The organism is Spirillospora sp. CA-128828 (genome assembly GCF_050945415.1).
GTDB lineage: Bacteria > Actinomycetota > Actinomycetes > Streptosporangiales > Streptosporangiaceae > Spirillospora.
In genome coordinates this window covers 6,782,671-6,838,187 of the sequence record NZ_CP191986.1, presented here as the reverse complement: position 1 = coordinate 6,838,187, position 55,517 = coordinate 6,782,671, and the positions used below count along the sequence as shown (strand labels likewise).

Genomic DNA, 55,517 nt, shown 5'->3' with positions numbered 1-55,517 from the left:
CCGGCCGCCTGATCTTCACCACGGCACCCGCCGGCGGCCGATCCCGCTACGAACTGGCGACCGTCGTGAAGTACCACCGCTGGACGGGCCCTCTCTACTTCACCGTCATCCGCCCGTTCCACCACCTGATCGTCGCCGGGATGACCCGCGCGGGCGCACGCACCCGAGAGAAGAGGCCGTCATGACACCGGAACCACGCCGCCCCGCCGCCCTCGCCCGCTGGACCCCGCGGCTGATCCTCACGGTCGCCGTCGTGCACATGCTGGTGGGCCTCGGCGCCGACCGCTCCCATTGGCGCGGGATCGCGTCGGACGGCTTGTGGAACACCGTCGCCAACGACGACGACGGCCGGATGACGACCCTCTGGTTCCTGCTCGGCGGTGTGGCCTTCTTCGGCCTCGGCCTGCTCGTCAGACGATCCGTGATCGCCACGGGCACGGTGCCCGCCGAGGCCGGATGGATCCTGCTGGCCCTCGGCGTCCCGATCTCGGTACTGGAGCCCGCCTCGGGCGGCTGGTCCCTGATCGTCCTGGCCGCGCTGGCGCTGTCGGCGTCGCGCCGCCCCCGCGCTCCGGCGGCGGACGGCGCGCGGTTCCTACCGGTCGTCCCGGCGGCGCCTGGCGTCGACATTGCCGGTCAGGGTTCTGAGGACGCCGGGTAGATCCGCCACGGTTTCGGCGGGCAGGCCGGACACGGTCTCCTCCGCGAGCGCGCACCAGATCCGCTTGACCTGGTCGGCGAGCGCCCTGCCGCTGTCGGTGAGTTCGACGACGCTGGCGCGCTTGTCCGACGGGGCCGGCCCGCGGCGGACGTGGCCGGAGGCTTCGAGCTTGCGGGTCATGAGCGTGACGCTGGGCGGCTCGCAGCCGAGCGCCTCGCTGAGCTGCGCCTGGATCATCGGGCCGGTCCGGGCGAGTTCGAGCAGCAGGGCCTCCTGCCCGGGGTGCAGGCCGAGCGGCGCCAGGAGCGTCGCGGTCCTGGCCCGGTGGCGCAGGCTCAGCAGGCGGATGGCCTGGTTGATGGCGTCGGCTTGCGCGAAGTCCACGGACCCTCCTTGACGGAATTAGTTATCTGCATAATATTTATGCGCGTAACTAATCCTACCTGACTTCGAGGGGCCGACATGACCGTGAAGGTCGCCGTCATCTACTACAGCGCGACAGGCGCCGTGCACGCGCTCGCGCAGGCCGTCGCCGAGGGGGCCGTCTCGGCCGGGGCCGAGGTGCGGCTGCGGCGGGTCGCCGAGCTGGCGCCCGACAGCGCGATCGATGAGAACCCGCTGTGGCGGCGGCACACCGACGCCGCCGCGGAGCTCGCGCAGGCGTCGGTCGAGGACCTGGCGTGGGCGGACGCGCTCGCGTTCGGGACGCCGACACGGTTCGGCGCGCCGGCCGCGCAGCTCAAGCAGTTCATCGACCAGGCCGGCGGCCTGTGGAGGGACGGCGGGCTGACCGACAAGCCGGTGACCGCCTTCACCTCGGCGTACAACCGGCACGGCGGCAGCGAGGCCACGATCCTGTCGCTGGCCAACGTGTTCTACCACTGGGGCGCGCTGATCGTCCCGCCCGGATACACCGATCCGGTCGTGTACGCCGCCGGCGGCAACCCCTACGGGACGTCGTCGACCGGCGAAGGCCCCGATGCCGCGGTGCTGGAAGCCGCCAGGTACCAGGGGCGGCGGTTGGCCGAGATCACGATCAGGCTGCTGGAGGGCGGCCGCCTCGCCGGCACCGCCGCGGACGGGGGAGGCGCCCGCGAGACCACGGTCGGCGCGACCTCCCAGACCGCGTGAGCACCGGCACCGCGACGCGGCGGGCGAGAACGCACGCCGGCGCCGCCTGGACGGTCCTGTCGCTGGCGTGTGCGGGCCAGTTCATGGTGATCCTGGACTCGGCCATCGTCAACGTCGCCCTCCCGTCGATCGACCGGGACCTCGGCTTCACCGCCACCGGCCTGGCCTGGGTGGTGAACGGCTACCTGCTCACCTTCGCCGGCTTCATGCTGCTGGGCGGCCGTGCCGCCGACCTGTTCGGCCCTCGCCGCGTGCTGGTCGCCGGGCTGTCCCTGTTCGCCGCCTCCAGCCTCGCCGGCGGCTTGGCCGCCGCTCCGGAGGTCCTCGTGGCGGCCCGCGTCACGCAGGGCATGGGAGCCGCCATGATGGCCCCGGCGACGCTGGTCGTGATCAACACCTGGTTCACCGAGGAGCGCGCGCGTGCCCGGGCGTTCGGCGCGTGGTCCGCCGCGGGCGGTGTCGGCGGGATGGCCGGCGCGGTCGCGGGCGGTGCGATCACCACCGGCCTGTCGTGGCGGTGGGTCTTCCTGATCAACGTGCCGATCGGCGCGGTGCTGATCGTCGTGGCCATGATGTCGCTGGCCGGCACCCCGGCCGGCCGGCGGGAACCGCTCGACCTGACCGGCGCGGTCACGGGGACGGCGGGGCTGGCCGCACTGATCTACGGGGTCATGCAGAGCGCCGATCACGGCTGGACGTCCGTGCGGGTCGCCGGGCCGGTCGTCGCGGGCCTGCTCTTGCTCGCCGTCTTCACCGTGGTGGAGGCCCGTTTCGCCGGCCGGCCGCTCATGCCCCTGCGGCTGTTCGGAATCCGGGGCGTGGCTGTGGGCAACGGCATGCTGCTGCTGTTCGGAGGCATCGCCATCGCGATGTGGTACTTCACGTCGCTGTTCCTGCAGAACGTGCTGCATTTCAGCGCGCTTCAAGCCGGGCTCGGGCAGACGCCCGCTGCGGTGACGTTCATGGTGATCGCACGGTGGGCTTCCGCACTGCTGCCGCGAACCGGGGTGCGTCACCTGGTGCTGGCAGGCTGCGGTTGCTTCCTTGCCGGGTTCGGCTGGCTCTCCCAGGCCCACGCCGACAGCGGCTACGTCACCGGCGTGCTCGGGCCCACGCTGCTCATCGCGGTCGGCATCGGGCTGACCTTCCCCACCCTCATGGCCGCGGCGACCGCCGACGTTCCCGAGGGCGACGCGGGGATCGTCGGCGGCGTGGCCGTCACGTCCAACCAGGTCGGCGGGTCGGTGGGGCTGGCGGTGCTCGCGACGGCTGCCGGCGCCAGAGCCGCGGCGGAGGCCGGCGAGAGTTCCCGGGCCGCCCTCGCCGCCGGCTACGACCTGGTCTTCCTCGTCGCGGCCGGGCTGGCCGTGGCCATCGCGATGGTCAGCCTGCTGCTGCCGGGGCACCGGCGCGGCTGACCGGCCGCAACGCGGCGATCTCCACGCGTCGGTCGTCAGAGGCCCCGGGTCGGTGACCCGGGGCCTCCGGCGTCACTCTTCCGAGGTGTCTTCTTCGGGGGCCGGGCCGATGGGGCCGCCGATGACGGTCAGGGGCTTGTCCAGCTTCTCGCCGGAGCCGTCCCGGCGGCCCATGGCGACGTTGAGCATGGCCGGTTTGCCGTTGGCCGCCGCGGCGCGCAGCGGAGTCGGGGCCGCCCATGCCTGGAGCAGGACGTCCTCGCCCTTGAGGAAGCGGTGGGCGCGGACGCCGCCGGTGGCGCGGCCCTTGGACGGGAAGTCGGCGAAGTCGGCCAGCTTGATCGCCCCGGTCTGGGTGCCGGGCAGGGCCGAGGACGAGCCGGAGACCGTGATGACGCGGGCCTCGCGGGACGGGTCGAGGGCGCCGAACCACAGGACGCTCGCGCCCGCGCCCAGCTTGATCCCGGCCATGCCGCCGGCGGCCCGGCCCTGCGGACGGACGAGCGAGGCGGCGAAGTGCAGGAGCTGGGCGTCGGTGGAGATGAAGACGACGTGCTGGTCTTCGGCGAGCAGCTGGACGGCGCCGACCACGCGGTCGTTCTCCTTGAGGCCGATCACCTCGAACTCGTCGCGGTTGGCCGGGAAGTCAGGGACGACCCGTTTGACCACGCCCTGTGCGGTGCCCAAGACCAGGCCGCCGCCCTCCTCGCCGACGGCGGCAATACCGACGACCGTCTCGTCCGGTTCCAGGTCGACGTATTCGGTGACCGGGGCTCCTCCCGCCAGGGACGGGGGTGTCGCCGAGGCCGGGAGCGTCGGGAGGTCCAGGACGTCTATGCGGATCATCCGGCCCAGCGACGTCACCGCGCCGACCTGGCCTCGTGCGGTCGCCGGGACGACCGAGGTCAGGACGTCGTGCGCCGCCCTGGGGCCGCTGTCGGGCAGCGGGCCGGCGTCGTGGGTGCGGGCCAGGAGGCCGGTCGACGACAGCAGCACCGTGCACGGGTCGTCCGCGACCTCCAGGGGCACGGCCGCGGCGGCGGTGTGGCCGGAGGATTCCAGGAGGATCGTCCTGCGGGGCGTGGAGAACTCCTTGGCGACGTCGCCCAGTTCCTTCGAGACCACGCCGCGGAGCTTCCGCTCGGATTCGAGGATCGCGGTCAGCTTGGCGATCTCCTTGGTGAGCTGCTCCTTCTCCTTCTCCAGCTCCAGGCGGTCGTAGCGGGTGAGGCGGCGGAGCGGGGTGTCCAGGATGTACTGCGCCTGGATCTCCGACAGCTCGAAGATCTGCATGAGGCGCTGCTTGGCCTGGGCGGCGTCGTCGCTCTGCCGGATGACCTGGATGACCTCGTCGATGTTGAGCAGGGCGACGAGCAGGCCGTCCACCAGATGGAGGCGGTCCTCGCGCTTCTTGCGGCGGAACATCGAGCGGCGGCGGACGACGTCGATGCGGTGGTCGATGTAGACCTGCAGCATCTCGCGGAGGCCGAGCGTCCGCGGCTGGCCGTCGACCAGGGCGACGTTGTTGATGCCGAACGTCTCCTCCATCGGCGTGAGCCGGTAGAGGTCGGCCAGCACCGCCTCCGGGTTGAAGCCGTTCTTGATCTCGATGACCAGGCGGAGGCCGACGTTGCGGTCGGTGAGGTCCTTCAGGTCGGCGATGCCCTGGATCTTCTTGTTGTTGACCAGTTCCTTGATCTTGGCCTTGACGCGCTCGGGGCCGACGGCGTACGGCAGTTCGCTGACGATGATGCCCTTGCGGCGGGGCGTGACGTTCTCGATGGCGACCGTGGCGCGGGTGCGGAACGTCCCCCGGCCGCGCTCGTAGGCGTCCCGGATGCCGTCCAGCCCGACGATCTTGCCGCCGGTGGGCAGGTCGGGGCCGGGGACGAAGCGCATCAGGTCCTCGAGGGTGGCCTCGGGGTTGTCGATCAGGTGCCGGGCCGCGGAGATGACCTCGCTGAGGTTGTGCGGGGCCATGTTCGTGGCCATCCCGACCGCGATGCCGGACGCGCCGTTGACCAGCAGGTTCGGGAACGCGGCGGGCAGGACCTCGGGCTCCTGCTCCTGCCCGTCGTAGTTGGGGCGGAAGTCGACGGTGTCCTCGTCGATGGAGGCGACCATCAGCATCGCCTCGCGGGACATCCGGGCTTCGGTGTACCGCATCGCGGCGGGCGCGTCGTCGCCGCCGAGCGAGCCGAAGTTGCCGTGCCCGTCCACGAGCGGCATCCGCATCGCCCAGGGCTGCGCCATCCGCACCATCGCGTCGTAGATCGCGCTGTCGCCGTGCGGGTGCAGCTTGCCCATGACCTCGCCGACGACGCGGGCGCACTTGACGTGCCCGCGGTCGGGGCGGAGCCCCATCTCGTTCATCGAGTACAGGATCCGGCGCTGGACGGGCTTCATGCCGTCGCGCGCGTCGGGGAGCGCCCGCTGGTAGATCACCGAGTAGGCGTACTCGAGGAAGCTGCCGCGCATCTCGTCGGAGACGTCGACGTCGACGATGTTCTCTTCGAAGTCCGGCGGCGGTGGAGGGGATTGGGATGCGCGTCGTGCCATGCCCCACATTGTGGCCGGTCCCGGGGACATCTTTCGCCTTACCCAACCGGGTGTGCCGCCCAAGTCGGCGATCGATCCCGTTTCGTCACCTCCGCGAACCTGGCAGATTGAGGACGGACGGGTCCGATTCCCCAGGTGGAGGTTTCGTTGAGCGGGCTGGCCGACTTCCAGAACTCGATCTATCTGCAGGGTCTCGGGGACGTCCTGCCGACGCTGCCCACCGACCTGACGAAGCTGGAGGGCCTCGCCGAGCGGTCGCTGCCGGCGCAGGCGTTCGGCTACGTGGCGGGATCGGCGGGCAGCGAGGCGACCGCGCGGGCGAACCGGGCGGCGTTCGAGCGGTGGCGGATCGTCCCGCGCATGCTGCGCGACGTCGCCGAGCGCGACCTGTCGGTGGACGTGCTGGGCACCGCGATGCCGTCTCCGGTCCTGCTCGGCCCCATCGGTGTCCAGTCGATCTTCCATCCGGACGGCGAACTGGCGGTCGCGCGGGCGGCGGCCGCCGAGGGACTGACGATGGTGCTGAGCACGGCGTCCTCGTTCTGCATCGAGGACGTGGCGGAGGCGAGCGGGGACGGGCCGCGCTGGTACCAGCTGTACTGGCCGAAGGACAGGGACCTCGCTCTCAGCTTCCTGGGGCGGGCCAAGGCGGCGGGGTACACGGCCCTCGTCGTCACTCTCGACACGTTCACGCTTGCGTGGCGTCCACGGGACCTGGACCGGGCTTACCTGCCGTTCCTGCGCGGGATCGGTGTCGCGAACTATTTCAGCGACCCGGTCTTCCAGAAGGCCGTCGGCGGTCCCGTCACCGACGCCAACCGGGACACGGCGATCCTGCACTGGGTCGCCAACTTCGGGAATCCCAGCCTGACCTGGGATGACCTGATCTTCCTGCGTGAGCACTGGGACGGGCCCATCGCGCTCAAGGGCATCCAGCATCCCGACGACGCCCGCCAGGCCGTGGACGCCGGAATGGACGCCGTCATCGTCTCCAACCATGGTGGACGCCAGGTGGACGGTGCCATCGCTTCACTGGACGCACTGCCTGGTGTGGTCGAGGCCGTTCACGACCAGGCGACCGTCCTGTTCGACAGCGGAATCCGGACGGGATCGGACATCGCCAAGGCACTCGCCCTCGGCGCCAAGGCCGTTCTGGTCGCGCGCCCGTACGCGTATGGGCTTGCGCTGGAGGGCCAGGCCGGTGTCCAGCACGTCCTGCGGTGCCTCCAGGCAGAGCTGGAGCTGACCATGGCGCTCTCTGGCATCAGGCGTCCGGACGAGCTGCATCCGGAGTTGCTTGTGCGCGCGTAGGCGGCGTGTAGATCTCGCGGATCCCGGCCACCGCCGCATTGATCGCGCTGATGGGAGGGTCGTCCGTGACCAGGTGGCTGCGGATGCCGCGCAGTAGATCGACCACGTCGGCGTGGTGCGGGCTCTTGCGCGTGATGGCACGGTGCATCCTCAGCGGGGGGTAGAGCTTGTCCAGCTCTGCGACCGAAACCTCGAACCTGGTCAGCGCACCGGGCTCGCCCTTGAGAACCTCGGGGAGGAGGGCGAGCGCCCCGGCTGCGCGGCGTCGCAGAACGTCCCTGGTGCGGAAAGGCAGCACGAACCATGCGGACGCGACACCGATGACCGCTCCGACAAGGATCGCCTCCATCCGTGTCCAGAGCAGAGGCATCGCGGGCTGCCCGAAGTATCCGTAGAGCAGGGACAGCGCTGCCGTGACCCCGCCGGCCCAGTACGCGTAATTCCGGGGACGCAGCCAGACGGCGACGCCCAGCACAACGAAGATGAGGACGACAGAACCGCGGTTGCCTGGAGCGAACGTCCCTGCCACGAGCGCTGCCAGAAGGGTGCCACCGGTCGCACCGAGCGCGCGCAGGATGCCCTTATGCAAGGCGTCACCTTGCCCAAGGGCCCCGTTGCACACGATGAACGAGGTCAGGACGACCCAGGACCAGTGGTCGGGGAAGAGGAGGTGACCTGCCGTGAACGCACCGACCAGTGCGACTGCCATCTGAGCGGCCATCCGTCCACTGGCCCTGCTCCGTCCCTGTCTTGCCTCAGGCGCAGAGGCCTTGGTGGGCCCCACGCGGTCGGCGAGGACTTGGAACGCTGTCACCCAGAAGCAAGCGATCAGAGCCACGACCGGTGCCCACAGGAGATGCCCCGAGGACCGCGTGTGGGGGACGACGAGGAGCGCGATCGCGGGAAGCATCATCAGCGTGCCCGCCCGCGTGAGACGCGGCCCGAACCGGCGGATCCAGATGGCGGACGCGATGAGCACCACGAAGGCGGCGTCCCCCGCGATGGGGCTGCCGGACATCAGTGTCCCCAGCGCGATCGCGAGGACGGCGACGAGGGGGAGCACGACGAAGCCGGTCATCCGGTCGGCCATCGCCGTGTCCCGCTGTGTTCTGGAGAGCGTGACGGACAGGACGACCGCCTGCATGACGACGTCCGTCCCGAGGTGAGCGAGCCGTTCCAGGAGCAGCGCCGAACCGAAGGCGGCCAGGACCGCCGCCATCGTCGGGACGGCCGGCGCCACGGAACGGGGCCGCACTACGGCAAGAGTCATGGCGCCTCCCCGAATTTAGTAAGTGATAGCGTAACATTGTGGACAGGGTGTCGATGGAGGCCGTGGCGGAGATCCGGCACGGGATCATGCGCGTCTCGCGCCGGATGCGGACCGCGAGGTCACCCGAAGCGCTGAGCACCAACAAGCTCGTCGTGCTGGGTCACCTGTACCGGAACGGGCCCGCCTCCGCGGGCGAGCTCGCCGAGGCGGAAGGCCAGCGGCCGCAGTCCCTGACGCGGGTCTTCGCCGAGCTGGAGGCGGACGGGCTGATCTCCCGGGCCCGCGCCGAGCAGGACCGCCGCCAGGTCGTGCTGACCATCACCGAGCAGGGGACGGACGCGTTGCGCCGCGATGTCGGCGAGCGCGACGCCTGGCTGGCCGGCGCGCTCGACGGCCTGACCGAGACCGAGCGCGATGTCCTCCTGATCGCCGCCCGTCTCATGGAACGGATCGCCGAATAGTTCGCGATGACGTACTGATTTCAGAGCCATGACGTTTGTCATGGGCGACCCATGCGATCTTCATGACCGCTTTCTGACACCCGTGACTGCACGCCCACGACTCCGCCGGGCAGCATGGGTGCCATGAAGGCACCTGCGATCGAGGTACGCGACCTGGACCTGAACGAGGCCGTGCGCAATGTCTCGTTCTCGGTGGCGCAGGGAGAGGTCTACGCGTTGCTGGGCCGCTATGGCTCGGGCAAGACCACCCTCCTGGAAATCCTTGCGGGACTGCGGCGCCCCACCGGCGGAACCGTCCGGCTTCGTGACGCCGACCCCTACACCGACCGTGACACCGTGCGCTCTGGTGCCGTCTGGCGCGACGGTGGCCTGTTCCCAGGGCTGACCGTCGCCGAGGTCGTGGACACATGGCGGCGCTGGACGCTCGACCCGCTCACCCGTGACGATGCCTTGCGCCTCGCCCGCCTCACCGACGTCGCCGACGTGCCGTTCGAGCGGCTTGCCCCGGGACGGCGGCGCATGCTCGACCTCGCGCTGGCCCTCGTCGGACGCTCCGACGTTCTCTTCCTCGACGAGCCCACCGCCGGGCTCGACGACGCGGACGCCCGCGAGGTGTGGTCCGTCCTGCGGACGCAGGCCGCGCACGGGGTCACCGTGGTGATCGCGACCCGCGACCCGGACGAGGCGTGCCGCTCCGACCGGGTCGGGGTCCTGGACGAGGGCCGCCTGGTCACCGGCCGGGACGCCGCCCGCCTCCACGCCGGCCGCGTCCGCGCCGCCTGAGCGCCCCGGCGCGTCCCTTGACGGCCGCATACGCTGTCCGCGTGCAGCCCAGGATCCCGCGCCCCACCGTCATCGCCGCGATCATCGTGGGGATGACGGCGCTGACGCTGGCCGGGTTCCTGCTGCCGGCGCTCTGGTACGAGATCGTCCACCGGCGGGACGCGGGACGCGTGATCCTGGCCCTCACCGGGGTCGCCGTCGTGTCCGCCCTCTACGCCCGGCTGCTCTGGCAGAACCTGATGCGCCGCACGGCCCCCGCGCACCGGTTCGGGCTCGCCGCGATCGCCGCGGTCTGCTGGGCGCTCCCTCCGCTGCTCGGCACCGGCCAGGGCTGGGGCAACGCGCTCCTCGTCCCGGCCGGGCTGATCGCCGTCGCCCTCCCGTTGCGCCAGGCGGTCATCGCGACCGCGGCGGCGACCGTCCTGACGCCCGTCTACGGCGCGCTCCTCGGGCTCCCGCCGCTCGCCGTCCTGTACGAGGCGACCGGAGTCCCGCTGGGTGCCTTCTCCGGGTACGTCACGGTCTGGTTCTTCCACGTCGTCCAGGAACTCCGGGAGGCTCGGGCCGAGCTCGCCAGGTCCGCGGTGGGGGAGGAACGGCTCCGCTTCGCCCGCGACCTGCACGACGTCCTCGGCCACAGCCTCCAGGCGGTCGCGCTGCGTGCCGAGGTCGCCGAACGGTTCGTGGAGAACGACGACGGGCGCGTCCGCAAGGAGCTGACCGAGATCCAGACGATGGCGCGGGACGCCGTGCGGGACGTCCGCGAGGTCGTCCGCGGCTACCGGGCCACGTCCCTGCGCACCGAGCTGGACGGCATGTCGGCCGTCCTGCGCGCCGCCGGAATCCGCTGCGAGCGCCCCGAGGTGTCGCCGGTGCTGCCCGCCCACGTCCACGAGCCGCTCGGCTGGGTCGCCCGCGAGGCCGCCACCAACGTCCTCCGGCACTCCAGCGCCACCTGGTGCGAGATCACCGTCCGGACCGCGGCCGGCCGCGTCCACCTGGAGATCGTGAACGACGGCGCCGGACGCCGCACCGGCGAGGCGGGCAGCGGCCTCACCGGCCTCGCCGAACGGATCACCGCGGCCGGCGGCCGGTTCGACGCCGGCCCCGGCGGCGACGGAACCTTCCGGGTGGCGGCCGCCGTCCCCGCGAAGGGAGACGCATGATCCGCGTGCTGCTGGCCGACGACCACCTCCTGATCAGGGAGGCGCTCGTCCTGCTGCTGGAGACCGAGGACGGCATCGAGGTCACCGCCGACGTCGGACGCGGCGACGAGGCCGTCGAACGTGCCCTCGCCCTCAAGCCCGACGTCGCCGTCCTCGACATCGACATGCCCGGCCTGGACGGGCTCGCCGCCGCCGAACGCCTCTCCCGCGAACTGCCCGGCTGCCGGCTGGTGATCGTGACGGCGCACGGCCGACCCGGCAACCTGCGCCGTGCCATGGCCGCCGACGTCCGCGGCTTCCTCGGCAAGGACGCCCCCGGCAGCCGGCTCGCCCAGGTCATCCGGCAGGTCGCCGCCGGAACCCGGTACATCGACCCGCAGCTCGCCGCCGACGCCCTCGCCGCCGAGGAATGCCCCCTCACCCCGCGCGAACTCGACACCCTCCGCGCCGCCGCCGACGGTGCCCCGGTCTCCCGCATCGCGCGCGCCCTCGGCCTCTCCGAGGGCACCGTCCGCAACTACCTCTCCGCCGCCGTCACCAAGCTCGGCGCCGACAACCGCCACGCCGCCGCCCGAACCGCCCGCGAACGCGGCTGGTTGTGATTCTTTGCCCTCCATCGTCGAGAAACGCGGTGCGATCGCTGGCATCGCTCCGGCTCGCCTTGCGGCTCGCTGCGCGATCAGGTTCTCGCAAGCTCGGGTCTCCGCCCCCGGCTCGGCCTTCGGACGCGATCGCGACGATTGAGGTTGTTGCGTGGTTGCGGCGGTGGTCTGCGTTGTTGCAGTAGTGGGTGCTGGTCTGCGGTCTTCGTTCCGCCTCACCGGCGGGCTAGGACTAGGCTGCCTCGCTTTGTCACCGGGAGGGGGGTCGTGAGCTGGGTCGCGGCCTTGGTCGCCTTGGGGCGGGGGACGCGGCGGGCCATCAGGTAGTCGCGGACGGCGGCGGGGTCGGGGAGGGTGATCAGCGGGGCGTCCCAGCGTTCCACCTCGACCTCCCCGAAGACCTCGCAGACCCGGGCCGGGGCGTCCTCGGCGTCGAACGTGGTGGGCTCGGGGCGCCAGACGGGGGACAGTTCGGGGCTGTCCGTCCGGCAGATCGCGGTGACCAGGAGCAGCCCGCCGGGGGCGAGGACGCGGCGCGCCTCGCGGAGCGCGCGCCGCGGATCGTCCAGGTGGTAGAGCATGTTGACGGCCACGGCGGCGTCGAACGTGCCGTCCCGGAACGGCAGGCGCAGCGCGTCGGCGCGGACGCGCGGCGCCGGGTGGGCGCGCAGCAGGACGCCGGACGCGTCCAGCCCCACCAGACGGAACGGCGGCGGGTGGGGGAGGGCGTCGCTGAGGGACCCCTCCCCGCAGCCGATGTCCAGGACGCGGTGCGCGCCGGAGTTCAGCAGCTTCGAGGCGATGTGGTCGTGCAGGCTGCGCGCCCCGATCAGGTATTTCCTGGTGACCCTGCTCGCGAGGCGGAAGCGCTCCGGATCGGAGTCGTAGTCGGGTGTGAGGGCCATGCTGTGAGTCTGCCCGGTGAACCGCCCCGAAAAGCGTCGTCACGCGGTCGCGCCGCCGTCGACGACCAGGTCGTGACCGACCACGTGGGACGAGGCGTCCGAGGCCAGCCACAGGATCGTCTCCGCCACTTCGGCGGTGTCGGCGACCCGTCCGGACGGGGCCGCCGTGCGCATCCGTTCCGCGCGGCCGGCGCGGGTCTCGCCGGGAAGGAGGGACATCGGTGTGTCGCTGGCCCCGGGGCTGACGGCGTTGATGCGGACGCCGTCGGCGACATGGTCGAGGGCGGCCGCGCGGGTGAGGACGCTGACCCCCGCCTTGGACGCCGCGTACGCCGCGAGGCCGGGACGGCGCCCGTGCACACCGATGTTGGACGCGACGTTGACGATCGTGCCGCCGCCGTGGGCGCGCATGTGGGCGATCTCGTGCTTCATGGACAGGAACACGCCGGTCAGGTTCACCGCCAGGACGTCGTTCCATGCGGCGGCGTCGATGTCGGCGACGGGCCCCGCAGCGCCGAGGATCCCCGCGTTGTTGACGGCGACATGGAGGCCTCCGTGACGCGCCACCACCGTCTCGACCATCTGGGCGGCGGACGGGGCGTCGCTCACGTCGGCGACGACGTGGTCGGCCTGGCCTGGGCCGACCTCCTTGACGGCCTCGGCCAGCGTGGTGACGTCACGTCCGGCCAAAACGACCGTCGCGCCCTCCCGGACGAACGCGTGCGCGGTGGCGCGGCCGATGCCCCCGGCGCCCCCGGTGATAAGGACGATCTTGCCGTCGAATCGCATGTTCAGCTCCTGATACTGGATCGATCGTTCTTGAATTTGTGCCGAAAGAACCCCGCCCTGCGAGACGGGCGGGGGACGGTCAGTCGAAGAGGGCCACGGCCTGGCGGGCCGCGTCCCTGAGCCGGTTGTCGTCCGCGGGGGCCCGGCCCAGGACGCGCATGCCCTGGAAAAGGACGAGCAGGAGGCGGGCCAGGGCCCGGGGGTCCTTGTCCGGAGAGAGTTCGCCCTGGGCCCGCGCGCGTGTCAGTGCCGAGGTGAGCGACGCCTCCAGGAAGCTCCAGCTCGCCTCCACCATCCGCGCGGCCTCGGCGTCGTGCGCGGCCAGTTCCACCGCGGTGTTCACCACGAGACAGCCGCGCCGTGGCCGGTCATGGGTCGATTCCTCGGCGTAGCGCTCGATCAGCGTCCGCACCGCCGGCAGCACGGGCCCGGGCCGCGAGAGCGCTTCGGCGATCTTGGGGTCGGTGTCCTGGAGGTAGCGGTCCAGAGCCTTCAGGTACAGCTCGTGCTTGCCGCCGAACGTCGCGTAGATGCTGGCGCGCGCGACGCCGAGATGCGCCACGAGGTCGGACATGGACGTCGCCTCGTACCCGCGCTCCCAGAACAGCTCCAGTGCTCGCTGCAGGACCGCGTCCGGATCGAACTCCTTCGTCCGTGCCATGGCGAGAACGGTAGACCATTCAAGAACGAACGGTCAAATATCAGCCTTCTGAGCGCGCCGGCACGGACGGACGGTCGAGATCCATGGCGTCCAGCACCGAGCCGTCGGTGGCGAGCGCCTCCACGACCGGGCCCCGGCGCGCGCCCCACACCACCACGACGTGCCCGTGCTCGGGAACGTCCAGGATCCGCTTGCCGACCCGCACCCGCGCGACCTCGGCCGAGGCGCGCAGCCGCGCCTCGTTCACCCACTTGGCGCCCCACGGCAGCAGCCGGTTGGCGTTGCGCACCGTCCGGGCCGATCCGTACTTCAGCAGATGGCGCCCCATCTCGCCGGACGAGCGGCGCGCCAGCGGCTCCTCCGGGGCCGAACCGCCGGCGCCGCCGAGCTCCATCCACTCGCCGTCGCGGCGATGGAACGTCCAGCCCTCGATGAACGCGGACGCGGCGTCGCCCCACTGGTGGAGGAACGTTACAACGGCGACGTCGCCGTCCATGTCGAGCCCGAGCGGAAGGTAGTCCCGTCCCTCCTCGAAGGTGGCGGGAGCCGGGACGGGAAGGCCGTCCCTGAGGAGCCGCAGGCACTCCTCGTGCACCTCGTGGTCGTTCATCTTGGGGGACCTCTGATCGTGCAGGCAGGGCAAAGGGCCCTCTCACGAGAGGGCCCCCACGTGGCACCTCACTCTAGAGGTCCGGCTCGTCTGGTTTCACCCGTCTGAGGCACTCCCTTCAAGGCTTTGCCATCCGCCCTTCATCTCGTGGTCGATCATGGGTGCGCGGGCGCGGAGCGCCCGCGCACCCAGGGCGGCGCACAGGACCGCGAGCGGCAGTTCCAGCCCGGCGGCCAGGGCGATCGCCATCGTCCGCTCCGGGCCGGGCGTGGCGGTCGTCACGTCGAACCACGCGTCGACGGCCAGCAGCGTCCCGGCGACGGCCGCGCCCAGGCCGTACCGGGGATCGCGACGCAGGAGCAGCACGCCGGTGCCGAGAAGCGCGACGGCCTCCATCGCGTCCAGCCCCACCCAGGCGGCGGACCAGTTCGACACCACGGTCGTGGACGGCATGGTGGTGGCGAGCACCCACATCCAGGGCACCAGCGCCATCGCGCTCCCGACGAACCCCCAGCCCACCCACCGGCCTCGGGTCTGCCACGGTGCCGGGGACGCGGTCCGGCGCCGTCCGGGCGCCGAGTTCCGCGCGGAGAGCGGAGGGCGGCGGATGGCGATCTTGCGCGGACCGAGGGGGGTGACGCCGGTGACCATGGGAACTCCTGCGGACGGTGATCGGTGCGCATCCGCTCGCCGGATGCCCGGTCAAAGCCTCGCCGCCGTCCGAGTCACCGTCGGTAACCCGCATATCCGACTTGGGGTGGTACTAGGTTCACCTTCCGATCTGCAGCGTGGTTCATGGTGGCGGGCGAAGTGCGGCAATACGGTTGCTTCATGGCATCCATCTCCGCGGCCCGCCGTGCCCGCGTGCACGCTCCGTGGTCGGCGGCGGCGTGGCGCGACACGGTCTTCGTCGCGTCCGGGGTGCCGCTCCAGTTCGCCGGCTGGCTGATCCTCGGCTTCTTCTGGATGCTCTGGACGCCGGTCCGCGTCACGCCGATCCTGATCCTCACCGCCGCGTCGCTCGTCCTGCTGCTGCTCGCGCTGCGGCCGCTGACGTCCTGGCAGCGGGAGCGGTGCTGGGCGATGCTCGGCCTGGACATCCCTCGCATGCCCGACTTCGACGACGGACGCCCCTGGGACGCGCTCCGCAACCTCCGCTCGCCCGAGCTGTGGCGAGTGCTCCAGTACCACCTGCTGGCCGGCCCGTTCCTCGCCCTGGGCGGGCTCACCGTGATCGCCGCCTGGGCGTCCGGGCTCGCCCTCGCCACGTCCGGCCTGTACACGTGGGCGCTGGCCTACACCAGCCCGATGAGCCCGTTCGGCCATCCGACCCGGTTCGGCGTGCTGACCTGCGTCGGCGTCCTTCTCCTCGTCGCGGCGCCGTGGGCGGCGGCGGGCGTCCGCCGCCTGGACGCCCGCGCCGCGGCCGCGCTGCTCGGCCCCGACCGCGCCAGGGAACTGGAGCGCCGCGTCGAGGACCTGGCCGAGAAGCGCGCCAGCGTGGTGGACGCCGCCGACATCGAGCGCCGCCGCATCGAGCGCGACCTGCACGACGGCGCGCAGCAGCGGCTCGTCTCCCTCGCGCTCAACCTGGGCCTGGCACGCGAGACGCTGACCGGCGTCCCGGACGACGCCATGCGGGTGATCGTCGAGGCGCACGAGGAGGCCAAGGAGGCGCTGACCGAGCTGCGCAACCTGATCCGCGGCCTGCACCCGGCCGTGCTCGAGGACCGCGGCCTGGACGCCGCCCTGTCCGGCGTCGCCGCGCGGGTGCCGCTCCCGGTCCGGCTCCGCGTCGAGGTGGAGCCCCGCGCGTCGTCCACCGTCGAGGCCGTCGCGTACTTCGTCGTGTCCGAGGCCCTCACCAACGTCGTCCGGCACGCGCGGGCGGACGAGGTGGACGTCTCCGTCGTCCGCCGTGGCGAGGTGCTGCGGGTGACCGTTCGCGACGACGGCGTTGGCGGCGCCGACCCCGCCGGCGGGACGGGCCTGACCGGCCTCGCCCGGCGCGTCCGGTCGGTGGACGGTACGTTCCGGATCACCAGCCCCGCTGGGGGCCCGACGACCGTCACCGTGGAGTTGCCGTGCGCATTGTGATCGCCGAGGACTCGGTCCTGCTGCGAGCCGGGCTGATCAAGGTCCTGGAGACCTCCGGGTTCGAGGTCGCGGCGGCCGTCGGCGAGGCCGAGGGCCTCCTTGCCGCCGTGCGCGAGCACCGTCCGGACGCGGCGATCGTGGACGTCCGGATGCCGCCGGGCTTCACCGACGAGGGCGTCCGCGCCGCGCTGGTGATGCGGCGGGAGTCGCCCGAGGTCGCCGTGCTGCTGCTGTCCCAGTACGTCGAGGAGCGGTACGCGGCGGATCTGCTGTCGATCAGCACCAGCGGCATCGGCTACCTGCTCAAGGACCGCGTCGCCGACGTCTCGGTCTTCCTGGACGCGCTGCGCCGGGTCGCGTCCGGCGGCACCGCCCTGGACCCCGAGGTCGTCTCGCAGCTGCTGCTGCGCCGGCACCGCGACCCGCTCGACCGGCTCACGCCGCGTGAGAAGGAGGTCCTCGCCCTGATGGCCGAGGGGCGCTCCAACGCGGGCATCGCCGCGGCGCTGGTGGTGAGCGAGAGCGCCGTCGCCAAGCACATCAACAACATCTTCGCCAAGCTCGACCTCCCGCACGCCGAGGGCGACCATCGCCGCGTCCTCGCGGTCCTCCGCTTCCTGGACGGCGAGACGTGACGCCCGGACCCGGCCGCCCGCGGCGGCGAGGCGTGTGGATCGCGCTGGCGATCGCGACGGCGCTGGTCGTGGTCGCCCCCGTCGGCCTGCTGGCGTCCGGCCGCGCCACCCGCCGGACCTCGACGTCCATGACCCCCTACCGGCACGCGATCAAGGAGCTGCGGCTCGACGCGGGCGGCGCCGCCGTCTCGGTCGGCCCCGGGCCGGACGGCCAGGCGCGCGTCTACAAGACGCTGCGCTGGGGGCTGAGCAAACCCGAGGTCACTGAGTCGCTGGTGGACGACGTGCTCTTCGTCACCTTCCGCTGCTCGGGATCGGACTGGATCGGCGCCGAGTGCGACGCGGACATCGACGTCCAGGTCCCGGCCGGGGTCCGGGTCTCGGCGGTGTCCCGATCCGGGCGGATCGACGTCCGCGGGCTGACCGGCGACCTCGATCTGCGGACCGGTTCGGGGGAGATCGACATCGCCGGCACGCGCGGCCGGCTGCGGCTGCTGGCCCGGTCCGGCGCGATCAGGGGCCGCGGGCTCGCCTCGCCGAAGACGCAGGCCCGGGTGTCCTCCGGCTACCTCGACCTCCGCTACGCCGAGCCTCCGGACACGGTGGAGGCGTCGGCCGGGTCGGGCACCGCGAAGATCATCGTCCCGCCGGGCTCGCGCTACCGCGTCGCCGGCGGGGCGGGCTCGGGCAGCGAGCATCTCAACAAGGCCCTCGTCGACGGCCGGGCCCTCCGCCAGATCTTCGTCCACAGCGGTTCCGGCGCCACCTACCTGGACTATCGCGACGACTGACCGGCGTCCGGAACGGAGCACCAGCGGAGTGGAGGACGCCGGTCAGGCCCGGGAAACTCGGAGCGATCAGCATCACATCGGGTGGATTTGCGTCATTGGTGTAGAGCCGGTTAACTGCTGACATGCCTTCCGTACGCCTGTGCCGTGAGCACCGCCCGCCGACTGCGCGGGCCATGCGGCGTACGTGTTGCCGGCGAATGTGTGACCGCTGAGGGCCCCCGCCTGAGCCTCGCGCCCCGAAGCGAGCGAACTCCGACATCCGAGTCACGCATGTGCATCGAACGCCATCTGCTGAGCCACGCGCCGTACCCGCCCGGGCTCTCCTGAGCGCACCGCGCCGCCTCCCGTCCTGACCGACGCCGCCCGTCCGGTGGCCCCCGTTCGCATGGGTGATTCCCTGTGATTCAGATCGAAAAACTTCGTAAGGTCTACCGCGGCCGCGGCCGCGAGGTGACCGCCGTCGACCGCGTCGACCTGACCGTCGCCGAGGGCGAGGTCTTCGGCGTGCTCGGGCGCAGCGGCGCCGGCAAGAGCACGCTGCTGCGCTGCGTCAACCTGCTGGAGCGGCCGGACGAGGGCCGCGTCGTGATCGGCGGGCGGGACCTGCTCGCGCTGCGCGGTGGCGAGCTGCGCCGGGCGCGCCAGGGCATCGGCATGATCCACCAGCACTTCGGCCTGCTCGGCAGCCGGACGGTCGCCGGGAACGTCGCGTTCCCGCTGGAGGTCATGGGCGTGCCGCGCGCGGAGCGGGCGGCACGCGTCGCCGAACTGCTGGAGCTGGTCGGGCTCACCGAGCACGCCAGGGCCAACCCGGCGCAGATCTCCGGCGGGCAGAAGCAGCGCGTCGGCATCGCCCGCGCGCTCGCGGGGCGTCCGAAGGTGCTGCTGTCGGACGAGGCGACGTCGGCGCTCGACCCGGAGACCACCGCGTCGATCCTGGAGCTGCTGCGCGACCTGAACCGGCGCCTCGGCCTCACGATCCTGCTGATCACGCATGAGATGGACGTGGTCAAGCGCATCTGCGACTCCGCCGCGGTCATGCGGGACGGCCGGTTCACCGAGTCGGGCCCGGTGCCCGAACTGCTCGCCCGCCCGGGCTCCGAACTGGCGAAGGGCCTGTTCCCGCTGCCGCCGACCGTGCCCCGCGACGGCACGACGCTGGTCGAGGTCACCTTCACCGGCGGCGCCACCGACGAGCCGGTCGTGTCCGCGCTCGCCCGCAAGTACTCGCTGGACGTCAACATCCTCGGCGGCGCCGTGGAGACCGTCGGCGGCGAGCGCGTCGGGCGGCTCCAGCTCGAACTGCCCGGCGACCCGTCGCTCAACGCCGCGCAGCTCGCGTTCCTGCGCGAGTCGGGCCTGGCCGTGGAGCTCAAGAACCCTGTACAGGAGGACCCCCGATGAGCTGGGACGAGGTCATGCCGCTGCTGTGGCCCGCCACCCGCGAGACCCTCTACATGACCGGTGTCGCGACGCTGTTCACCGCCGTGCTCGGACTGCTGCTCGGCGTGTTCCTGGTGATCACCGAGCGCGGCGGGCTGCTGCCCGCGCCGCCGGTGAACAGGGCGCTCGGCGTCGTCGTCAACATCGGCCGGTCGCTGCCGTTCCTGATCCTGATGGTGGCGATCATCCCGTTCACCCGGATCGTCGTCGGCACCAGCATCGGCAACGCGGCCGCGATCGTCCCGCTGACCGTGGGCGCCATCCCGTTCTACGCGCGGCTCGTCGAGATCGCGCTGCGCGAGGTCGACCCGGGCGTGCTCGCCGCGGCGGACGCGATGGGCGCCACCCGCCGCGAGATCGTCGGCAAGGTCATGCTGCGCGAGGCGCGGCCCGGCCTGGTGTCCGGGCTCACCGTCACCGTCATCGCGCTGATCGGCTACACGGCCATGGCCGGGACGGTCGGCGGCGGCGGGCTCGGCAATCTCGCCGTCGTCTACGGCTACGAGCGCTTCGAGACCAAGGTCATGGTCGCCACCGTGGCGCTGCTCGTCGTCCTGGTCCTGCTCATCCAGGCCGCGGGGGACCTCGTCGCCCGCCGCCTGACCCACCGGTAACGCACAGAAGGGCACTCCTCGTGCTTCGCAAGATCACCACCGCGCTGGCCTCCGCCGTTCTGCTCGCGGGCCTGACCGCCTGCGGCTCGTCCGCGGCGTCGGACGATCCGGACGCCGCGCTGAAGGTCGCGGTCAACCCCGTCCCGCACGGCGACATCCTCAAGTACGTCAAGGACGACCTGGCGGGCAAGGCCGGGCTCAAGCTCGACATCGTGACCTTCAGCGACTACCAGCAGCCGAACACGGCGCTGAAGGAGAAGCAGGTCACGGCCAACTACTTCCAGCACGTGCCGTTCATGGAGGAGTTCGAGAAGAAGTCCGGGACGAAGCTGGCGTTCGTCGCGCCTGTCCACCTGGAGCCCCTCGGCGTGTACTCCAAGAAGGTGAAGAGCCTGCAGGCCGTCCCGCAGGGTGCGACCGTGGCCGTCCCGAACGACCCGGCCAACGAGGGACGCTCTCTCAAGCTGCTCGCTGACAACGGCCTGCTCACCCTGAAGCCGGACGCGCCCGCGAGCGCGACCGAGCGCGACGTCGCGAGCAACCCCAAGGGCCTGAAGTTCAAGCCGCTGAAGGCCGCGCAGCTGCCCCGCTCGCTGGAGGACGCCGACCTGTCGGTGATCAACGGCAACTACGCGATCGAGGCCGGGCTGGCGCCGAACAAGGACGCGCTCGCCGCGGAGAAGGCCGAGGGCAGCCCCTACGCCAACGGCATCGTCACGCTGCCGGAGAACAAGGACGACCCGCGCGTGAAGAAGCTCGTCCAGCTGCTGCAGGGCCCCGAGGTGAAGAAGTACGTCGAGGACAAGTACAAGGGGTCGGTGCTGATCGCGTCCTGACGCCGGGGCTCTGTCTCCGTCCGATCGAAAGCGCCGCGGTATGTCCGCCGGTCCTGATAGGACATGTGCCGACGATCGTTTGAAGGGGGACCCATGGGCGTGTATGAGCACCTTGAGGAGTACGCCGGCCTGCCGGTGGCCACGTTCAACGAGGACACCGGCGCGGACGAGGAGGAGGACGACGGTCGCGGCGCGGGCGCCGACCCGGTCACCGGGGAGGAGTTCCCGCCCGCGGCCGAGGCCGCCTGGTTCGTCGGGACGTCCTTCGACGAGGAGCCGTTCGGCGACGTGTTCGCGCGGTTCCTGCAGACCATCGACACCGCCGAGGTCACGGCGCTCATCATCGGCTACTGGGGCGCGTCCTACGACGACGGCGCCGCCGACCCGGTGGCGCTGCTGACCGAGGCGGCCGCGTCCTTCCCGAAGCTGCGCGCCCTGTTCGTCGGCGACATCACCGGCGAGGAGGCGGAGATCTCCTGGATCGAGCATTCCGACATCACGCCGCTGTTCACCGCGTTCCCCGGCCTGGAGCGGCTGGACGTGCGCGGCGCGCAGGGGCTCGTCCTGGACCCGGTCAAGAGCGACAGGCTCAAGGTGCTGCGGTTCGAGTCGGGCGGGCTGCCGGCGCGGATCGTCCGGGCCGTCGGGGCGAGCGAGCTGCCGAGCCTGGAGCGCCTCGACCTGTGGCTCGGCGAGGAGAACTACGGCGGCGACACCGCCGTCGCCGACCTCGCGCCGTTCCTCGGCGGCGACCGGCTGCCCGCGCTGCGCCATCTCGGCCTTGAGGACAGCGAGATCCAGGACGAGATCGCGACGGCGGTCGCGGGCGCGCCCGTCGTCGCGCGGCTGGAGTCGCTCAGCCTCGCGATGGGCATCCTGACCGACCAGGGCGCCGAGGCGCTGCTGTCCGGCCAGCCCCTCACCCACCTGCGGAAGCTCGACCTGCACCATCACTTCCTGTCCGACGCCATGGTCGAGCGGGTGCGGGCGGCGCTGCCCGGCGTCGAGGTCGACCTGGACGACCAGGAGAAGCCGGACGGGGACTGGCATTACATCGCGGTGTCCGAATGATCCAGGCGCGCCTCTCCTCCTTCGCCGGCCTGCCCGTCCACACCTTCGACGGCGAGCCGGACGGTCCGCTGCCGGCGGCGGGCGACGTGGCCTGGGGCGTCTACCATCACGTTCACGACAACGGGGTGTGGGGCGCGGAGGTCCCCGCGAACCTCGACCTCTTCCTCCGGGCGGTCGACACCACCCAGGTCACCCACCTTGTCATCGGCTTCTGGGGGTTCGACGTCGAGGAGTTCTCCCCGGTGGAGTGGCTGGTGGACAAGGCCGGCCGGTTCCCGCGCCTGCGCTCCCTGTTCCTGGGCGACATCCTCGACTGGGACCTGCACATCTCCTGGATCCAGCACGGGGACATCTCGCCGCTGTTCCGCGCCTACCCGGGTCTTGAGCACTTCGAGATCCGCGGCGCGTCGGACCTGCGGTTCGAGCCGCTGCGCCACGAACGGCTGAGGGCGCTGCGGATCGAGTCCGGCGGGCTCCCGGCCGAGGTCGTGCGGGCGGTGACGGCCGGCGAGCTGCCCGCGTTGGAGCACCTGGACCTCTGGATCGGCTCGGAGTGGTACTCGGGGACGTCCGAGGCCGCGGACTTCGCGCCCTTCCTGACCGGTGAGCGGTTCCCGTCCCTGAAGCACCTCGGCCTGGAGAACGGCCCGTTCCAGGACGAGCTGGCGGAGGCACTCGCGAGCGCCCCGGTCGTCCCGCGGCTGGAGTCGCTCAGCCTGGCGATGGGCATGCTGTCCGACCGGGGCGCCGAGGCGCTGCTGTCCGGCCAGCCCCTCACCCACCTGCGGAAGCTCGACCTGCACCACGCGTTCTTGAGCGAACCGATGGTGGAGCGGCTGAAGGCGGCGCTGCCCCGGGTCGAGATCGACCTCGGCGAGGCCGTGGGGCAGGCGGAGTGGGTGGGCGACGAATGGGCCTCCAGCGCCTCGTACATCGCGGTGTCGGAATGACCCTCGCGGTGGTCGGGACGCCCGGTGACCGGCGTCCCGCGCTGTTCGCGTCGGCGTGCCGGTCGGCCGGGCTGCCCGAGCCGCGGCTCATCCCGTGGACGGACGTGCTGCGCGGCGTTCCGCTCGGCCTCGATGCGGGCGAGGTGGTCCGCGTCGACTCGCCGGGCGAGGATCCCGAGGCCGACGCGCTGCTACGCGGCGCGGGCGCACCGGCCCGGGTGGGCGGCGGGGCGCGCTGGCACCGGACGTTCATGGCGGCGCTGCGGCGGCTGGCTTCGGCGGCGTCGGCGTCCGGCGCCCGGATCCTCGGTGACATCGACGAGATCGGGGTCATGTTCGACAAGCGGCTGTCCCATGTCCGGCTGCTCTCCGGTGGAGTGCCCGTCCCGGCGGCTCTGCCCGATGTCGATGGATACGCGGCGCTTCGTTCCCGGATGGACGAGATGGGGGAGCGGCGGGTGTTCGTGAAGCCGGCGCACGGCTCGTCCGCCTCCGGGGTCGTGGCCCTGCAGACCGCGCCGGGCCGGGTGCGCGCCGTGACCTCGGCGTTCATGGCGGGTGACCGGCTGCTCAACTCGCTGCGCGTCCGCTCCTACGAGACCGAGGACGAGGTCGCGGCGCTGATCGACCTCCTCGCGCCGGACGGCCTGCACGTGGAGAGGTGGCTGCCCAAGGCCACTCTCGGCGGGCGGGTGTTCGATCTGCGTGTGGTCGTCGTCGGCGGCGAACCCACGCATGCGGTCGTCCGGACCAGCCGGACCCCGATGACGAACCTGCATCTGGGCGGTGCCAGGGGAGACCTCGGCGCTGTGCAGCGCGCGCTCGGGGAGGACGGCTGGCGGCGGGCGCTCGACGTGTGCGCGCGGGCCGCCGCCTGTTTCCCGGGCAGCCCGATGGTCGGTGTCGATCTCCTCGTGGGTTTCGGGCTGAAGCGGTTCGCGGTGTGCGAGGTGAACGCCTTCGGCGACCTGCTTCCCGGGCTGACCGGGCTCCCCGGGAGTTCCGCCGAAGGGCTCGACACTTACGCCGCCCAGGTCAGGGCGATGTCGCAGGCATGTACGACATGAACGAGGTCATCGGCGGCCACGATGTGCTGCTGGTGACCCTCGACACCCTGCGCTACGACGTGGCCGCCGAACTGGCCGCGGCGGGGGAGACGCCGACACTCGCCGGTCTGCTCCCGGACGGACGGTGGGAGCGGCGGCACACGCCGGGCAGTTTCACCTATGCCGCGCACGCGGCGATGCTGGCCGGGTTCCTGCCGACGCCCGCGTCCCCAGGGCCGCATCCGCGCCTGTTCGCCGGGGCCTTCCCGGGCAGCGAGACGACCGCCCCTGGGACGTGGACGTTCGATGCGGCCGACCTTCCGTCCGGGCTCGCTACCGCCGGCTATCACACGGTCTGCGTGGGCGGGGTCGGCTTCTTCAACAAGCTGACGCCGCTCGGATCGGCGCTCCCGTCGCTGTTCGCGGAGAGCCATTGGGAGCGCGAGTTCGGCGTCACCGACCCGGAGTCACTGCCCAACCAGATCGACCGCATCGCGGAGATCATGGCACGGCTGCCCGCCGGACGGCGCTTGTTCCTGCTGCTGAACGTCGCCTCCCTGCACCAGCCCAACTGGTTCTACCTGGACGGCGCGACGCGCACGGACGGGGATACGCGCGCGACCCACGCGGCCGCGCTTCGCCATGTCGACGCCCATATCGGCAGGTTGTTCGCCCTGATGCGCCGTCCCTGTTTCGTCATCGTCTGTTCCGACCATGGGACGGCGTACGGCGAGGACGGCCACACGGGTCATCGCATCGGCCACGAGGTCGTCTGGACCGTTCCGTACGGGGAGTTCGTTCTGCCGTGACGCCTTACCAGGGATACGTGTACGCGTACCCGCACAAGACCGCCTACCGTCCGCTGCACCCTGCGCCCGCACTGCGGGACGTGTGGGCGGACGAACCACTGGACGCCCTCTTCCTGTACATGCACGTGCCCTTCTGCGAGATGAGGTGCGGCTTCTGCAATCTCTTCACCCGCACCGGCGCACCCGAGGAGCTGACCGGCGCCTACCTGGACGCGCTCGACCGGCAGGCCACAGCCGTCCTCGGCGCCTTGGACGCACCCGTCTTCGCCACCGCGGCGTTCGGCGGCGGCACCCCCACCTACCTCACCGCGTCCGAACTGGGAAGGCTCTGCGACATCGCCGGGCGGTTCTCCGGGTTCGGGCCGATTCCCTTGGGTGTTGAGACGTCCCCTGCCACCGCCACCACCGACCGGCTGACCGTTCTCGCCGAACGCGGAACCACGCGCATCTCCATCGGTGTCCAGAGCTTCCTGGACGAGGAGGCGCGGGCGGCAGTCCGGCCACAGAAACGCGCCGAGGTGGAGGCCGCGCTGGACCGGATCCGGGCCGTGGGGTTTCCGGTGCTCAACATCGACCTCATCTACGGCATCGACGGCCAGACGGCAGCGACCTGGATGCACTCTCTGGACGCGGCTCTCGCGTGGCGTCCGGAGGAGATCTATCTGTATCCCCTCTACGTCCGGCCGTTGACCGGTCTCGGGCGCCGTGCCCGTGACTGGGACGACCAGCGCCTCACCCTCTACGGAATCGGCCGCGACCACCTGCTGGCGGAGGGCTACGAGCAGGTGTCGATGCGGATGTTCCGGCTGCCCTCCGCTGACGCGGGCGGAACCGAGTACTGCTGCCAGACGGACGGCATGGTCGGCCTGGGCTGCGGGGCCCGCTCGTACACGTCCCGCCTGCACTACTCGTTCGAGTACGCGGTCGGGACGAGCCAGGTGCGTTCCATCATCGACGACTACGTGCGCGAGTCCGATTTCGACACCGCCCGAGTGGGTTTCGAAGTGGACGACGATGAACGCCGCCGCCGGCACCTCGTCCAGTCCCTTCTCCAAACGGCCGGGGTTGACCGGAGTGCGTACCGCGCGCGCTTCGGCACCGATCCGATGGACGACTTCGCAGCGGATCTGACGTCGTTCGGCGACCGTGGATGGCTGGAAGCGACCGAGAGCATCATCCGGCTGACGCCGGAGGGGCTCGCCTATTCCGACGCCATCGGACCGGCCCTGTTCTCATCCCGCGTCCAGACCCTCATGGACGCCTACGAGGCGCGCTGATGGACCACCTGACGCTCCTCTACCGAGGGCCGCTCGCGAGCTGCGACTACGACTGCCCGTACTGCCCGTTCGCAAAGCGCCGCGACACGCCGGAGCAGCTGCGCGCCGACCGTGCCGCGCTCGAACGCTTCACAGGATGGGTCTCCGGCTGCGGGCACCGCGTGTCCGTCCTCTTCACGCCGTGGGGTGAAGGTCTCGTCCGGTCCTGGTACCGGCGTGCCCTGACCGGCCTCAGCCACCTTCCGCACGTCGAGCGGGTCGCGATCCAGACGAACCTCAGCCACCGCGTGTCGTGGACGGCCGGTGCAGACCTCACACGGCTGGCGCTGTGGGCGACCTACCATCCCGGTCAGGTCCCCTATGAGCGGTTCCTTGGCAAATGCCGCGATCTGGCATCGCGCGGGGTTCGCTTCAGCGTCGGGATCGTCGGGCAGCCCGAGCATCTCGACGCCGCCCGCCGCCTCCGCGCCGACCTGCCCACCGGGACCTATCTCTGGGTCAACGCCGCCGAGGGACGTGCCTACGACGACGCCGAGGCAGCGTCCTGGACCGAGATCGACCCGCTGTTCCCGGTCAGCCGCCACCCGCACGCGAGCCGCGGCCTCCCATGCCGGACGGGTGACACCGTCGTGTCGGTGGACGGAGACGGCACGGTGCGCCGCTGCCATTTCGTCCCGTCCGTGCTGGGCAACCTCTATGACGGCTCGTTCAGGGACGCCCTCGCGCCGCGCCCTTGCCCGCTGGACGCGTGCGACTGCCACATCGGGTACGTCCACCTCGAACCGCTCGGCCTCTACGAGACGTTCGCCGGAGGCATCCTCGAACGCATCCCCGCACTTCTCCACCACGAGCCTCCACCACGAGCGGTGACGGGAAGCGGTTGACCGGCCCGAGCCGGACATCGCAGTGCGGGCGGATCCCGTGCACGACCGCCGCCGAGGGCGCATGCTTGCGTTAGCCGGCGAGCTTAGGCGGATCCGTGGACCATCGACAGCGACCCCACTTCGTCCTAGCGCTGAAACCGGTGGACGCCGCCGTGCGCGCGGCGCGCGACACGGTGCGCGCGGCCTTGGAGGGCTGGAACCGGTCCGACGTCAACGGTGACCTGGAACTCATCACCAGCGAGCTCGTCACCAACGCGATCCGCCACGCGAACACCATCACGCTCGTCCTCTACCTGCCCGATGACGACACCGCCATGGTGGAGGTGTGGGACGACAACCCGGAAGGCCCGGCCGCACCAATCGTCGACCTGCAAGCGGAAGGCGGCCGGGGGCTCATGCTCGTCGGCGCCCTCGCGCACTCCTGGGGCTGGCGTTCCACCGGCGAAGGAAAGGTCACCTGGGCGCAGACCGCCACCCTGTGAAGGGGCGGGCGCCCTCTGGTGACCGGGGAAAGGGAGACCAGGGGCGCCCGGCCGACCGGGAGCGCCCGGCCGCTCCCAGGCTCAGGTCTGCTTCTCGGGCCGGTAGTCGGCCTCGTCCACACCGAACGTCCAGGCGACGCCCGCGCGCGCTGTGCGGGTGCCCGGCGGGACGCGCAGATAGTAGGTGCGGTGTGTCCCGTCCGGCTCGGGCGTGGAATTGACCACCTCCACCATGACCACCGGTTCGTCGCCCTGCAGATCAATCGACCACAGGACGCCCGTTTCGTCCCGGTGCAGGGGCCGCGCCCCGGTCTCGGCCAGGTAGCGGTCGTAGCCGAAGATCTCCAGCATCACGCGGCGCAGCTCGGCGTTCTGCTCGGACGAGATGCGGTCGGGCGTGAGATCGGCCAGCGACTCGACGAAGTCGGGCGGGATCGGCATGCCGCGCCAGGCGTGCAGCGCGAAACCGTCCGGGTAGGCGAGGGCGGGACCGTCTCCGCGGTGCAGCCGCCCGGGCTCGTCGCGGTGCAGCTCGGCCGGACGCTCCGAGAGGATCACGAGCCGCTCGTAGGGCCACCACCAGCCCGCCGAGCGGGCCACCTCCGCCAGCCCGGCGAGCGGGCCGTCGAGGCGTCCGAGCGACTCGAACAACGCCAGCCACGGTGCGTCGTGCTGGCCGAGGACGGCGTCGAGCGTGGCCGCCCGCAGGAGTGACCCGGCCGCGTCCTCCTGCGGGGTCGATCGATCGTTCCCGGCCGCGACCGGCCGGCCGTGCGCCTGTTCGCCCACGGCGCCGCGCACCCGGGTCACCAGGGCCTGCACCTGGTTCCAGAGCAGGCCGCCGGTCTCGGCCCAGGTCCGCGGCCACTGCTCCGGCCCCTGTTCGGAGCAGGCGGCCGCGCGTTCCGCCTCCCACGGGCGGGTGCGCACGTCCGTCAGGACGCTCGGCCCTGCCCCGCCGTCACCGAGATCTGCGCGGGCCTGGTCCAGCAGGTCGTCAAGCCCGGCCGCCTTCAGCGCGTCGCCATGCCCGGCGAGGACGGCCGCCACGACGGCGCCGCGGGCGGGGGAGGGCACCCACACGTACCGTTCCGGGGCGTCCAGGCCCGCGGACAGGTAGGCGGCGGCCACGCCCGCCTCGGCCCGGGCCCGGTCGGCCGGGCCGGTGGCGAACGCCGCCGCCTGCCAGTCGCCGACGACGTAGTGGGTCTCGCGTGCCGTTCCGGTGAGCATCCCGGGCCCCTCAGTCGGCCACGACGCGGACCGCGCCGGGCACGTACTCGCGCTGGCGGATCACCCGGTACCAGCCCTTGGGCAGGGTGATCGGCGCGTGCTCCTCGTGCACCAGCCGCCCGCCGGACGGCAGGTGCAGATGGTCCGGGGCGAGCGGATCGGGGGTGCGCAGTAGCGAGCCGGGCGCGGTCAGCGCGTGCGCGTGCCCGGTGGCCTCGCCGAGCGCGAGCACCATGCGGCCCCGGCCGTCGCGCGGGGACGGCGGCAGGTCGCGGACGGACCGCGGGACCGCCTCCTCGGGCAGGGGCAGGATCAGGACGTCTCCCTGTCGGTACATGTGGCGAACGTAACGTCCGCCACTGACAGAAAAGGGAGCACCGACAGAACCGGGAGGGTCAGAAGCCGCGCGTGCGGCGGGCTGCAGGGCGGGCCCAGCGTCCGGACGCGCTCAGCCCGACACGCTGGAACGCCCGGACGAGCTCGCCGCCGAGGTTCACGCCTGCGCCCAGCGCGAGGGCCACCGATACGGCGCCGATGAGGCTCAGAACTCCCGTGCTGGGGTCGCCGGTGTTCAGTTCGACCATGCCCCGGTAGAGCGCCGTCCCGGGCAGAAGAGGTCCGATGGTCGGGACCACGTACGGCATGACGGGCTGCCCGTGCCTGCGGGCGAGCCAGCTCGCCAGCACACCGACGATGGTGGCGGCCAGGGCCGCCGCCAGGACGGGTGGAACGTGCCATCCGCGGACCACCACGTACAGCACCCAGATCAGCCCGCCGCCGAGGGCCACGGCCGTCAGGACGTCCCGCGGCGCGGCGAGGGAGATGGCGAACGTCAGCGAGATGGCGGCGGCGGCGATGACCGCGATGGGCTGCAGGTCCGCCGCCGGAGCGGGCAGATGCCGGACGTTGACCTGCACGCCCATGCTGACCGCGACGTAGACGACCGCGCCCAGCCCGGCGACGATCGCCGCGATCATGAAGAACACCTCCAGCACCCGCGCCCCCGCGCTGACCAGGTCGCCGGTGATGCCGTCCTGGATGCTCGCGACCAGCGGACGTCCCGGCAGCAGCGCCAGGATCGCGCCGGTGACGATCGTGGCGGCCTGGCCCGGGTTGCCCATCGCGACCACCGCCGCGGCCGCCGCGGCGCCGATCGCGGCGGCCACCGTGAGCTGGAAGAACTCCGCGATGCCGCGACGCGCCAGGTAGGCGGCGGCGCGGTCGCCGAGCAGGGTGGCGAAGAACGCGGTGATCGCCACCAGCGGTCCGCCGCCGGACAGCACGCTCCCCGACGCGGCGATGAGCCCGAGCGAGACCACGAGCAGCCAGGACGGATACGGGGGACGGCCCCTCTTTATCCCTGCGACGCGCTTGTGGGCCTCGTCCAGTTCGAGCATTCCGATGGACGCGTCCTGCACGAGCTGGTGCAGCGCGGCGAGCCGCCAATAGGCCGGGGTGCGGCGCCGGATGGCACGTGTCCCCGTCATCGGCGCCGCTCCCCCTCCGGGGTGCGCCGAGACCAGGAGGCTCGTCAGTGTGACCTGGACCTCGCAGCGGGGGAGCTCATAGGCCACGGCCAGGCCGAGCATCGCCTCGTTGACGCGCTCGGTGGTCTCGCCACTGGCCAGGAGCAGTTCGCCCACACGCAAGACCAAGTCGACGGCTCTCGGATCGACGACCTCGCCTGGCTCATCTTCGGGCGGTTCCGGGAGTGAGCCGTCCATCAGGACCTGCCATGTCCGCCGCAAGCGTTCAGCCGCGCCCATACCTCCGCTTGTGTCCCTTCCCGCCCTTGTCGCCGATCTTGCCTGGCAGGCTACCCGTGTCCCCGGCGTCCCAAATCTGCGGCGACCGCCCCACCTTTTCCACAGAACGCGATTCTGGTGCGGTGTCTTCCACGGCGCTGGTACCAAGGACGCATGAGCTCTTCAGACAGCCTGCGGGACGAGGCCGAGCGGTGCCTGCGCGCCCTGGCCGGCGAGCACGCGCGGCTCCGCGACGACCAGTGGACGGCGATCGGCGCCCTCGTCGTCGACCGGCGCCGGGCGCTGGTCGTCCAGCGGACGGGCTGGGGCAAGTCCGCCGTCTACTTCGTCGCGACCCGGCTGCTCCGCGAGCGCGGCGCCGGCCCGACCGTGATCGTCTCGCCGCTGCTCGCGCTGATGCGCAACCAGATCGAGGCGGCCGACCGGGCCGGCATCCACGCCCGGACGATCAACTCGTCCAACACCGGCGACTGGGAGCAGATCTTCGCCGAGGTCGAGGCGGGCGCGGTCGACGTGCTGCTGGTCAGCCCCGAGCGGCTCAACAACCCCGACTTCCGCGACCTCGTCCTCCCCAAGCTCGCCGCCGGGGCCGGGCTGGTGGTCGTCGACGAGGCGCACTGCATCTCCGACTGGGGCCATGACTTCCGGCCCGACTACCGGCGGCTGCGCACGCTGCTGGCCGAGCTGCCGCCCGGCATCCCGGTGCTCGCCACCACCGCGACCGCCAACGCCCGCGTCACCCAGGACGTCGCCGAGCAGCTCGCCGGCGACGACGCCCTCGTCCTGCGCGGGCCCCTCGAACGCGAGTCGCTGCACCTGGCCGCCGTGACGCTCCCCACCGCCGAGCAACGCATCGCCTGGCTGGGCGAGCACCTCGGCGAACTGCCCGGCTCCGGCATCATCTACACTCTGACCGTCGCCGCCGCCCACGAGATCACCGGCTGCCTCCGCGACCACGGGTACGAGGTCGCCGCCTACTCCGGCCAGACCGAGCAGGCCGAACGCCTGCAGGCCGAACAGGACCTCCGGGACAACAAGCTCAAGGCCCTCGTCGCCACCAGCGCGCTCGGCATGGGCTTCGACAAACCCGACCTCGGCTTCATCGTCCACGTGGGCGCCCCGCAGTCCCCGGTGGCCTACTACCAGCAGATCGGGCGGGCCGGTCGCGGCGTCGACCGCGCCGAGGTGATCCTGCTTCCCGGCCGGGAGGACCGCGACATCTGGGCCTACTTCGCCAGCCTCGCGTTCCCGCCCGAGCACATCGTCCGCAGCACGCTCGACGTTCTGGACACCGCCGGCAGGCCGCTGTCCACCACCGCGCTCGAACCGCTCGTCGATCTCAACCGGGCCCGGCTGGAGATGATGCTCAAGGTCCTCGACGTGGACGGCGCCGTGCGCCGCGTCAAGGGCGGCTGGACCGCCACCGGCGAGCCCTGGGCCTACGACCGGGAACGCTACGAGCGCGTCACCGCGGAACGCCGCCGCGAGCAGCAGGCGATGCTCGACTACATCGCGACCCCGGCCTGCCGGGAGGAGTTCCTCCGCCGCCAGCTGGACGACCCCGCCGCCACCGCCTGCGGCCGCTGCGACAACTGCACGGGCCGCCATTGGTCCACCGACGTCACCCAAGAGGGCGCCACGAAGGCCCGCGACCGCCTGCACCGCCCCGGGGTCGACATCGCTCCCCGCCGCATGTGGCCCACGGGCGTCAAGGACGACCTCGGCGTCTCAGGCCGGATCAAGCCCGAACTGCAGGCCGAGACGGGGCGCGCCCTGGGCCGCCTCACCGACATCGGCTGGGGCAATCGCCTCCGCGACCTGTTCGCCGCCGACGACACCGAGGTCCCCGCCGACCTGATGGAGGCGGTGGTCAAGGTCCTCGCCGCCTGGAACTGGACCGCCCGCCCCACCGGCGTGGTCACCATCGGCTCCCGCTCCCGCCCACGCCTGGTCACGACGTTCGGCCAGAGCATCGCCCGGATCGGCCGCCTGCCCCACCTCGGCGAGCTGACCCCGGTCGGCGAACCCGTCCCGCGCCGCCACAACAGCGCGCAGCGCCTCGGCTCCGTCTGGCACACCCTGACCGTCCCCGACGACCTGGCCGCCGCCCTGTCCGCCAACAGCGGCCCCGTCCTCCTCGTGGACGACCGCGTCGAAACCGGCTGGACAATGACCGTGGCGACCCGCCTCCTCAAAGAGGCGGGTGCCGGCCCGGTGCTCCCCCTGGTCCTGGCCACCCCCACCTGACCGCTGGACCCGCCGCACACCGGCTCGCGGGGCCGGGTCACTCGGCGGGTGTGTAGCGGGTCTGCGCGAAGGTGCCCTTGGTGAAGGTAAGGATCTTGGTCGGCCGCACGGCGAGGACGAGCGCCTCGCCTGATTCGTGGGTGAAACCGGCATCGGTCACCTGGTACCGCCACTGGCCGTCCCACTTGGCGGCCCAGGCGCCGGCGAGCCGTTCGAGGGCGGTGCGGTCCGTGACGCGCCGGGCCTCGCCCTCGACCATGACGTCGAGCCCCTGCGTCCAGTCGTTGCAGCCGGTCGTCAGGACGACGTGGGGGTTGCCCGACAGGTTCACAGCCTTCTGCTCTTCGGGACCGGTGCAGAAGTGGAGAGCGTCGTCGAGCCAGACCGCCACCAGGGGCGTGACGTGCGGGCGCCCGTCGGCGTGGACGGTCGTGATCCAGAAGAGCTGGGCGGTCTCCAGCACCTCTCGGGTGGCCGCCCAGGGCGTCGCCTGTGCGTCCGGGGCGCTGAACCGCTCGTCGAGCCGGGTCACCGGATCCTGCATGGTCACTCACTCCGATCGGGTTGGAAGGCGTCACAGACGATGCGGTCGATCCGCGACACCGCCGCCAGGTCGAAGTCGAAGCGGTTGCGCGTCACCGCGACGGCCACGCCGGAGTCGATGTCGGCGAAGGCGGCTGAGCCGTTCATGCCCACCATCCCGAAGGTCGATCCGGGGCGCGCCTCAACACCGGGTCGGTAGGTGCCGAAGCCGAAGGCCCACGTGCTCGGCACGCCCATGACCTCGTCCATGCCCTGGAACCGGACGGCCGCCATGCCCGCCCGGCGAGCGGGGGAGACGAGGTCGACGCCCTCGACGTGCCCCAGCAGCGCGGCGTAGACGCGGGCCGCGCCACGGGCCGTCATGGTGCCGGCGGACGGGATGTCCGAGCCGAGCACGTCGTGCCGGTTGGCGTAGGCGGCGTCGGACCTGATGCCCGGCGGGATCGCCCGGTCCGCCGGCGATCCCGGCTCGGGCGGCGGGGGAGGCGGCCCGGCCTGCGGTTCCTGGCGGGCGACACGGTCCAGCAGGGCGGCGGGAACTCCGAAGTGCACCTCGTCCTCGATGCCGAGCGGCACGGTGACGGCCTCGCGCAGCCACCACGACAGGGTGCGCCCGGTCGCCCGGCGCGCGATCTCGCCGAGCAGGAACCCGAACGTCTGCGCGTGGTAGCCGAAGCGGGTGCCGGGCTCCCACCAGGGCCTGGACTCGGCGAGCACCGCGCACATGTGGTCCCAGTCGCACAGGTTCCCGACCGTGGTGTCGTAGGGCGGGGCGGGAACGCCCGCGGTGTGCAGGAGCACGTGGCGAAGCGTGATCCCGTCCTTGCCGTGAGCACCGAACTCGGGCCAGACGTCGGCGGCTCGCATGTCGTATTCGAGTTCACCGCGCTCCACGAGCACATGCGCGAGTGCCGAGGCCACGCCCTTGGCGGTGGAGGCCGAGTAGAAGAGCGTGTCCGGGGCCACGGCGGGCCCCCGCCGGGTGTCCGCCACCCCGCCGACCGCGTCCGCCACGACCCGGCCGTGCTCGATCACCGACACCTGCAACCCGACCTCGGCGCCGGACGCCACCATCTCGTCGACCGCCGCCTGGACGCGATCCCGAACCCCTTCACGGCTCATGACGAACCGACCACCACCACTCCTGATGACGGATCCCCTGCACTCCTACCCGGCCCGACCCCACCACGCACAGCCCCCCACTCGGCCTGGGCAGACGCGGTGGCCGTGGGGCGTCCGGCGCCCGCGCGCCCCCGTGGGCGCGGGCGGGACGATCGGACCGGCCCGTGCGCGCGGCCCCGCGCACGGGCCGGCGTCCGTTCCCGGCGCCGCGGCGGAGAAGGGCCGCGGCGAACGGGAGTCGGGGCGCCGGGCGGCGGCCCCGGCGGCCGGCACCGCCGGGGCGCGCCCGGGAGCGCCGCCGTCCGGGTCGGGACGGATGACGGCGGCGAAGAGCGGCTCCAGGGGAAAGTGTTCTAGAGGTTAGAAAAGTATGTCCAGTTGTTTTGGAGAACATCTTGAGATAAGTTCAGAAGGAAATGTCATCATTTCCGGCTCAGTTGACCGTCCGGCCATTTCCGCCGGGCGACCGAAGAGGTAGTAATGTCCCTCCCCGTGTCACCGAATCTCGACGCGCTCCTCGACTGCCCGCCCGGGCTGCTCGACATGACGTTCGACCAGTTGCGGACATTGCTGGTGGTGCACGAGACGGGGTCGGCGCTGAGGGCCGCCCGGGTTCTCGGGCGCGAGCAGTCGAGCGTCCAGAAACAGCTCGACACGCTGAACCGGAACAGCCAGACCCTTTGCGGTGAGGTGCTGACCGTCCGGCAGGGGCGCGGAAAGGACTTCCTGTTCACCCCGACCGGTGAGACCACGGTCGAACTGGCGCGCATGACGTTCGAGAAATGGCTGGAGTCCATTCACTGGAGCCGGCGTCGCCTCGGCCGCATGCTGACCGTCGGCACGACGGAGTTCACGTTGCCGATCGTGTCCCGTGCGTGGGATCGGGTCTCGGAGGAGTTCCGGCAGCGCGAGGTGGAGTTCAAGGTCGCCCACGTCCGGACCAAGGACCTGTGGTCACGCCTGGAGACCCGCCAGGTCGACCTCATCTGCGGCAGCATCGTCAGCACCCCGGAGGGCGACCTGCGCCTGAAGGAGTACGAGGTCGTCGAGTACGCCCGGGGCCAGGCGCTGCTGCTCACCAACCTGACCGTCGACGAGCTGCCGGACACGCCCGTCGCCACCAGCGGACTCGCCCGCGTCCCGCTGGTGGTGCCGCCCGCCGGGCTCGTCGCCGACCTCCTCGCCACCTGGTACGGGACGAACTTCCGGGAGCGGCTCAACGTCGTCGCCGACATCGACGACGTGCACTACGGCCTGTCGCTGCTGCGGTCCGGTTTCGTCCGCGGGAGCATGATCGTCACCGGCTCGATCGGCCGTGGCATGGCCGCGCAGGAGGACCCGGACGCCGCTCCGCTGCGCGCCGTGGGGCTGCACGACGATCTGGAGCCCAAGGCCGAGCTCATGACGGGCGCCTTCGTCCGCCGCGCCGACCTCGAACGGTACGACGCCGGCCACCCCCTCAACCGCCTCTGGGCCGCGGTCAAGGAGGACGTCCGCACCTACACGCCCCTCGCCTGAGGGGCCCCTCTCACTTGATCTGGTTGTCGACCACGTCGAGGGTGGGGCGGGCGCCGAGGTGCTGCATGGCGCGGGCGGCGAGCCGGCATCCGGCGGTGAGGGCGTCGGCGGGCTGCTTGCCGTCCAGCCAGGGCGGGAGGAGACCCGCGACGAACGCGTCGCCGGCGCCGGTGCCGTCGACGACCTTGTCGACGGGTTCGGCGGCGACGGTGACGGGCTCGGGACGGCCGTTGGTGTACCAGAGGGCACCGTCGGCGCCGCTCTTGATCACGACCTGCGGGTACCAGGCGGTCAGCACCTTGGCGGCCTGCTCGGGCGTGTCGCGGCCGGTGAGGATCTCGGCCTCCTTGGCGTTGACGACGAGCAGGCGGGCGCCCTGCGTCCACTCCAGGAAGGGCTCGGCGCCCATCCGCTTGAGGGGCGAGGACGAGCCGCCGTCCACCGACACCGACATCTGCGCCTTGCGGGCGATGTCCAGCGTGTGGATGGCCGCCTTGCGGGATCCCTCGTTGATCAGCGAGTAGCCGGACAGGTGCAGGTGGGTGCCCTGCGAGAACAGGTCCTTGCAGCGCTCGATGTCCTCGGGGAGGAGCGCTCCGTTGGCGCCGGGGTCCGACAGCATCGTCCGGTCGCCCTTGTGGGTGACCATCACCACGCAGGTTCCGGTGGGACGTTCCTGGTCCATGACGAGGCGGGCGTCGACGCCGTAGCCCATCAGCTCCATGTCCCGGTTACGGCCGGCGATGTCGGAGCCGCGGCGGCCGACGAAGGCGGCGTCGGTTCCCTCCACGGCGAGCCATGCGGCCACGTTGGCGCCGGAGCCGCCACCGTGCATCGTCACGGCGGCGGGCGTGTCGCTCCCCTTGGACAAGGGGTACGCGGCACGCGCCACGGTGTCAGTCATAAGATCGCCGACCACGACCACGCGCGTCATGGAGTCATCACCTCGATCAACACGGCCCGCGCGAGCGGCAATTCTGGGCGTGTGCTTGACCGTAACAGCTCTTGAGCCCGGATTAGGTCTCGAACGCGCAGCGAAACTCAGGAAGCCTCGTTTTTCGTGGCTCGGGCCACGGGGCGCCCGTGCCTTACCCTCGGGTACGTGACCGAGCGTTACCCGGATCAGTGGGAGGCCGACGTCGTCCTCAGCGACGGCGGGACGGCCCATCTGCGTCCCATCCGGCCTGATGACGCCGATCTGCTCCGCACGTTCCACGCGCGGCTGTCCCCGGAGTCGATCTACTACCGGTTCTTCTCGCCGCGCCCGCACCTGTCGGACCGTGACGTCGAGCACTTCACGACCGTCGACCACGACCGGCGGGTCGCGCTGATCGCCACGATCGCGGGGGAGATGGTGGCGGTCGTCCGGTACGACCGGCTGAGCGACCGGCCCGAGACGGCGGAGGTCGCGTTCCTCGTCGAGGACGCGCACCAGGGCCGCGGTGTCGGCCCGGTGCTGCTGGAGCACATCGCCGCCGCGGCCCGGGAGCGGGGCGTGCGCCGGTTCGTGGCGAGCGTCCTGCCCGACAACCGCCGGATGACGCGGGTGTTCCGGGAGGCGGGGTACCGGGCGGAGCAGCGGTTCGAGGAGGGCGTGATCGAGCTCGTCCTGGACCTGGAGCCGACGGACACCTCGCTGGAGGTCATGACGGCGCGCGAGCACCGGGCCGAGTCGCGGTCGATCCAGCGGCTGCTGTTCCCCTGTTCGGTGGCGGTGATCGGGGCGAGCCGCGCCGAGCACAGCGTCGGGCAGACCGTCCTGCGCAACCTGCTGTCCGGGGACTTCAGCGGGCCCGTGTACCCGGTGCATCCGACGGCGGTGGCGGTGGCGGGGGTGCGCGCGTACGCGTCCGTCCTGGAGATCCCGGACGATGTGGACCTGGCGGTCGTGGCCGTCCGCGCCGACGCCGTCCACGAGGTCGTGGAGGAGTGCGCGAGCAAGGGCGTGCACGGCCTGGTCGTCGTGTCGTCCGGCTTCGGCGAGGTAGGGGACGAAGGACGTGGCGCCCAGGAGCAGTTGGTGCGGCTCGCCCGCGCCTACGGGATGCGCGTCGTCGGCCCCAACTGCTTGGGGATCGCCAACACCGACACAGACGTGCGGCTGAACGCGACCCTGGCGCCGACCATGCCCGGACGAGGGCCGGTGGGCTTCTTCTCCCAGTCCGGTGCGCTCGGCATCGCCATCTTGCAGCGGACGGCCGAACGCGGCCTCGGCCTCTCCACGTTCGTGTCCGCCGGGAACCGTGCGGACGTGTCCGGCAACGACCTCATGCAGTACTGGGAGGAGGACCCGGCGACCAAGGCCGTCCTGCTGTACCTGGAGTCGCTGGGCAACCCGCGCAAGTTCGCCCGGCTGGCGCGCAGGCTCGGCCGCCGCAAGCCGATCGTGGCGGTCAAGAGCGGCCGCAGCACGCAGGGCGTCCCGCTCGGGCACGCCGCGCAGGCGCTCACGCTGCCCGACCACGCGGTCAGCGCGCTGTTCGAGCAGGCCGGCGTGATCCGGGTGGAGGACCTGGCGCAGCTGTTCGACGTCGCGCAGGTGCTGGCCTACCAGCCGCTGCCGGCGGGCGACCGCATCGCGATCATCGACAACTCCAACTCGCTGGGCCTGCTCGCGCAGGACGCGGCGGTGGCGCTCGGCCTGGAGGTCCGGCCGCGCATCGACCTCGGTCCCCGCGCGGACGCCGACGACTACGAGGCCGCCCTCGCGGGGGCGCTGGAGGACGACACGGTCGACGCGGTCGTGGCACTGTTCACGCCCCCGACGATCGGCGGCTACGACGTGCGCGTCCCGGAGCGGATCCTGCGGCTGGCCGCCGAGGGCAGGAAACCGATCGTGGCCACCTACCTCGGCACCGAGGGGATGCCGGCCGACCTGCGCGTCACCGGCCCGGACGGGATGGCGGCCGAGGGGTCGGTGCCGTCCTACACCGCGCCGGAGGACGCCGTCCGGGCGCTTGCGTACGTGATCCGGTACGCGCAGTGGCGGCAGCGTCCCGCCGGACGCATGCCCGTGTTCGGCGACGTGGACCGCGACCGGGCGCGGGAGCTGGTCGCCGGCTGGCTCGGCGACGGCGGGCCGGTGGAAGCCACGCCGAAGCAGGCGGCGGAGCTGCTCGCCTGCTACGGCATCGGGGTCGCCGAAGGCGGGGACGGCGTACCGACCCGCGTCGTGGTCAGGGAGGACCGTTCGTTCGGCGCGCTGATCTCGTTCGGCATCGCGGACGAGACCGCCGCCCTGCTGGACGACCGCGCCTACCGGCTGTCGCCGCTCGCGGACGTGGAGGCCGCGGAGATGATCCGTGCCATCCGCACCGCCCCGCTGCTGCTCGGCCACCGGGGCGCGGAACCCGTGAACGTGGGCGCGCTGGAAGAACTGCTGCTGCGCGCCTCCCGGCTCGGCTACGACCTGCCCGAGGTGGCGCGGCTGGAGCTGAGCCCGGTCATGGTCGACGGCGACGGCGTCACGGTGCGCGAGGTCACGCTGACGCTGGAGCGCCCCCTCGGCCCGCGTCCCGAACTCGGCCCGCGCCGCCTCTGATTCTCCGCATCGGCCTGGCGACGCGGTGGCCCGGCGCCTTCCGCCATGCCGGGGGAGCGCCGGCCGCGTCGCCTTGCCCGACGGTGTTGCGGAGGCTCAGTCCGGAGGCGGTGGTGGGCTGGGTTCCGGTGTCGGCGGGACGGGGTCCGGTGCGGGCCCCGGCGGGATCGGCTCGGGCGGCGGCGCCGGCGGGCCGGGCTCCGGCGGCGGGCCGGGCGGCACGGGCTCGGGTGACGGGCCGGGAGGGATGGGCCCGGGCGGCTGAGGCGCGGGCCCCGGTGCGGGGCCGGGCGGCGGTTCGGGCGGCACCGGCGGCTGCGGGGGCGGCGCCGGGTCCGGTGTCGGCGGGGGCACCGGCGGCGGTGTCGGCAGTGGATGCTCGTCCATGCACCCCCTGTACCCCGCACGCGCGCGAATGACCGCGTGCCGGAACGGTCATGTGCGCGTCCGGCCCTGGACAGGGCAGGATGGGGCCATGAGGGAAACCCGAGCGACCACCAGTGGTCTGCGCACGGCGATCGAGCGCAGCGGTTACTACCCGGCCCTGGTCGCGGACGCGGTCGAGTCGGCCGTCGGGGACGAGCGCGTCGTCGCCTATGTCGTTCACCATGAGGCGACGTTCGACCCCGCGATGGAGGTGCGGCGGCACGTCACGGTGCTCGTGCTGTCGGCGGCCCGGCTGCTGGTGTGCCACACCGACGAGCACCCGCCCGGCGAGGGCATGACCCGCCCGCACGCGTCGACCACCACCGAGGCCGTCAAGCTGGAACGCGTCCAGTCGGTCGCGGTGACGCGGGTCGTCCCGGACCCCGCGTCCTACGTGCCGGGCGTCCCGCCCACCGAGGTCGTGCTCACCATCGGCTGGGGCGCCATCGCGCACATCGACCTCGAACCCGCGACGTGCGGCGACGAGAACTGCGAGGCCGACCACGGCTACACCGGCAGCGTCACGGCCGACGACCTGTCGCTGCGGGTCAGCGAGGCCGCGGACGGCGCGGACGCGGTGAGCCAGGTGCTGGCGTTCGCCGAGGAACTGTCCGCGGCGACCGCCCGGTGACCCGCCCGGCGACCCTGGCGGTGCCGGTTCCGCGTTATGGGGCGGGGGCGCTCGCCGATCTGCCGGGCTCGGTGCTGGCGTCGCTGGGCGTGCCCGGCGCGGTGGACGTCCTGAGGCTGCCCGCCGTTCCGCGCGTCTGCGTCCTGCTCCTCGACGGGCTCGGCTGGGAGCAGCTGAGGGCCCATCCGGACGAGGCGCCCTACCTGACCGCGATGACCGGCGGCCCGATCACCGCCGGGTTCCCGGCGACGACGGTCAGCAGCCTCGGCTCGCTGGCGACCGGCGTCCCGCCCGGCGAGCACGGGCTGCTCGGGGTGCAGGTCGCGATCCCCGGCACCGGTCGCCTGCTGAACTGCCTGCGCTGGCAGGACGAGTCCGTCGACCCGGAGACGTTCCAGCCCGTCCCGACCGTGTACGCGCGCGCGGCCGCGGACGGCGTCAAGGTCGCCTACGTGGCGCGCGGCCTTTACCGGGGCTCCAGCCTCAGCCGCGCCACCACGCGCGGCGCCGACTACCTGGCCTCCGACGGCCCCGGGCAGCTGGTCGGTCGCACCAGGACGGCCCTGCGCCGCGGCGACCGGTCGTACGTCACCGTGTACCACGCCGACCTCGACGCGGCCGGCCACCAGTTCGGCACCGGCTCGGCGGAGTGGCGGTTCCAGTTGCGGTTCGTGGACGGCCTCGCGCAGCAGATCGCGGCCGCCCTGCCGCCCGGATCGGCCCTCCACGTGACGGCCGACCACGGCATGGTGGACCCGTCCGAGAGGGTCGACGCCGACACGGTGCCCGAGCTGCGCGACGGTGTCGCCCTCCTCGGCGGCGACGCCCGATGCCGCTACGTCTACAGCGAGGCCGGCGCGCACGACGACGTGCTCGCCGCCTGGACGGGGATGCTGGGCGACCGGGCATGGGTCGTGTCACGGGCCGAGGCGGTCGACGGCGGCTGGTTCGGACCGATCGGCCCGGGGATGCTGGAGCGCATCGGCGACGTGATCGCCGTGCCGCACGCCGACCTCGCGATCGTCGCGTCCGAGCGGGAACCGTGGCTGAACGAGATGGTCGGGATGCACGGTTCCCTCGTGGCCGCGGAGCAACTCGTGCCGCTGCTCAGCACGTCCCGGCCCTGACACCTGCGGAGTTGAGATGAACCGGCATTCGCCCCTCCCTAATCGGGGCAACGGCGGTCAAACTGGCGATGTGCACCCTCTCATCGAAGTGCCCGCGCTGGACCGGCTGCTCCGGCGGCAGACGCCCGTGGTCCTGCTGGACGTCCGATGGCATCTGGCGGGACCGCCGGGGATCGAGTCCTACCGCAGGGGGCACCTTCCTGGCGCCGTCTTCGTCGACCTCGACCACGATGTGGCCGGACCGCCCGGGGCCGCCGGCCGCCATCCCCTTCCCGAACCCGTCGCCTTCGAGTCGGCCATGCGCCGCGCCGGCGTCTCGGCGGACAGCCTGGTCGTGGCCTACGACGACGCCGACTCCATGTCCGCCGCCCGCGTCTGGTGGTCGCTGCGCTACTTCGGGCACGACCGGGTCCGCGTCCTGGACGGCGGCTACCGCGCCTGGACGGAGGCCGGCCTCCCGGTGAGCACCGCCGAACCCGACGTCAAACCGGGCGACTTCCTCGCCAAGCCGGGCCGGCTGCCCGTCCTGGACGCGGAGGGCGCCGCCGAACTGGCCACTGCGGGCGTCCTCCTCGACGCCCGCGCCGCCGAGCGCTACCGCGGTGAGCAGGAGCCCGTGGACCCCGTCGCCGGTCACATCCCGGGCGCCCGCAACGCCCCCACGTCCGGCAACGTCGGCGTGGACGGCCGCTTCCTGCCCCCCGAGCTCCTGCGCGAACGCTTCGCCCAGCTCGGTGCCACCGACGCCTTGGACGTCGGTGCCTACTGCGGGTCCGGCGTCACCGCCGCCCACGAGATCCTCGCCCTCAACCTCGCCGGCATCCCGGCCGCCCTCTACGTGGGCTCCTGGTCCAACTGGGTGACCGATCCCGCCAACCCGGTGGCCACCGGCGACAACTGACACGACCTCGCCCTCTCAGCCGGCGCCCATGGCCAGGAACCCGGTCGTGGCGGTCGTGCGGGGGACCGCGGCCAGAGCCTGCGAGGGGGGCAGGCCTGCCGCCACGGCGGTGTGGAAGGCCGTCATGAAGGCCGGGGTAGCCTCGTCCCGGACGGGGGTGACGCTGGCGATGACCGTGGCCGTGCCCAGGGCGAGGAGGACACCGGCCATGCCGAGGACGGCGTCGTCCTCGTCGGCGCGGCCGACGTCGCACGCGGACAGGACGATCAGGTGCGGCGGGACGGTCAGCTCATCGAGGTCGTGCACCATCAGCGGGCCGTCCGCCAGGCGCAGGCGGGAGAACAGGGCGTTGCCCTCGCGGAACTCGCCATGAGCGGCGATGTGGGCGAGCGCGGCGCCGTCGAGGGCGTCCCGGACGCGTTCCGCGCGCGCGTCGTCGCCCTCTAAGACGACGGCATGCGGGTGGAGGCGTCGCAAAGAGGCGATCTCGCGTTCGGTGTGCTGGAGGTCAGGGCCCGCGACCAGGACGGTGTGTCCATCCGAGGAGGTCCGTGTGCAGGCCTGAAGCCACGCCCCTGCCGACGGGACGATCGTGAACGGGCGCCCGGTCAGGGACGGGAGCGCCGCCCAGGGCAGGCCGTGCAGCGCGCCGGTCGGGGCTATGACCAGCTCGCGGTCGCCGACGACGGGTCTCAGCGGGGCGAGGAGGAGACGGTCGAGGCGGTCGGCGGCGCCCTGGAGGGCGGAGAGCGTCTGCGGGTCGACCTCGTCGGCCAGGCGGCGGGCGGCGAAGCGGATCAGCCCGATCTCGCGGACGGCCTCGTCGGACGCTCCCAGGTGGTGGCGATGGGGGCGGCCACCGGCGATGGTGACGGCGTGCAACTCGGTTCCGATGGCGATCAGCTCGACGAGGGCGCGGTCGCCGAGCACGGCGGCGACCTCGGTGGCGGCGGCCGAGCGCGGCGGTAGGGCACCGGACGGGCGGCGGCGCGTCTGTGCGCGGATCCGCGCCTCCAGGTTGGCCGAGAGCACGGACGGTGCGCCGCCGCGGGCGGTGTCGGCCGTGTGGCCGGCGCTGAGGGAGCGCAGCTCGGTCAGCGCGGCGGCGCGTTCGGGGTCCTTGGGCGGACGGACCCGGACCGGGCGCGCGATCGCCCGCCGCCGCTCCTCCACCGCGAGCAGTTCCCGCGCCGAACCGGCCAGCCGGAGACCGAGTTCCGCCAGTTCGGCGGCGAGCCCGGCCGCGCGGGCACGCAGATCGAGCGCGTCGAGCACCTCCACGTGGTCTTCGGTCACCTCAAGCCCGGCCCTGACCGCCGCCACCGCGCCCCTGTCGTCGTTCCGCGCCGAGCGTTCGAGGGCCACCGCGTGCCAGGCCGCGATCTGGGCCGGGGCGGGGCCGCGCGAGCGCCCGACAGAGGTGAGCAGGTGGCCTGCCGGTCTGCCCAGGGACAGCGCCACGCGCGCGGCGACGATGCGGGCCTCGTCGGCGGCGTCCACCCAGCCTCCGTTCGCGAGGCGTTCCGCCGTGGCCACGGCCGAGCGGAGCAGGATGGCGTGGCGCTCACCGGACGTCCAGCGGGCCTTGAGCAGTACATGCTCGGCCAGCAGCATCCATCCGGTGCGCTGCTGTTCGGCGAAGGCGGTGCGGGCTTGTTCGGCCGCTTCCGTGGCCTGCTCGGCGTTGCCGTCGGCCAGTTCGGCGTGGGCGAGGAGCAGGTAACCGTCGGCGACGTCGCATCGGTAGCCGTTCGCCGTGGCCGCGTCCAAGGCGGAGGTCAAGAGGAGACGTGCCTCGCCTGGCAGACCGGCCATGATGAGGGTCTCGGCTTGGTCGAACCGGCATTGCGCCCAGCGTTCGCCGCTCAGACCGGGTTCGGCCTCGGCAAAGAGGCGAAGCGCGCGCGGGACGTCCCCTCGGCGCGACACCGTGAACGCCAGATTGCCTTTGGACATGGCCGTCTGGTGATGCATCCCGGCGGCCTCACCAACGGCGACCGCCTCCGCCAAAGCCTTCTCCGCACCGTCGTAGTCACCGAGGAAGGCCCGTGCCAGGCCCAGGTTGGTGAGCAACCCGTTGAGCGCGGCTGGATCGTGCCCTTCGCGTAGCCGAGGTAAGGCCTCGGCGGCGACTTCGTGGGCCTCGTCCAGGCGCCCTGCACGCGCCAGAGCGCATGCCTTGTTGGCGGCCAGACGGTCTGCGTCCGCGCCGCGCAGGACGGTCTCCGCCTCACGCGCATGGGTGAGGGCCCCGGTGACGTCACCCTGGGCCGTGAGCAGGCCGACGAGATTCATCCGCACCTGCGCCGCCGCGTAGCCGTCGGACTCACGGGCCGATTCGAGAGCGCGGTGCAGGTAGGAGAGACCCTCGTCCAGCCGGCCCAGCTCCTTGGCCGCCAGTGCGGCCACCCGCAGCGCGAGGATCCCGCCGCCGGCCTCCAGCAGGTCGCGTGCGCGTGCGAGCGCCGTCGCGGGGTTCATCGCCGCCAGCCGCAGCAGCGCCCGCTCGTCCGGCCCGGTCACAGCCGGATCCAGCTCGTGACGATCGACGTCCCGTCGTCCAGCCGGAACGTCAGGCTGACCAGGCCGGCCGGCACGCGCGGCAGGCAGAAAAGCCCGGCGGGCTCCGCCCGCGCCGTGACCCCGCCCTCCGGCAGGTCCCGGTGCCGGACCTGGACGAGCGCCGCCGCGGACGGGACCAGCCGCCCGGTGATCTCCCGGTGCCGGCCGTCCGGCGACACCTCGATCTCGACGGTCGAGCCGGGGCACGTGAACGTCAGCGTCCGGGCGGCGCCGCCGCGGACACCGGCCGCCGGACGCCCGGCCCGGTCGTGCGTCAGCTCCGCCAGGGTCGCGGCCGGCGCCCGCCATGCGATCGACGCGCGGGCCGCCGCCAGCACATTTTCGGGTACGGGGTCGAGAACCCCGAACGCGTCCCGGACCTCGGCCATCAGCTCGTCGTCGTTCACGGGACGAGCCTCCGCAGCGCCTCCAGGCAGCGCGCCCGCGTCGGGGCGACGCTGCCGACGGGAATCCCGAGGGCGGCGGCGAGCTCGGCGTGGCTCGGCGCCAGCGCGAACAGCCGCAGCAGCGTCCGGCAGCGCCGCGGCAGCGTCTCCAGCGCGGCGCCGACCCGGCCGAGCCGCTCACGGGCCGCGACCACCTGGTCGGGGCCCGGCTCGGGCTCGCGCGGCGCGGGTACCTGCGGAAGGTCGCGGCCGCGCCGGCGCACCACCCGCAGGCTCTCGTTCCGCGCGGTCGTGGCCAGCCAGCAGCCCATCGCGGACGGCTCGCGCAGCCCGTCGATCCGCTCCACCAGACGCAGCCACGTGGTCTGCACCACGTCGCCCGAATCGGCGTCGTTCAACCCGTGCGAGCGGGCGATCGACCACAGCAGCGCGCTGTGCCGCTCGACCAGCCGGGCCCACGCGTCACCGTCGCCGTCGCGTGCCCGGACCACCAGCTCGTCCGTACCGTCCCTGCGGGCCACCGAAGTCTCCTCCCGAGGCCCCCCGCTTGTTGCTCACCCTATGACATTCTCCGCTGACGCAGCGTGCACTTTCGTGCCTAGATCCGGCAGCACCGGGTGCCGGGCCGGATCGAGGACGCGGTCCGCCGCCTCGGCCGCGCCGATGCCCTCCGCCGCCGCCAGGGCGGCGATCCGTCCCGCCACCACGGGCGCCGCGAACGAGGTGCCGCTCCACGTCGCGTAGCCGTCGAACCCCTCGAAGCGGACGAAGGTGCTGGCGACGCCGACGCCCTCCGCGCACGCGTCCACCCACCAGCCGTAGTTGGAGAACCAGGCGCGGTCACCGCCGTCCAGCGCCGCGACTCCGATGACGGGCTTCATCGCGGCGGGCCAGAACGGGCGGTCGGTGCCCGCGTTCCCCGCGCACGCCACGACGGCCGTGCGGCGGCCGAGCGCGGCGACGGCCCGCGCCAGCACCGGCGAGGGACGGTCGTCGTAGGTGTGGCAGCCGAGCGAGAGGTTCACGACGTCGGCGCGCCCCCATCCGGCGAGCCACCCGAGCGCCCGGATCACGTCCAGCTCGTCGCCGACCCCGTCGCCGCCGATCACCCGCCGGGCCCGCAGCCGCGCCGCCGGCGCCTGCCGCAGGACCACGCCCGCGACGAACGTCCCGTGGCCCGCCTGCGCGTCCAGCTCGAAGTCCAGGTCGGCGTCCAGGACCTCCGCCACCTCGTCGCGCTGCTCGCGGTACCACTCCGCGTCCGCGTACCAGGGGTGCGGCGACAGGCCCGTGTCGAGGATCGCCACCGTCACGTCCCGGCGCGCCGGGACGGCCTCGGGCGCCGGCACGGGCGCGGCCGCGCGGGGTGAGTCCGCCGGTCCGCTCCACCACATCGGCTGGCCGAGGACGAGATGGTTCGGCGAGACGCTCAGCCGGCGATGCCGCCCGTCGCCGCCGAGCCGCGCCGCGAGCTCGCAGACGTCCACCTTCGCCGGCGCGCGCAGCCGCAGCCGGGTGACGCCGTGGTCGTCCTGGCGCGAGTCGTGCCAGCGCCGCACCAGGTCTTCGGCGGCGGCCGCGTCCTGCGCGGCGACGAGGATCTCGTCCCGGCGGATCAGCGCCGGCCGCCCCGGCAGCGGCTCCACCACGACGGCGTCGCGGTGCCGTGCCAGGAGCCGCTCCAGCCGCGCCTGTTGGTCGAACATCGGTCCTCGCCTCCGTTCACGACCGGCCCCCGCGCTCATCATGCCGAACTTGCGACGCAGGGTGACGGCGATCGAACGGAAAGTCATCGATGTCGCAGCCGGATGCGGTCTCTGCCTCTTGCGCCTTTTCGCCCCAAGGCGGGTTCGGGAGGGCCTAATCTTGCGCGCGAGCCAGGTGAACGGCGCGCATCCCGTAGTCAAGCGTTCAACAAACGGTGGACTCACGGTGGTGCGACTCGTGCCGATGATGCACAATGAGGGACGCGGACGCCGACTTGGGACTTACGAGGCCGTAGGGGAAGACGAGCCTCGGTACAGATCCAGGAGGTCCGGTGACCGCACGTGGCGTTTTCTACGTCCACTCCGCGCCACCTGCGCTGAGCCCGCACATCGAGTGGGCCGCCGCAGGTGTCCTTGGGGTGCCCGTTTCCCTTGAGTGGGCTGATCAGGCGGCGGCGCCGGGCACGCTGCGCGCCGAGCTCCATTGGGAGGGGAAGCCGGGCACCGCCGCGGGCATCACCTCCGCGCTGCGGAGTTGGAAACTGGTGCGGTTCGAGGCCACCGAGGATCCGACGCCGGGCACCGACGGTGTCCGCTTCAGCTTCACCCCGTCACTCGGGGTGTTCACCGGCGTCATCGGCGCCAGCGGCGACATCATGGTCCCCGAGGACCGGCTCCGCTCGGTGATGGCGAACGCCGCCGTCGGGAAGATCACCCTGGAGCACGAGCTCGAACGTCTCCTCGGCACCCCGTGGGACAACGAGCTGGAGCCCTTCCGCCGGGCCGGCGACGGCGCCCCCGTCCGCTGGCTCCACGCGGCTGTTTGATTGCAAGCCCGGCCCAGAGGGCTCGCCTGGCGGCTCGCCCTCTGACCGGGCTTGGGCGAGCGCGACCTCGCTTCGCGAGCTTCCCGGTGGGGCTCGCCTTCGGCTTCGCCCCACCGGTCAGGTAGCGCGCTCGCGCGGTGGCCGAGGTCGTTGCCGGACTCCTGGAACAGAACAGCAGCACGAAACGGCCCGGCGAGTTGCGTCTCGCCGGGCCGTTGACGTGCGCGGTCACCGACCGCGCAGGAGTCTCACAGGGCGCGTTCGAAGGCGACCGAGACGTTGTGGCCGCCGAAACCGAACGAGTTGTTGAGCGCCGCGGCGGGGCCGTCGGCCAGCTTGCGCGGCTCGTCCCGGACGACGTCCAGGTCGACGTCGTCGTCGAGGTCCTCCAGGTTGGCGACGAAGGGGACGAGGCCCTCCTTCAGCGCGAGCACGGTGAAGATCGACTCCAGCGCGCCCGCACCGCCGAGCAGGTGCCCGGTCATCGACTTGGTGGCGGTGACGACGACCTGCCCCGCGGCCTCCTCGCCGAGGCCGGCCTTGATGGAGGCGAGCTCGGCCACGTCGCCGGCGGGAGTGGAGGTGGCGTGCGCGTTGATGTGCACGATGTCGGCGGGCTCCAGCCCGGCGTCCTTGAGGGCCCGCTGCATCGCCTTGGCCTGTCCGGCCCCGGACGGGTCGGGCAGGACGATGTCGTAGGCGTCGCCGGAGTAGCCGCAGCCGGAGGCGAAGCCGTGGATCTCCGCGCCGCGGGCACGGGCGTGCTCCTCCGACTCCAGGATCATCGCGGCGGCGCCCTCACCGAGGACGAACCCGTCGCGGTTCTTGTCGTAGGGCCGGGACGCGCGCTCCGGCTCCTCGTTGCGGGTCGACATCGCGCGCATGGCGCCGAACGAGGCCATCTGCAGCGGGTGTATGCACGACTCGGTGCCGCCGCAGATCACCACGTCCGCGCGGCCGGCGCGGATCATGTCGATGGCGTAGCCGACCGCCTCGCCGCTGGACGCGCAGGCGCTCACCAGGGCGTGCGAGCCGGCCATGGCGCCGAACTCGATGCCGACGTGCCCGGACGCGCCGTTCGGCATCAGCATCGGGACGGTGAAGGGCGAGACCCGCGACCAGCCCTTCTCCCGGAAGACGTCGTAGCTGTTCAGAGCCGTGTGCAGGCCGCCGATGCCGCTGGACAGCACGACGCCGAGGCGCTCGCCGTCCACGGCGAAGCCGCCGTCCACACCGGCCCGGTCCATGCCCTTCTGCGGCTTGCCGCCGGACGGCTGGGCGAACCCGGCGCTCGTCCACGCCTCGCGCGCCGCGATCAGCGCGATCGCCTGGTTGCGGTCGAGCCGGCGCAGGATCTGCTTCGGCATGACCTCCGACGGTTGGACCTTCAGCGTGGCGGCGAACTGGACCGGCAGGTCCTCGACACCCTCCCAGTCCAGCTTGCGGATCCCGGACTCTCCGGCGAGCAGGGCGGACCAGGTCGACGGCAGGTCTCCGCCGAGTGGGGTCGTTGCACCGAGACCGGTCACGACGACTCTGGTCTGGCTCTTGCTCATGTGGGTGCTCCTTGCGGACTGTGAGGGGGGAGGGTCGGGCGCGCCGCCTCCGGCCGGCCGGCGGCGCGCCCTCCCCGCGGATCTAGCTCTGCAGGTTCTGCACGAAGTTGATGACGTCCTTGACGGTCTTGAGGTTGCGCAGCTCGTCGTCGGGGATCTCGACCCCGAACTGGTCCTGCGCGGCGACGGCGATCTCCACCATCGACAGCGAGTCGATGTCGAGGTCGTCGATGAAGTTCTTCTCCGGGGTCACCTCGGCCTTGTCGATGCCGACGATCTCGTCGATGATCTCGGCGAGGCCGTCCAGGATCTGCTGTTCGGTGGCGACTGCCATGGTTCTGCGTTCTCCTTCGGTGGGTTGGTCCAGAGCCTGCGAGCAGGCGTGACGGCCTACGGGATCTGGATGACTTGGGCAGCGTAGGACAGCCCGGCGCCGAAACCGACCAGCAGGGCCGGGGCGCCGGACGGCACGTCGCCGCGTTCGATCATGCGGGACAGCGCCAGCGGGATGGAGGCGCCCGACGTGTTGCCGGACTGCACGATGTCGTCGGCGACGACGGCGTTGGTGGCCTTCACCTTGCGGGCGATCGCCTCGATGATCCGCAGGTTGGCCTGGTGCGGGACGACGGCGGCGAGATCCTCCGGGCGGATCCCGGCGCGCTCGCACGCCTGGACCGCGATGGGCGCGATGGCCGTGGTGGCCCAGCGGAACACCGCCTGGCCCTCCTGGCGGATGAACGAGTGCCGGTCCTCGATGATGATCTTGTCGTACTTGTCGCCGGCGCTGCCCCACACGACCGGTCCGATGCCGGGGGTCTCGCTGCCGGTGACGACCGCCGCGCCGGCCCCGTCCGCGAAGATGATGCAGGTCGACCGGTCGGTCCAGTCGATCCACTGGGACATCTTCTCCGAGCCGATCACCAGCACGTTGCGGGCGCTCCCGGCCCGGACGGCGGCGCTGGCGGTGCCGAGCGCGTAGCAGAAGCCGGCGCAGGCGGCGTTGAGGTCGAACGCGCCGGGCGCGTCGATGCCGAGGCGGTGCGCGACCTGCGCGGCGTGGCCCGGCATCGGCGACTCCGCCGAGCAGGTCGCGAGGATCACGAGGTCGATGTCGGACGGGGCGAGCCCGCTGTTGGCGAGGGCCTTGCCGCCCGCGTGCGCGCCCAGCTCGACGATGCCCTCGTCGTCGCCGGCGATGCGCCGCTCGGAGATGCCGACGCGGCTGCGGATCCACTCGTCGTTGGTGTCGACCGTCTTGGCGATCTCGTCGTTGGTGACGATGCGGGCGGGACGGTAGTCGCCGAACGCCAGGATGCGGGCGCCGGGCGTCGCCTCGGGGATCTTGATCGTGGCGGTCATGAGGTGTGCGCCTTGATCAGCTCGCGGGCCTTGTCCAGGTCCGCGGGGGTCTTGAGGGCGAGCAGCTCGACGCCCTTCAGCTCGCGGCGGGCGAGGCCGGTCAGCGTCCCGGCGGGCGGCAGCTCGATGATCGCGGTGATGCCGAGGTCCCGCATGGTCGTCATGCACGAGTCCCAGCGGACGGGCGTGCTGACCTGGTCGACGAGCCGGGCGACGAACTCGCGGCCGTCCTCGACGACGGCGCCGTCCCGGTTCTGCAGCAGCCGCGTCCGAGGGGCGGCGACGGGCGCGCCGGGCGCGAGGCGGCGGAGGGTGTCGACGGCGGGCTCCATGTGCTCGGTGTGGAAGGCGCCCGCGACCGACAGCGGCCGGAGCCTGGCCTTGGGGGGCGGCTCCTCGGCGAACCGCGCGAGGCGCTCGGTGGTCCCGGCGGCGACGACCTGGCCGGCGCCGTTGACGTTGGCGGGGGTGAGCCCGTGCTTGTCGATCGAGGCGAGGACCTCGTCGGGGTCGCCGCCGAGCACGGCGGTCATCCCTGTCTCGGTGACGGCGGCGGCCTCGGCCATCGCCCGGCCCCGCTCCCGGACGAGGACCAGCGCCGCCTCGGGCGTCAGCACCCCGGCGATCGCCGCGGCGGACAGCTCGCCGACGCTGTGCCCGGCCACGGCGTCCGGCCCCGCCTGCCCGTCCTCGTAGAGCACCTCGCAGGCGGCGAGCGCGGCGGCGACCAGCAGCGGCTGCGCCACGGCGGTGTCCCGGATCTCCTCGGCGTCCGCGACCGTCCCGTAGCGGACCAGGTCGAGACCCGTGACCGCCGACCACCAGGCGAGCCGGTCGGCGACTCCGGGTATCTCTAGCCATGGCTGCAGAAAGCCGGGGGTCTGGGCGCCCTGGCCGGGCGATGCGAGGAGAATCACAGCGTCCAGCCTGCCCGCAATGCCTCCTCCACCACGATGCCGTTCGCGACGAACTTTGGTCAGGGAGCTTTGTACGACCCCTACAAGGGACCCTAAATATGCGTAGAGCGGCTCTGGAAACGGCCCAGGACGAGGGCGATGCGGAGGGTGAACGCGTTGCGGCCGTCGGTGGGGGCGAGGCCGGTCAGCTCGGTGACCCGGCGGAGCCGGTAGCGGACGGTGTTGGGGTGGACGAACAGGAGCCGCGCGGTCGCCTCCAGCGACGAGCCCTGTTCGAGGTAGGTGGTGAGCGTGTCGAGCAGCGGGGCGCCGGCGGCGAGCATCGGGTTGTAGACGCTCTCCACCAGGTAGCGGCGTGCCTCGTCGTCACCGTCCAGCGCGCGTTCGGGGAGCAGCTCGGTGGCCTGCACGGGGCGGGGCGCGTCCGGCCAGCCGGCGGCGGCGCGCAGGCCGGCGACGGCGGCGCGCGCGGACCGGGTGGAGTCGTAGAGGTCGCCCACCCGCGGGCCGACGACGACCGGGCCGGGTCCGCACTTGGCCGCGATCGGGCGCGCGGCCTCCAGGGGGTCGGCGTCACCGCCCACGATGGCGATGACCCGGTGTCCTTGGACGCCGGCCAGCACGTCGGCGCGCGCGCGGCGCGCGGCCAGCTGCATCTGGTCGATGGTGACCTCGGGCTCTTCGTCCTCAGGGGTGAACCCCGCGATGACGGTGACGGGCTTGGACGTCCAGCCGAGCGCGGCGGCCCAGGAGTGCATGCCGTCGTCGACTTCGCCGCGCAGCACCGCGTTGACGACGAGGGCCTCCAGCCGTGCGTCCCAGGCGGCGCGTGTCTCGGCGGCGCGCGCGTAGACCTGGGCGGCGCCGAACGCCACGTCACGCGTGTAGCGAAGGATCGCCTCGCGCAGCTGGGCCTCGCCGCCGGGTGCGGCGAGCTCGTCCAGCCGGGTCTCCACCACGTCGATGATGACGCGGATCATGTCGATGGTGTGCTGGAGCTTGATGGAGCGCAGCAGCTCGCGGGGCGCGGTGCCGAAGACCTCGCCGGCGATGGCCGGACGGGTCCGCTCGTTGCTCTTGAACCACTCCACGAACGCGGCGATGCCGGCCTGGGCGACGAGGCCGATCCAGGAGCGCTGGTCGGCGGGCATGCGCCGGAACCAGGGGAGCTGCTCCTCCATGCTGGTCAGGGCCGCGGTGCCGAAGGTCCCCATGGCCTTCTCCAGGCGCTGGGTGGTCTGCTCGCGGATTTCGGCCTCGTTCGCGGTGTTCACCTTCCCAGGGTGCCACCACCCCGCAGGTGGCCAGTCCGAAAGTGACGAAACCGGCGTCAGCCGGGAGTCACCTTGGAGGGGCGCCCGAGTGCGATGTCGGTCAGGTTGCGCAGCGAGGCGGAGCCGGGCGCGAGGTAGTCGCTGTGGCCGCCGGATCCGGCCTCGAAGACCCGTGCGCCGAACCCGGGGGAGACCGGGTCGGGGCCGAGCCCGAGCCCGAAGATGCGGACGTGGGGGACGTCCTCCATCCAGTCGGTCGCGCCGCGTCCCGCCCAGACGCGGGCCGTGCTGCTCAGCCTGGAGGCCGACCAGGCGGTGGTTCCCGGACTGCCGTAGAGGGCGATGTCGGTGACCTGCCGCAAGGCGGCGCTGTCAGGACCGTCCAGCGCGGCACGGCCGCACACGACGGAGCCGTAGCTGTGGCAGAGCAGACCCACGCTCGCACCGGGGTTGACCTGGTGCACGCCCTTCAGGAAGTGGCGTAGCTGGACGGAGCCTTCGGCGGCCCTCTCGTCGGTCAGGACGTCACTGCTGAAAGTCTTGGGCGCCGCGTAGCCGAGCCACGCGACCACCGCCAGACCAGGGTCCGGAGACATGGAGCGTGCCTGCGTGTAGACCGCGCGTGCGCCGCCACCAGGTGTCGACCACGGTTTCCCGCCGCGCTTGTCGAACGCGGACAGTGTGGTGTCCGCACCTGGGACGAGTACCGCCACACGCCGTGCTCTGGTGAGGTCGCCGACGACCTCGATGGCTCGTCCACCGCCGCGTGGGTCGAAGTAGAGGAAGCGGCGCCCGGGCTGGAGGAACGCCCCGAGCGCTTTGCTTCGGCGGACGTCGCCGACCTTCTGCGCCGTCTTCAGCGCCTCCTCGATGGACCCGCGTTCGGCCGCGTACCGGACGTCCAGTGTCGACGGCGCCATCCGGGGGACGGCGACCGGCGCGGCGTAGGGGTCGGCATGCCCGGTCCCGGCGGTCGTCAGCATCACGACCCCGATGGACGCGGCGGCGGCCAGGACCCTCCGGAAACGCCGGGCACGGGGCCGGCGCTGGCGCGGCGAGGTCGTCGTCAGATGCGGCGGCATCGTCGTGTTTCCACCATCCAAGATCGTTCAGTGGGTCGCGGCTCACCTCCGGAATCAGGAGACGCCTCTTGAGATGTACGGGTCCGAGATCGAGTTGGTTCCCCGGACGTTTTTTCGCGCGCTTTCCCGGACGGGACGCCCCGGCCGTTCGGATCCCCCGTCCACCAGGGCCCGGATCGCGGCGAGCGCGATACCGGAGACCAGCAGCCACGGAAGGCGTTCCACGATCCATTCCGGCTGGTCAGGTGCGGAGTGCAGCCCCCTCAGGCTACCGAACGCCGCCAGTGCCGCCACGGTGACGGTCAGCAGCGCCGTCTGGTGCCATAGGAAGATCGTCATCGCGGAGCGGTTGGCCGCGCGGATCGGCGACCAGACCCGGGCGTGCCGCGTCCAGCGGGTCAGCGGCCCGTGGAGCAGCACCGCGAGGCCGGTCTGGGCGAGCCCGAACGCGACCGCCGCGAGCGTCGGCGGGCTGAGGTTGGAGGTCGCGGCGCCGGGCACGCCGACCATGCTCGCCGGGTATCCGGCGAAGAGGACGAGCAGGGCGGCCCCCGTGGCGCCCCCGCCGAGAAGGGCGAACCCGGCCCGGCGGGAGCGCAGCGCCCCGCCCGCCCAGCCGACGCCGAGGTAGAACGGCACGAGCCAGGCGGTGAGGACGGTGGCCCAGCCCGTCCATCCGGGCGCGCCGAGCGGGAAGCGGCCGAGGTCGAGCGCCGCGGTCGCGCCGACGAGGAGTGCCGCGCCCCGGAGTCCGAGCCGGTTCCAGGCGGCGGCGATCAGCGGGGTGAGCGCGGTCAGCGCCACGTAGACGCACAGGAACCACAGCGGGCTGAGCACCAGTTCGATCAGCGTGCGGATGCCGCTCGCGGAGAACCCGGCCCACCACAGGAGCGCGGCCACCAGGGCCCACGTGAGCGCCAGGACGGGGAGCGGCCGTGCGAAACGCGTCAGGCGCCGCCGCATCCGGCGGCCCCACGGCTCGCCGGGACGCAGGCCCTTCGCCGCCGAGTAGCCGCCGACGAGGAAGAACAAGGCGAGGGTCTGGAAGATCCAGGTGATGGGGGTCAGTCCCGGCATCGTCTTCAGCGGGCTGGTGACATGCAGGTCGCCGCCCCAGCCGTCGGCGACGAACGCGGTGACCAGCCAGTGGCCGAGCACGACGCCGAGGATGGCGAAGGCCCGCAGGGCGTCCACGGCCCGGTCGCGACCCGGGTCCTCAGGCATGGGTGACCTCCGCGTCGCGGCCGAGGGCGATCAGGGCGAGGTTGCGGAGCGCGCGGGAGCCGGGCTTCAGGTAGCCGCTGTGCGGGCCCGTCCCGGCGTCGAAGCGCAGGGCGCCGAAGCCGGACGAGACGGGATCCGCGCCGAACCCCAGCCCGGCGAAGCGGACGTTGGGCACGTACCGCATCCAGTCGCCCTTGGCCCGGCCCGCCCAGACCCGTGCGGACGTCCCGAGGCCGGACGCGTGTTCCACGGTGGTGCCGGGGCTGCCGAACAGAGCGATCTCGTC

55 protein-coding genes (2 of these 55 only partly in view) are annotated in these 55,517 nt (G+C 72.4%); 29 read left to right on the top strand and 26 right to left on the bottom strand.

The window, feature by feature from the left end; genetic code table 11:
- A protein-coding gene (locus ACQPXG_RS32970; RefSeq protein ID WP_433463043.1) for a DUF2867 domain-containing protein crosses the window boundary here: on the top strand, nt 1-185 show its final stretch. Its footprint begins 328 nt before the window's first position; only the last 185 of its 513 coding nucleotides appear in the window; its start codon lies beyond the left edge, outside the window; it ends in the stop codon at nt 183-185.
- A complete protein-coding gene (locus ACQPXG_RS32965) occupies nt 182-661 on the top strand; it encodes a DUF6463 family protein (protein WP_433463042.1) in 480 nt (159 codons plus the stop codon). Before ACQPXG_RS32970 ends, ACQPXG_RS32965 begins: the two co-directional genes overlap by 4 nt.
- Here ACQPXG_RS32965 and ACQPXG_RS32960 read toward each other — a convergent pair.
- Nucleotides 596-1,045 (bottom strand): MarR family winged helix-turn-helix transcriptional regulator, encoded by a 450-nt coding sequence (locus ACQPXG_RS32960; RefSeq protein WP_433463041.1) that lies wholly within the window; start codon nt 1,043-1,045, stop codon nt 596-598. The genes ACQPXG_RS32965 and ACQPXG_RS32960 overlap by 66 nt on opposite strands.
- A 78-nt stretch (nt 1,046-1,123) precedes the next feature.
- Between ACQPXG_RS32960 and wrbA the strand changes: the two genes are divergently transcribed.
- The gene (gene wrbA / locus ACQPXG_RS32955) at nt 1,124-1,792 is read left to right on the top strand and encodes an NAD(P)H:quinone oxidoreductase (RefSeq protein ID WP_433463040.1); all 669 of its coding nucleotides are present in this window, start codon (nt 1,124-1,126) and stop codon (nt 1,790-1,792) included.
- Nucleotides 1,789-3,210, top strand: a complete 1,422-nt coding sequence (locus ACQPXG_RS32950; RefSeq protein WP_433463039.1) for an MFS transporter — start codon at nt 1,789-1,791, stop codon at nt 3,208-3,210. The genes wrbA and ACQPXG_RS32950 overlap by 4 nt, the downstream gene beginning before the upstream one ends.
- A gap of 72 nt (nt 3,211-3,282) precedes the next feature.
- Here ACQPXG_RS32950 and ACQPXG_RS32945 read toward each other — a convergent pair whose 3' ends face one another.
- On the bottom strand, nt 3,283-5,769 hold the full coding sequence (locus tag ACQPXG_RS32945; RefSeq protein ID WP_433463038.1) for a DNA gyrase/topoisomerase IV subunit A: 2,487 nt from the start codon (nt 5,767-5,769) through the stop codon (nt 3,283-3,285).
- A gap of 135 nt (nt 5,770-5,904) precedes the next feature.
- Between ACQPXG_RS32945 and ACQPXG_RS32940 the strand changes: the two genes are divergently transcribed.
- A complete protein-coding gene (locus tag ACQPXG_RS32940; RefSeq protein ID WP_433463037.1) occupies nt 5,905-7,080 on the top strand; it encodes a lactate 2-monooxygenase in 1,176 nt (391 codons plus the stop codon).
- On the opposite strand, the gene ACQPXG_RS32935 is transcribed toward ACQPXG_RS32940, so the two are convergent.
- The gene (locus ACQPXG_RS32935; RefSeq protein ID WP_433463036.1) at nt 7,034-8,350 is read right to left on the bottom strand and encodes an FUSC family protein; all 1,317 of its coding nucleotides are present in this window, start codon (nt 8,348-8,350) and stop codon (nt 7,034-7,036) included. The genes ACQPXG_RS32940 and ACQPXG_RS32935 overlap by 47 nt on opposite strands.
- Nucleotides 8,351-8,388: 38 nt before the next feature.
- On the opposite strand from ACQPXG_RS32935, the gene ACQPXG_RS32930 reads away from it, so the two are divergent.
- The 4 genes from ACQPXG_RS32930 to ACQPXG_RS32915 all read left to right on the top strand — a co-directional run bounded on the left by ACQPXG_RS32930 (nt 8,389) and on the right by ACQPXG_RS32915 (nt 11,362).
- Nucleotides 8,389-8,811: a MarR family winged helix-turn-helix transcriptional regulator gene (locus tag ACQPXG_RS32930; protein ID WP_433463035.1), complete on the top strand. Its 423-nt coding sequence runs from the start codon at nt 8,389-8,391 to the stop codon at nt 8,809-8,811.
- 123 nt (nt 8,812-8,934) lie between these two features.
- Entirely contained in the window at nt 8,935-9,594 is a 660-nt protein-coding gene (locus ACQPXG_RS32925) for an ATP-binding cassette domain-containing protein (RefSeq protein ID WP_433463034.1), read from the top strand.
- A gap of 41 nt (nt 9,595-9,635) precedes the next feature.
- Nucleotides 9,636-10,760 (top strand): sensor histidine kinase, encoded by a 1,125-nt coding sequence (locus ACQPXG_RS32920; protein WP_433463033.1) that lies wholly within the window; start codon nt 9,636-9,638, stop codon nt 10,758-10,760.
- A complete protein-coding gene (locus ACQPXG_RS32915; RefSeq protein WP_433463032.1) occupies nt 10,757-11,362 on the top strand; it encodes a response regulator in 606 nt (201 codons plus the stop codon). The genes ACQPXG_RS32920 and ACQPXG_RS32915 overlap by 4 nt, the downstream gene beginning before the upstream one ends.
- Nucleotides 11,363-11,577: 215 nt before the next feature.
- On the opposite strand, the gene ACQPXG_RS32910 is transcribed toward ACQPXG_RS32915, so the two are convergent.
- From ACQPXG_RS32910 to ACQPXG_RS32890, 5 genes are all read right to left on the bottom strand, one after another.
- The gene (locus ACQPXG_RS32910) at nt 11,578-12,267 is read right to left on the bottom strand and encodes a class I SAM-dependent methyltransferase (RefSeq protein WP_433463031.1); all 690 of its coding nucleotides are present in this window, start codon (nt 12,265-12,267) and stop codon (nt 11,578-11,580) included.
- 39 nt (nt 12,268-12,306) lie between these two features.
- Nucleotides 12,307-13,056, bottom strand: a complete 750-nt coding sequence (locus tag ACQPXG_RS32905; protein WP_433463030.1) for an SDR family NAD(P)-dependent oxidoreductase — start codon at nt 13,054-13,056, stop codon at nt 12,307-12,309.
- A gap of 79 nt (nt 13,057-13,135) precedes the next feature.
- The gene (locus ACQPXG_RS32900; protein ID WP_433463029.1) at nt 13,136-13,717 is read right to left on the bottom strand and encodes a TetR/AcrR family transcriptional regulator; all 582 of its coding nucleotides are present in this window, start codon (nt 13,715-13,717) and stop codon (nt 13,136-13,138) included.
- A 40-nt stretch (nt 13,718-13,757) separates the two neighbouring features.
- On the bottom strand, nt 13,758-14,327 hold the full coding sequence (locus tag ACQPXG_RS32895; protein ID WP_433463028.1) for a hypothetical protein: 570 nt from the start codon (nt 14,325-14,327) through the stop codon (nt 13,758-13,760).
- A 96-nt stretch (nt 14,328-14,423) separates the two neighbouring features.
- Nucleotides 14,424-14,978: a hypothetical protein gene (locus ACQPXG_RS32890; RefSeq protein ID WP_433463027.1), complete on the bottom strand. Its 555-nt coding sequence runs from the start codon at nt 14,976-14,978 to the stop codon at nt 14,424-14,426.
- A gap of 180 nt (nt 14,979-15,158) precedes the next feature.
- On the opposite strand from ACQPXG_RS32890, the gene ACQPXG_RS32885 reads away from it, so the two are divergent.
- The 13 genes from ACQPXG_RS32885 to ACQPXG_RS32825 all read left to right on the top strand — a co-directional run bounded on the left by ACQPXG_RS32885 (nt 15,159) and on the right by ACQPXG_RS32825 (nt 27,262).
- Nucleotides 15,159-16,424: a histidine kinase gene (locus ACQPXG_RS32885; RefSeq protein WP_433463026.1), complete on the top strand. Its 1,266-nt coding sequence runs from the start codon at nt 15,159-15,161 to the stop codon at nt 16,422-16,424.
- Entirely contained in the window at nt 16,412-17,059 is a 648-nt protein-coding gene (locus ACQPXG_RS32880; RefSeq protein ID WP_433463025.1) for a LuxR C-terminal-related transcriptional regulator, read from the top strand. Before ACQPXG_RS32885 ends, ACQPXG_RS32880 begins: the two co-directional genes overlap by 13 nt.
- Nucleotides 17,056-17,850, top strand: coding sequence for a hypothetical protein (locus ACQPXG_RS32875; RefSeq protein ID WP_433463024.1), 795 nt, complete (start codon nt 17,056-17,058; stop codon nt 17,848-17,850). Before ACQPXG_RS32880 ends, ACQPXG_RS32875 begins: the two co-directional genes overlap by 4 nt.
- Before the next feature lie 399 nt (nt 17,851-18,249).
- Nucleotides 18,250-19,254: a methionine ABC transporter ATP-binding protein gene (locus tag ACQPXG_RS32870; RefSeq protein WP_433463023.1), complete on the top strand. Its 1,005-nt coding sequence runs from the start codon at nt 18,250-18,252 to the stop codon at nt 19,252-19,254.
- A complete protein-coding gene (locus tag ACQPXG_RS32865) occupies nt 19,251-19,907 on the top strand; it encodes a methionine ABC transporter permease (protein ID WP_433463022.1) in 657 nt (218 codons plus the stop codon). The genes ACQPXG_RS32870 and ACQPXG_RS32865 overlap by 4 nt, the downstream gene beginning before the upstream one ends.
- A gap of 20 nt (nt 19,908-19,927) precedes the next feature.
- Nucleotides 19,928-20,743, top strand: a complete 816-nt coding sequence (locus ACQPXG_RS32860) for a MetQ/NlpA family ABC transporter substrate-binding protein (protein ID WP_433463021.1) — start codon at nt 19,928-19,930, stop codon at nt 20,741-20,743.
- A 93-nt stretch (nt 20,744-20,836) separates the two neighbouring features.
- Nucleotides 20,837-21,814, top strand: coding sequence for an STM4015 family protein (locus tag ACQPXG_RS32855; protein WP_433463020.1), 978 nt, complete (start codon nt 20,837-20,839; stop codon nt 21,812-21,814).
- The gene (locus tag ACQPXG_RS32850) at nt 21,811-22,764 is read left to right on the top strand and encodes an STM4015 family protein (protein ID WP_433463019.1); all 954 of its coding nucleotides are present in this window, start codon (nt 21,811-21,813) and stop codon (nt 22,762-22,764) included. Before ACQPXG_RS32855 ends, ACQPXG_RS32850 begins: the two co-directional genes overlap by 4 nt.
- The gene (locus ACQPXG_RS32845) at nt 22,761-23,831 is read left to right on the top strand and encodes an STM4014 family protein (RefSeq protein WP_433463018.1); all 1,071 of its coding nucleotides are present in this window, start codon (nt 22,761-22,763) and stop codon (nt 23,829-23,831) included. Before ACQPXG_RS32850 ends, ACQPXG_RS32845 begins: the two co-directional genes overlap by 4 nt.
- On the top strand, nt 23,819-24,619 hold the full coding sequence (locus tag ACQPXG_RS32840; protein ID WP_433463017.1) for an STM4013/SEN3800 family hydrolase: 801 nt from the start codon (nt 23,819-23,821) through the stop codon (nt 24,617-24,619). Before ACQPXG_RS32845 ends, ACQPXG_RS32840 begins: the two co-directional genes overlap by 13 nt.
- Nucleotides 24,616-25,896 (top strand): STM4012 family radical SAM protein, encoded by a 1,281-nt coding sequence (locus ACQPXG_RS32835; protein WP_433463016.1) that lies wholly within the window; start codon nt 24,616-24,618, stop codon nt 25,894-25,896. The genes ACQPXG_RS32840 and ACQPXG_RS32835 overlap by 4 nt, the downstream gene beginning before the upstream one ends.
- Nucleotides 25,896-26,780, top strand: coding sequence for an STM4011 family radical SAM protein (locus tag ACQPXG_RS32830; RefSeq protein ID WP_433463015.1), 885 nt, complete (start codon nt 25,896-25,898; stop codon nt 26,778-26,780). The genes ACQPXG_RS32835 and ACQPXG_RS32830 overlap by 1 nt, the downstream gene beginning before the upstream one ends.
- A gap of 95 nt (nt 26,781-26,875) precedes the next feature.
- The gene (locus tag ACQPXG_RS32825; protein ID WP_433463014.1) at nt 26,876-27,262 is read left to right on the top strand and encodes an ATP-binding protein; all 387 of its coding nucleotides are present in this window, start codon (nt 26,876-26,878) and stop codon (nt 27,260-27,262) included.
- A gap of 81 nt (nt 27,263-27,343) precedes the next feature.
- On the opposite strand, the gene ACQPXG_RS32820 is transcribed toward ACQPXG_RS32825, so the two are convergent.
- From ACQPXG_RS32820 to ACQPXG_RS32810, 3 genes are read right to left on the bottom strand one after another with little or no spacing between them, the layout of a single operon-like run.
- Nucleotides 27,344-28,495, bottom strand: a complete 1,152-nt coding sequence (locus ACQPXG_RS32820) for a DUF6745 domain-containing protein (protein ID WP_433463013.1) — start codon at nt 28,493-28,495, stop codon at nt 27,344-27,346.
- A gap of 10 nt (nt 28,496-28,505) precedes the next feature.
- Entirely contained in the window at nt 28,506-28,832 is a 327-nt protein-coding gene (locus tag ACQPXG_RS32815; protein WP_433463012.1) for a hypothetical protein, read from the bottom strand.
- Between the two features lie 58 nt (nt 28,833-28,890).
- Nucleotides 28,891-30,219 carry a threonine/serine ThrE exporter family protein gene (locus tag ACQPXG_RS32810; RefSeq protein WP_433463011.1) on the bottom strand — a complete coding sequence of 443 codons (1,329 nt, stop codon included), beginning with the start codon at nt 30,217-30,219 and terminating at the stop codon, nt 28,891-28,893.
- A 195-nt stretch (nt 30,220-30,414) separates the two neighbouring features.
- Here ACQPXG_RS32810 and ACQPXG_RS32805 point away from each other — a divergent pair, with 195 nt between their 5' ends.
- The gene (locus tag ACQPXG_RS32805) at nt 30,415-32,508 is read left to right on the top strand and encodes a RecQ family ATP-dependent DNA helicase (protein ID WP_433463010.1); all 2,094 of its coding nucleotides are present in this window, start codon (nt 30,415-30,417) and stop codon (nt 32,506-32,508) included.
- A gap of 37 nt (nt 32,509-32,545) precedes the next feature.
- Here ACQPXG_RS32805 and ACQPXG_RS32800 read toward each other — a convergent pair whose 3' ends face one another.
- Together ACQPXG_RS32800 and ACQPXG_RS32795 are read right to left on the bottom strand one after the other, a co-directional pair.
- Entirely contained in the window at nt 32,546-33,052 is a 507-nt protein-coding gene (locus ACQPXG_RS32800) for a pyridoxamine 5'-phosphate oxidase family protein (RefSeq protein WP_433463009.1), read from the bottom strand.
- 2 nt (nt 33,053-33,054) lie between these two features.
- Complete coding sequence (locus ACQPXG_RS32795; RefSeq protein ID WP_433463008.1) at nt 33,055-34,173, bottom strand: serine hydrolase domain-containing protein; 1,119 nt, start codon at nt 34,171-34,173, stop codon at nt 33,055-33,057.
- Between the two features lie 492 nt (nt 34,174-34,665).
- On the opposite strand from ACQPXG_RS32795, the gene ACQPXG_RS32790 reads away from it, so the two are divergent.
- Nucleotides 34,666-35,691 carry a LysR family transcriptional regulator gene (locus tag ACQPXG_RS32790; RefSeq protein ID WP_433463007.1) on the top strand — a complete coding sequence of 342 codons (1,026 nt, stop codon included), beginning with the start codon at nt 34,666-34,668 and terminating at the stop codon, nt 35,689-35,691.
- 10 nt (nt 35,692-35,701) lie between these two features.
- Here ACQPXG_RS32790 and ACQPXG_RS32785 read toward each other — a convergent pair whose 3' ends face one another.
- Nucleotides 35,702-36,625, bottom strand: a complete 924-nt coding sequence (locus ACQPXG_RS32785; RefSeq protein ID WP_433463006.1) for a carbohydrate kinase family protein — start codon at nt 36,623-36,625, stop codon at nt 35,702-35,704.
- Between the two features lie 168 nt (nt 36,626-36,793).
- On the opposite strand from ACQPXG_RS32785, the gene ACQPXG_RS32780 reads away from it, so the two are divergent.
- The 4 genes from ACQPXG_RS32780 to ACQPXG_RS32765 all read left to right on the top strand — a co-directional run bounded on the left by ACQPXG_RS32780 (nt 36,794) and on the right by ACQPXG_RS32765 (nt 42,317).
- The gene (locus tag ACQPXG_RS32780) at nt 36,794-39,232 is read left to right on the top strand and encodes a GNAT family N-acetyltransferase (protein WP_433463005.1); all 2,439 of its coding nucleotides are present in this window, start codon (nt 36,794-36,796) and stop codon (nt 39,230-39,232) included.
- A gap of 475 nt (nt 39,233-39,707) precedes the next feature.
- Nucleotides 39,708-40,289, top strand: coding sequence for a DUF5998 family protein (locus ACQPXG_RS32775; RefSeq protein ID WP_433463004.1), 582 nt, complete (start codon nt 39,708-39,710; stop codon nt 40,287-40,289).
- Nucleotides 40,286-41,416, top strand: a complete 1,131-nt coding sequence (locus tag ACQPXG_RS32770; RefSeq protein ID WP_433463003.1) for an alkaline phosphatase family protein — start codon at nt 40,286-40,288, stop codon at nt 41,414-41,416. Before ACQPXG_RS32775 ends, ACQPXG_RS32770 begins: the two co-directional genes overlap by 4 nt.
- 70 nt (nt 41,417-41,486) lie before the next feature.
- Nucleotides 41,487-42,317, top strand: a complete 831-nt coding sequence (locus ACQPXG_RS32765; protein ID WP_433463002.1) for a sulfurtransferase — start codon at nt 41,487-41,489, stop codon at nt 42,315-42,317.
- 15 nt (nt 42,318-42,332) lie between these two features.
- On the opposite strand, the gene ACQPXG_RS32760 is transcribed toward ACQPXG_RS32765, so the two are convergent.
- From ACQPXG_RS32760 to ACQPXG_RS32745, 4 genes are read right to left on the bottom strand one after another with little or no spacing between them, the layout of a single operon-like run.
- Complete coding sequence (locus tag ACQPXG_RS32760) at nt 42,333-44,840, bottom strand: CHAT domain-containing protein (RefSeq protein WP_433463001.1); 2,508 nt, start codon at nt 44,838-44,840, stop codon at nt 42,333-42,335.
- A complete protein-coding gene (locus tag ACQPXG_RS32755; RefSeq protein ID WP_433463000.1) occupies nt 44,837-45,286 on the bottom strand; it encodes a hypothetical protein in 450 nt (149 codons plus the stop codon). Before ACQPXG_RS32755 ends, ACQPXG_RS32760 begins: the two co-directional genes overlap by 4 nt.
- Nucleotides 45,283-45,807: an RNA polymerase sigma factor gene (locus tag ACQPXG_RS32750; protein ID WP_433462999.1), complete on the bottom strand. Its 525-nt coding sequence runs from the start codon at nt 45,805-45,807 to the stop codon at nt 45,283-45,285. Before ACQPXG_RS32750 ends, ACQPXG_RS32755 begins: the two co-directional genes overlap by 4 nt.
- A 33-nt stretch (nt 45,808-45,840) precedes the next feature.
- Nucleotides 45,841-46,992: a S8 family peptidase gene (locus ACQPXG_RS32745; protein WP_433462998.1), complete on the bottom strand. Its 1,152-nt coding sequence runs from the start codon at nt 46,990-46,992 to the stop codon at nt 45,841-45,843.
- A gap of 332 nt (nt 46,993-47,324) precedes the next feature.
- On the opposite strand from ACQPXG_RS32745, the gene ACQPXG_RS32740 reads away from it, so the two are divergent.
- Nucleotides 47,325-47,819: a DUF3145 domain-containing protein gene (locus ACQPXG_RS32740; RefSeq protein ID WP_433462997.1), complete on the top strand. Its 495-nt coding sequence runs from the start codon at nt 47,325-47,327 to the stop codon at nt 47,817-47,819.
- A gap of 248 nt (nt 47,820-48,067) precedes the next feature.
- Here the strand turns inward: ACQPXG_RS32740 and ACQPXG_RS32735 are convergent, their stop codons facing one another.
- The 8 genes from ACQPXG_RS32735 to ACQPXG_RS32700 all read right to left on the bottom strand — a co-directional run.
- The gene (locus tag ACQPXG_RS32735) at nt 48,068-49,375 is read right to left on the bottom strand and encodes a beta-ketoacyl-[acyl-carrier-protein] synthase family protein (protein WP_433462996.1); all 1,308 of its coding nucleotides are present in this window, start codon (nt 49,373-49,375) and stop codon (nt 48,068-48,070) included.
- 82 nt (nt 49,376-49,457) lie between these two features.
- Entirely contained in the window at nt 49,458-49,709 is a 252-nt protein-coding gene (locus ACQPXG_RS32730; protein ID WP_433462995.1) for an acyl carrier protein, read from the bottom strand.
- A 56-nt stretch (nt 49,710-49,765) separates the two neighbouring features.
- A complete protein-coding gene (locus tag ACQPXG_RS32725; RefSeq protein WP_433462994.1) occupies nt 49,766-50,734 on the bottom strand; it encodes a beta-ketoacyl-ACP synthase III in 969 nt (322 codons plus the stop codon).
- Complete coding sequence (locus ACQPXG_RS32720; RefSeq protein WP_433462993.1) at nt 50,731-51,651, bottom strand: ACP S-malonyltransferase; 921 nt, start codon at nt 51,649-51,651, stop codon at nt 50,731-50,733. Before ACQPXG_RS32720 ends, ACQPXG_RS32725 begins: the two co-directional genes overlap by 4 nt.
- A gap of 92 nt (nt 51,652-51,743) precedes the next feature.
- Nucleotides 51,744-52,925, bottom strand: coding sequence for a PucR family transcriptional regulator (locus ACQPXG_RS32715; protein WP_433462992.1), 1,182 nt, complete (start codon nt 52,923-52,925; stop codon nt 51,744-51,746).
- Between the two features lie 56 nt (nt 52,926-52,981).
- Complete coding sequence (locus tag ACQPXG_RS32710) at nt 52,982-54,007, bottom strand: alpha/beta hydrolase (RefSeq protein ID WP_433462991.1); 1,026 nt, start codon at nt 54,005-54,007, stop codon at nt 52,982-52,984.
- A 54-nt stretch (nt 54,008-54,061) separates the two neighbouring features.
- Nucleotides 54,062-55,231, bottom strand: a complete 1,170-nt coding sequence (locus ACQPXG_RS32705; RefSeq protein WP_433462990.1) for an acyltransferase family protein — start codon at nt 55,229-55,231, stop codon at nt 54,062-54,064.
- Nucleotides 55,224-55,517: the final stretch of an alpha/beta hydrolase gene (locus ACQPXG_RS32700; RefSeq protein ID WP_433462989.1), read on the bottom strand. The gene runs 654 nt beyond the window's last position; 294 of the gene's 948 nt are visible here — the last part of the coding sequence; the start codon falls outside the window, past its right edge; the stop codon is at nt 55,224-55,226. The genes ACQPXG_RS32705 and ACQPXG_RS32700 overlap by 8 nt, the downstream gene beginning before the upstream one ends.

What these genes read in the sequence shown, in the direction of transcription:
- ACQPXG_RS32745 (WP_433462998.1), bottom strand. Translation starts at nt 46,992, where the DNA reads ATGTTCGACCAACAGGCGCGGCTGGAGCGGCTCCTGGCACGGCACCGC.
- ACQPXG_RS32785 (WP_433463006.1), bottom strand. Translation starts at nt 36,625, where the DNA reads ATGACGCGCGTGGTCGTGGTCGGCGATCTTATGACTGACACCGTGGCG.
- ACQPXG_RS32725 (WP_433462994.1), bottom strand. Translation starts at nt 50,734, where the DNA reads ATGACCGCCACGATCAAGATCCCCGAGGCGACGCCCGGCGCCCGCATC.
- ACQPXG_RS32905 (WP_433463030.1), bottom strand. Translation starts at nt 13,056, where the DNA reads ATGCGATTCGACGGCAAGATCGTCCTTATCACCGGGGGCGCCGGGGGC.
- wrbA (WP_433463040.1), top strand. Translation starts at nt 1,124, where the DNA reads ATGACCGTGAAGGTCGCCGTCATCTACTACAGCGCGACAGGCGCCGTG.
- ACQPXG_RS32935 (WP_433463036.1), bottom strand. Translation starts at nt 8,350, where the DNA reads ATGACTCTTGCCGTAGTGCGGCCCCGTTCCGTGGCGCCGGCCGTCCCG.
- ACQPXG_RS32855 (WP_433463020.1), top strand. Translation starts at nt 20,837, where the DNA reads ATGGGCGTGTATGAGCACCTTGAGGAGTACGCCGGCCTGCCGGTGGCC.
- ACQPXG_RS32895 (WP_433463028.1), bottom strand. Translation starts at nt 14,327, where the DNA reads ATGAACGACCACGAGGTGCACGAGGAGTGCCTGCGGCTCCTCAGGGAC.
- ACQPXG_RS32865 (WP_433463022.1), top strand. Translation starts at nt 19,251, where the DNA reads ATGAGCTGGGACGAGGTCATGCCGCTGCTGTGGCCCGCCACCCGCGAG.
- ACQPXG_RS32965 (WP_433463042.1), top strand. Translation starts at nt 182, where the DNA reads ATGACACCGGAACCACGCCGCCCCGCCGCCCTCGCCCGCTGGACCCCG.
- ACQPXG_RS32800 (WP_433463009.1), bottom strand. Translation starts at nt 33,052, where the DNA reads ATGCAGGATCCGGTGACCCGGCTCGACGAGCGGTTCAGCGCCCCGGAC.
- ACQPXG_RS32730 (WP_433462995.1), bottom strand. Translation starts at nt 49,709, where the DNA reads ATGGCAGTCGCCACCGAACAGCAGATCCTGGACGGCCTCGCCGAGATC.
- ACQPXG_RS32705 (WP_433462990.1), bottom strand. Translation starts at nt 55,231, where the DNA reads ATGCCTGAGGACCCGGGTCGCGACCGGGCCGTGGACGCCCTGCGGGCC.
- ACQPXG_RS32810 (WP_433463011.1), bottom strand. Translation starts at nt 30,219, where the DNA reads ATGGACGGCTCACTCCCGGAACCGCCCGAAGATGAGCCAGGCGAGGTC.
- ACQPXG_RS32840 (WP_433463017.1), top strand. Translation starts at nt 23,819, where the DNA reads ATGTACGACATGAACGAGGTCATCGGCGGCCACGATGTGCTGCTGGTG.
- ACQPXG_RS32805 (WP_433463010.1), top strand. Translation starts at nt 30,415, where the DNA reads ATGAGCTCTTCAGACAGCCTGCGGGACGAGGCCGAGCGGTGCCTGCGC.
- ACQPXG_RS32795 (WP_433463008.1), bottom strand. Translation starts at nt 34,173, where the DNA reads ATGAGCCGTGAAGGGGTTCGGGATCGCGTCCAGGCGGCGGTCGACGAG.
- ACQPXG_RS32890 (WP_433463027.1), bottom strand. Translation starts at nt 14,978, where the DNA reads ATGGTCACCGGCGTCACCCCCCTCGGTCCGCGCAAGATCGCCATCCGC.
- ACQPXG_RS32830 (WP_433463015.1), top strand. Translation starts at nt 25,896, where the DNA reads ATGGACCACCTGACGCTCCTCTACCGAGGGCCGCTCGCGAGCTGCGAC.
- ACQPXG_RS32815 (WP_433463012.1), bottom strand. Translation starts at nt 28,832, where the DNA reads ATGTACCGACAGGGAGACGTCCTGATCCTGCCCCTGCCCGAGGAGGCG.
- ACQPXG_RS32910 (WP_433463031.1), bottom strand. Translation starts at nt 12,267, where the DNA reads ATGGCCCTCACACCCGACTACGACTCCGATCCGGAGCGCTTCCGCCTC.
- ACQPXG_RS32710 (WP_433462991.1), bottom strand. Translation starts at nt 54,007, where the DNA reads ATGCCGCCGCATCTGACGACGACCTCGCCGCGCCAGCGCCGGCCCCGT.
- ACQPXG_RS32885 (WP_433463026.1), top strand. Translation starts at nt 15,159, where the DNA reads ATGGCATCCATCTCCGCGGCCCGCCGTGCCCGCGTGCACGCTCCGTGG.
- ACQPXG_RS32945 (WP_433463038.1), bottom strand. Translation starts at nt 5,769, where the DNA reads ATGGCACGACGCGCATCCCAATCCCCTCCACCGCCGCCGGACTTCGAA.
- ACQPXG_RS32820 (WP_433463013.1), bottom strand. Translation starts at nt 28,495, where the DNA reads ATGCTCACCGGAACGGCACGCGAGACCCACTACGTCGTCGGCGACTGG.
- ACQPXG_RS32775 (WP_433463004.1), top strand. Translation starts at nt 39,708, where the DNA reads ATGAGGGAAACCCGAGCGACCACCAGTGGTCTGCGCACGGCGATCGAG.
- ACQPXG_RS32735 (WP_433462996.1), bottom strand. Translation starts at nt 49,375, where the DNA reads ATGAGCAAGAGCCAGACCAGAGTCGTCGTGACCGGTCTCGGTGCAACG.
- ACQPXG_RS32850 (WP_433463019.1), top strand. Translation starts at nt 21,811, where the DNA reads ATGATCCAGGCGCGCCTCTCCTCCTTCGCCGGCCTGCCCGTCCACACC.
- ACQPXG_RS32925 (WP_433463034.1), top strand. Translation starts at nt 8,935, where the DNA reads ATGAAGGCACCTGCGATCGAGGTACGCGACCTGGACCTGAACGAGGCC.
- ACQPXG_RS32915 (WP_433463032.1), top strand. Translation starts at nt 10,757, where the DNA reads ATGATCCGCGTGCTGCTGGCCGACGACCACCTCCTGATCAGGGAGGCG.
- ACQPXG_RS32900 (WP_433463029.1), bottom strand. Translation starts at nt 13,717, where the DNA reads ATGGCACGGACGAAGGAGTTCGATCCGGACGCGGTCCTGCAGCGAGCA.
- ACQPXG_RS32845 (WP_433463018.1), top strand. Translation starts at nt 22,761, where the DNA reads ATGACCCTCGCGGTGGTCGGGACGCCCGGTGACCGGCGTCCCGCGCTG.